51 protein-coding genes and 1 pseudogene (1 of these 52 cut by a window edge) are annotated in these 57,671 nt (G+C 38.4%); 10 read left to right on the top strand and 42 right to left on the bottom strand.

Annotated elements, in window-relative coordinates; genetic code table 11:
* The 5 genes in view from nuoH to FKZ43_RS05900 are tightly spaced (at most 22 nt apart) and all read left to right on the top strand, a layout consistent with a single transcriptional unit that may run on beyond the window.
* Positions 1-347, top strand: partial view of an NADH-quinone oxidoreductase subunit NuoH gene (gene nuoH / locus FKZ43_RS05920; RefSeq protein ID WP_140944951.1) — the 3' portion only. The gene continues 670 nt to the left of window position 1, outside the view; the window shows 347 of its 1,017 coding nt (coding positions 671-1,017); the start codon falls outside the window, past its left edge; its stop codon occupies positions 345-347.
* Positions 348-369: 22 nt separating this feature from the next.
* Positions 370-888: a NuoI/complex I 23 kDa subunit family protein gene (locus tag FKZ43_RS05915; RefSeq protein WP_140944950.1), complete on the top strand. Its 519-nt coding sequence runs from the start codon at positions 370-372 to the stop codon at positions 886-888.
* Between the two features lie 19 nt (positions 889-907).
* Positions 908-2,560: a T9SS type A sorting domain-containing protein gene (locus FKZ43_RS05910; RefSeq protein ID WP_140944949.1), complete on the top strand. Its 1,653-nt coding sequence runs from the start codon at positions 908-910 to the stop codon at positions 2,558-2,560.
* 4 nt (positions 2,561-2,564) lie between these two features.
* Positions 2,565-4,403 (top strand): alpha-amylase family glycosyl hydrolase, encoded by a 1,839-nt coding sequence (locus tag FKZ43_RS05905; protein ID WP_140944948.1) that lies wholly within the window; start codon positions 2,565-2,567, stop codon positions 4,401-4,403.
* Positions 4,404-4,424: 21 nt separating this feature from the next.
* On the top strand, positions 4,425-4,838 hold the full coding sequence (locus FKZ43_RS05900; RefSeq protein ID WP_140944947.1) for a secondary thiamine-phosphate synthase enzyme YjbQ: 414 nt from the start codon (positions 4,425-4,427) through the stop codon (positions 4,836-4,838).
* On the opposite strand, the gene FKZ43_RS05895 is transcribed toward FKZ43_RS05900, so the two are convergent.
* The 20 genes from FKZ43_RS05895 to ggt all read right to left on the bottom strand — a co-directional run bounded on the left by FKZ43_RS05895 (position 4,825) and on the right by ggt (position 28,180).
* Positions 4,825-7,827 (bottom strand): [protein-PII] uridylyltransferase family protein, encoded by a 3,003-nt coding sequence (locus FKZ43_RS05895; RefSeq protein WP_140944946.1) that lies wholly within the window; start codon positions 7,825-7,827, stop codon positions 4,825-4,827. The two genes, FKZ43_RS05900 and FKZ43_RS05895, sit on opposite strands and share 14 nt — an antisense overlap.
* The gene (gene pyrG, locus FKZ43_RS05890; protein ID WP_140944945.1) at positions 7,808-9,493 is read right to left on the bottom strand and encodes a CTP synthase; all 1,686 of its coding nucleotides are present in this window, start codon (positions 9,491-9,493) and stop codon (positions 7,808-7,810) included. Before pyrG ends, FKZ43_RS05895 begins: the two co-directional genes overlap by 20 nt.
* Positions 9,490-10,257 carry a 3-deoxy-manno-octulosonate cytidylyltransferase gene (kdsB, locus tag FKZ43_RS05885; RefSeq protein ID WP_140944944.1) on the bottom strand — a complete coding sequence of 256 codons (768 nt, stop codon included), beginning with the start codon at positions 10,255-10,257 and terminating at the stop codon, positions 9,490-9,492. The genes pyrG and kdsB overlap by 4 nt, the downstream gene beginning before the upstream one ends.
* Before the next feature lie 3 nt (positions 10,258-10,260).
* Positions 10,261-10,584, bottom strand: coding sequence for an Asp-tRNA(Asn)/Glu-tRNA(Gln) amidotransferase subunit GatC (gene gatC / locus FKZ43_RS05880; RefSeq protein ID WP_140944943.1), 324 nt, complete (start codon positions 10,582-10,584; stop codon positions 10,261-10,263).
* Positions 10,585-10,586: 2 nt separating this feature from the next.
* Entirely contained in the window at positions 10,587-11,312 is a 726-nt protein-coding gene (locus tag FKZ43_RS05875) for a lysophospholipid acyltransferase family protein (protein ID WP_140944942.1), read from the bottom strand.
* Between the two features lie 58 nt (positions 11,313-11,370).
* Positions 11,371-12,096: a class I SAM-dependent methyltransferase gene (locus FKZ43_RS05870; RefSeq protein ID WP_140944941.1), complete on the bottom strand. Its 726-nt coding sequence runs from the start codon at positions 12,094-12,096 to the stop codon at positions 11,371-11,373.
* Position 12,097: 1 nt separating this feature from the next.
* Positions 12,098-14,242, bottom strand: coding sequence for an ATP-dependent helicase (locus FKZ43_RS05865; RefSeq protein WP_140944940.1), 2,145 nt, complete (start codon positions 14,240-14,242; stop codon positions 12,098-12,100).
* A gap of 14 nt (positions 14,243-14,256) precedes the next feature.
* Positions 14,257-15,180, bottom strand: coding sequence for a transketolase family protein (locus tag FKZ43_RS05860; protein ID WP_140944939.1), 924 nt, complete (start codon positions 15,178-15,180; stop codon positions 14,257-14,259).
* The gene (locus FKZ43_RS05855) at positions 15,180-16,037 is read right to left on the bottom strand and encodes a transketolase (RefSeq protein ID WP_140944938.1); all 858 of its coding nucleotides are present in this window, start codon (positions 16,035-16,037) and stop codon (positions 15,180-15,182) included. Before FKZ43_RS05855 ends, FKZ43_RS05860 begins: the two co-directional genes overlap by 1 nt.
* A gap of 128 nt (positions 16,038-16,165) precedes the next feature.
* On the bottom strand, positions 16,166-18,382 hold the full coding sequence (locus FKZ43_RS05850; protein ID WP_140944937.1) for a polyribonucleotide nucleotidyltransferase: 2,217 nt from the start codon (positions 18,380-18,382) through the stop codon (positions 16,166-16,168).
* 26 nt (positions 18,383-18,408) lie between these two features.
* A complete protein-coding gene (rpsO, locus tag FKZ43_RS05845; RefSeq protein ID WP_140944936.1) occupies positions 18,409-18,678 on the bottom strand; it encodes a 30S ribosomal protein S15 in 270 nt (89 codons plus the stop codon).
* Positions 18,679-18,699: 21 nt separating this feature from the next.
* The gene (locus FKZ43_RS05840) at positions 18,700-19,668 is read right to left on the bottom strand and encodes a bifunctional riboflavin kinase/FAD synthetase (RefSeq protein WP_181180281.1); all 969 of its coding nucleotides are present in this window, start codon (positions 19,666-19,668) and stop codon (positions 18,700-18,702) included.
* A complete protein-coding gene (gene truB / locus FKZ43_RS05835) occupies positions 19,643-20,368 on the bottom strand; it encodes a tRNA pseudouridine(55) synthase TruB (protein ID WP_235894703.1) in 726 nt (241 codons plus the stop codon). The genes FKZ43_RS05840 and truB overlap by 26 nt, the downstream gene beginning before the upstream one ends.
* Positions 20,310-20,708, bottom strand: coding sequence for a 30S ribosome-binding factor RbfA (gene rbfA, locus FKZ43_RS05830; RefSeq protein ID WP_140944934.1), 399 nt, complete (start codon positions 20,706-20,708; stop codon positions 20,310-20,312). Before rbfA ends, truB begins: the two co-directional genes overlap by 59 nt.
* A 26-nt stretch (positions 20,709-20,734) precedes the next feature.
* A complete protein-coding gene (gene infB, locus FKZ43_RS05825) occupies positions 20,735-23,485 on the bottom strand; it encodes a translation initiation factor IF-2 (protein ID WP_140944933.1) in 2,751 nt (916 codons plus the stop codon).
* Positions 23,486-23,491: 6 nt separating this feature from the next.
* Positions 23,492-24,775, bottom strand: a complete 1,284-nt coding sequence (gene nusA, locus FKZ43_RS05820) for a transcription termination factor NusA (RefSeq protein WP_140944932.1) — start codon at positions 24,773-24,775, stop codon at positions 23,492-23,494.
* 19 nt (positions 24,776-24,794) lie between these two features.
* Positions 24,795-25,262, bottom strand: coding sequence for a ribosome maturation factor RimP (gene rimP / locus FKZ43_RS05815; protein ID WP_140944931.1), 468 nt, complete (start codon positions 25,260-25,262; stop codon positions 24,795-24,797).
* An 80-nt stretch (positions 25,263-25,342) separates the two neighbouring features.
* Positions 25,343-25,624 (bottom strand): hypothetical protein, encoded by a 282-nt coding sequence (locus FKZ43_RS05810; RefSeq protein WP_140944930.1) that lies wholly within the window; start codon positions 25,622-25,624, stop codon positions 25,343-25,345.
* A gap of 85 nt (positions 25,625-25,709) precedes the next feature.
* Complete coding sequence (locus tag FKZ43_RS05805; protein WP_140944929.1) at positions 25,710-26,459, bottom strand: potassium channel family protein; 750 nt, start codon at positions 26,457-26,459, stop codon at positions 25,710-25,712.
* A 29-nt stretch (positions 26,460-26,488) separates the two neighbouring features.
* Positions 26,489-28,180 (bottom strand): gamma-glutamyltransferase, encoded by a 1,692-nt coding sequence (gene ggt, locus FKZ43_RS05800; RefSeq protein WP_140944928.1) that lies wholly within the window; start codon positions 28,178-28,180, stop codon positions 26,489-26,491.
* Between the two features lie 231 nt (positions 28,181-28,411).
* On the opposite strand from ggt, the gene FKZ43_RS05795 reads away from it, so the two are divergent.
* Entirely contained in the window at positions 28,412-29,563 is a 1,152-nt protein-coding gene (locus FKZ43_RS05795) for a citrate synthase (protein WP_140944927.1), read from the top strand.
* A gap of 32 nt (positions 29,564-29,595) precedes the next feature.
* Here the strand turns inward: FKZ43_RS05795 and dacB are convergent, their stop codons facing one another.
* The 22 genes from dacB to FKZ43_RS05685 all read right to left on the bottom strand — a co-directional run bounded on the left by dacB (position 29,596) and on the right by FKZ43_RS05685 (position 49,294).
* Positions 29,596-31,125 (bottom strand): D-alanyl-D-alanine carboxypeptidase/D-alanyl-D-alanine endopeptidase, encoded by a 1,530-nt coding sequence (gene dacB, locus FKZ43_RS05790; RefSeq protein ID WP_140944926.1) that lies wholly within the window; start codon positions 31,123-31,125, stop codon positions 29,596-29,598.
* A gap of 14 nt (positions 31,126-31,139) precedes the next feature.
* Positions 31,140-31,874 (bottom strand): pseudouridine synthase, encoded by a 735-nt coding sequence (locus tag FKZ43_RS05785; protein ID WP_140944925.1) that lies wholly within the window; start codon positions 31,872-31,874, stop codon positions 31,140-31,142.
* Positions 31,871-32,491: an SMC-Scp complex subunit ScpB gene (scpB, locus tag FKZ43_RS05780; RefSeq protein ID WP_235894702.1), complete on the bottom strand. Its 621-nt coding sequence runs from the start codon at positions 32,489-32,491 to the stop codon at positions 31,871-31,873. Before scpB ends, FKZ43_RS05785 begins: the two co-directional genes overlap by 4 nt.
* Entirely contained in the window at positions 32,470-33,213 is a 744-nt protein-coding gene (locus FKZ43_RS05775) for a segregation and condensation protein A (protein ID WP_140944924.1), read from the bottom strand. The genes scpB and FKZ43_RS05775 overlap by 22 nt, the downstream gene beginning before the upstream one ends.
* Before the next feature lie 3 nt (positions 33,214-33,216).
* A complete protein-coding gene (trpS, locus tag FKZ43_RS05770; protein ID WP_140944923.1) occupies positions 33,217-34,194 on the bottom strand; it encodes a tryptophan--tRNA ligase in 978 nt (325 codons plus the stop codon).
* Between the two features lie 29 nt (positions 34,195-34,223).
* Complete coding sequence (locus FKZ43_RS05765) at positions 34,224-35,012, bottom strand: metal-dependent hydrolase (RefSeq protein WP_235894701.1); 789 nt, start codon at positions 35,010-35,012, stop codon at positions 34,224-34,226.
* 69 nt (positions 35,013-35,081) lie between these two features.
* The gene (locus tag FKZ43_RS05760) at positions 35,082-35,987 is read right to left on the bottom strand and encodes a P1 family peptidase (RefSeq protein ID WP_140944922.1); all 906 of its coding nucleotides are present in this window, start codon (positions 35,985-35,987) and stop codon (positions 35,082-35,084) included.
* A 14-nt stretch (positions 35,988-36,001) separates the two neighbouring features.
* On the bottom strand, positions 36,002-36,274 hold the full coding sequence (locus FKZ43_RS05755) for a TMEM165/GDT1 family protein (RefSeq protein WP_140944921.1): 273 nt from the start codon (positions 36,272-36,274) through the stop codon (positions 36,002-36,004).
* A gap of 4 nt (positions 36,275-36,278) precedes the next feature.
* Positions 36,279-36,617, bottom strand: a complete 339-nt coding sequence (locus FKZ43_RS05750) for a VanZ family protein (RefSeq protein ID WP_140944920.1) — start codon at positions 36,615-36,617, stop codon at positions 36,279-36,281.
* A gap of 38 nt (positions 36,618-36,655) precedes the next feature.
* Positions 36,656-38,233, bottom strand: coding sequence for an NAD(P)H-hydrate dehydratase (locus FKZ43_RS05745; RefSeq protein WP_140944919.1), 1,578 nt, complete (start codon positions 38,231-38,233; stop codon positions 36,656-36,658).
* Positions 38,234-38,260: 27 nt separating this feature from the next.
* On the bottom strand, positions 38,261-39,697 hold the full coding sequence (locus tag FKZ43_RS05740) for an NADH-quinone oxidoreductase subunit N (protein ID WP_140944918.1): 1,437 nt from the start codon (positions 39,695-39,697) through the stop codon (positions 38,261-38,263).
* 21 nt (positions 39,698-39,718) lie between these two features.
* A complete protein-coding gene (locus tag FKZ43_RS05735) occupies positions 39,719-41,134 on the bottom strand; it encodes a sodium:proton antiporter (protein ID WP_140944917.1) in 1,416 nt (471 codons plus the stop codon).
* Between the two features lie 27 nt (positions 41,135-41,161).
* Positions 41,162-42,700, bottom strand: a complete 1,539-nt coding sequence (locus tag FKZ43_RS05730; protein ID WP_140944916.1) for a complex I subunit 4 family protein — start codon at positions 42,698-42,700, stop codon at positions 41,162-41,164.
* A gap of 19 nt (positions 42,701-42,719) precedes the next feature.
* Complete coding sequence (gene nuoL / locus FKZ43_RS05725; protein WP_140944915.1) at positions 42,720-44,639, bottom strand: NADH-quinone oxidoreductase subunit L; 1,920 nt, start codon at positions 44,637-44,639, stop codon at positions 42,720-42,722.
* Positions 44,640-44,661: 22 nt separating this feature from the next.
* Positions 44,662-44,964, bottom strand: coding sequence for an NADH-quinone oxidoreductase subunit NuoK (nuoK, locus tag FKZ43_RS05720; protein WP_140944914.1), 303 nt, complete (start codon positions 44,962-44,964; stop codon positions 44,662-44,664).
* A 45-nt stretch (positions 44,965-45,009) separates the two neighbouring features.
* On the bottom strand, positions 45,010-45,522 hold the full coding sequence (locus FKZ43_RS05715; RefSeq protein ID WP_140944913.1) for an NADH-quinone oxidoreductase subunit J family protein: 513 nt from the start codon (positions 45,520-45,522) through the stop codon (positions 45,010-45,012).
* 151 nt (positions 45,523-45,673) lie between these two features.
* Complete coding sequence (locus tag FKZ43_RS05710) at positions 45,674-45,925, bottom strand: flagellar biosynthesis anti-sigma factor FlgM (RefSeq protein WP_140944912.1); 252 nt, start codon at positions 45,923-45,925, stop codon at positions 45,674-45,676.
* Between the two features lie 3 nt (positions 45,926-45,928).
* Positions 45,929-46,294, bottom strand: coding sequence for a hypothetical protein (locus FKZ43_RS05705; protein ID WP_140944911.1), 366 nt, complete (start codon positions 46,292-46,294; stop codon positions 45,929-45,931).
* Positions 46,281-46,622: a flagellar protein FlaG gene (locus FKZ43_RS05700; protein WP_140944910.1), complete on the bottom strand. Its 342-nt coding sequence runs from the start codon at positions 46,620-46,622 to the stop codon at positions 46,281-46,283. The genes FKZ43_RS05705 and FKZ43_RS05700 overlap by 14 nt, the downstream gene beginning before the upstream one ends.
* The gene (gene fliD / locus FKZ43_RS05695) at positions 46,619-48,049 is read right to left on the bottom strand and encodes a flagellar filament capping protein FliD (protein WP_140944909.1); all 1,431 of its coding nucleotides are present in this window, start codon (positions 48,047-48,049) and stop codon (positions 46,619-46,621) included. The genes FKZ43_RS05700 and fliD overlap by 4 nt, the downstream gene beginning before the upstream one ends.
* A 10-nt stretch (positions 48,050-48,059) precedes the next feature.
* Positions 48,060-48,359 (bottom strand): flagellar export chaperone FliS, encoded by a 300-nt coding sequence (locus FKZ43_RS05690; RefSeq protein ID WP_140944908.1) that lies wholly within the window; start codon positions 48,357-48,359, stop codon positions 48,060-48,062.
* Between the two features lie 92 nt (positions 48,360-48,451).
* Complete coding sequence (locus tag FKZ43_RS05685) at positions 48,452-49,294, bottom strand: flagellin (RefSeq protein WP_140944907.1); 843 nt, start codon at positions 49,292-49,294, stop codon at positions 48,452-48,454.
* A 167-nt stretch (positions 49,295-49,461) separates the two neighbouring features.
* Between FKZ43_RS05685 and FKZ43_RS05680 the strand changes: the two genes are divergently transcribed.
* The 4 genes and pseudogenes from FKZ43_RS05680 to FKZ43_RS11445 all read left to right on the top strand — a co-directional run.
* Positions 49,462-53,733 (top strand): glycoside hydrolase family 99-like domain-containing protein, encoded by a 4,272-nt coding sequence (locus tag FKZ43_RS05680; RefSeq protein ID WP_140944906.1) that lies wholly within the window; start codon positions 49,462-49,464, stop codon positions 53,731-53,733.
* Positions 53,717-55,225, top strand: a complete 1,509-nt coding sequence (locus FKZ43_RS05675) for a TPR domain-containing glycosyltransferase (RefSeq protein WP_181180278.1) — start codon at positions 53,717-53,719, stop codon at positions 55,223-55,225. The genes FKZ43_RS05680 and FKZ43_RS05675 overlap by 17 nt, the downstream gene beginning before the upstream one ends.
* Before the next feature lie 79 nt (positions 55,226-55,304).
* A complete protein-coding gene (locus tag FKZ43_RS05670) occupies positions 55,305-57,326 on the top strand; it encodes a hypothetical protein (RefSeq protein WP_140944904.1) in 2,022 nt (673 codons plus the stop codon).
* 11 nt (positions 57,327-57,337) lie between these two features.
* A pseudogene (locus FKZ43_RS11445) lies at positions 57,338-57,671 on the top strand (hypothetical protein); the annotation flags it as partial.

Raw genomic sequence — 57,671 nt, 5'->3', positions numbered from 1 at the left:
TCGCTGGCTATCACACTGAATATTCAGGGATGAAATTCGGCGCATTTTATTTAGCAGAGTATACAAATGTCATAACTGCAAGCTTGCTTACGACCGCTTTCTTCCTCGGCGGTTGGTATTTCCCGTTTATTGACATATACTCTGGATTAAATCCCAACCTTGCAGCTATTTTACAAATAATTGTTTTCTTCGCAAAAGCTGGAATCATAATTTTCCTCTTTATGCTTGTAAGGTGGACATTGCCAAGATTCAGATACGATCAACTGATGCGACTTGGATGGCAAGTTTTACTCCCACTTGCACTTTTAAATGTTCTTGTAACCGGTCTTGTCAAAATTTTGCTATAAAACAAAGTCAACAAAAATAACCATGGAACAAAAAATAGATGGAAAAGCAAAAATAAAACGAAGGTCAAATCTTAACCTTCTTGAACGACTTTATTTACCTGAAATCTTCAAGGGTTTAACCATAACATTTCGTCAAATTTTCAAGCCGAAATTTACTTTTGAATATCCGGATGTTAAATGGAAACCACCTTCATCTTTTCGCGGTCGTCCCGTTCTTGTATATAACGATGAAACAGGCGTTGAAAGGTGCGTTGCTTGTGGTCTCTGTGCCCGGGTTTGCCCTGCACTTGCAATTGAAGTGGTCGCTGGAGAAACTGAACTTGACAAAGAAAGATACCCGAAAAAATTTGAGATAAATATGTTGCGCTGTATCTATTGTGGTTTATGTGAAGAGGTCTGCCCCGAAGAAGCAATCGTTATGAGCGACGAATACGAACTTGTCTTCACAAACAGAGAGGAAGCGATCTTCGGAAAAGATAAACTTTTAGTCCCAGCTTCAAAATTGAAAGAACGACTTGAATTTTTGAAAAAGATGAGATAACAAAATTTAAAATTCGCCTATGGATGATGATAAAAGTTCAATGCGAATTCGCTTGATCATTGCCTTGTTATTTCTTATTACTTCATTTTCCCTCTCACAGCGAATATCTTTTATCCAATGCCCCGATGAAGTTGTCAAAGGAGAAAAATTTTCAGCGATGTTCGGACTTTACGCAAATCCACTTGATACGATTTTAATCATAATGTCAATTGAAGGTGATTTAAACCCAATGGAAGCTCTTTCACTTGACGATTCAATTTTTAACCTTCAACCAGCCACAAACGAAATAATTGAAAAACTTGACCTGAAAAACCATCTTGATGAAAAATTTTCCGCATTCGTTGACATTGGCAATCACTCATCAACAATGCGAATCTACGCCTTTATTTTAAATCCAAGCTCATCAGGTGATTTTAAGTTGAAATTAATCCCGATCAATCTTTCTTCCAACTTGACGAAAAAGGAAACTTCAATCTTTGAAAACCAAGCAAACATAAAAGTAAAGCCAAACGCTGATAGGATTTCTGGATTTTGCGCTAGATTTGATAAAAATGGCTACATAAAATTTACGCTCAATGAAAGCATTAAAAACGGTTTCACACTTTCATTTTGGCTTAAAACCACGGGAATGAGGGCTAATGTGATTTCAATGACATCAATCCCTGATAAAAGTTTTATAAATGTCGGAATTAAATTTGGCAGGTTGACATTTGCGATTAAAAATTCAATTGGAAAGTTTGAAATTGATGTCCCGAAATTTATAAGCGATGGCACCTGGCATAATTTTATAATCAATGCCGACCCGATAAAAAACACGCTTGAGTTCTTCATTGATGGCGTAAAAGCAGAAGAGATTTTCATACCAAATTTAAAAATGTTTGAACTTAACAGACCGAGCGTTAAAATTGAATACGGTCTTATTGACGAGGTCGTGCTTTACAAAACATCAAGACCTGATATGATAAGCAAACTCTCCCAATATTATGTGAAACTTGACAGCGATGTCTCCTTCCTGCTTAAGTTTGATGACAAAACAACAACTCCGATTGGTAATTTTTCAGGTTTAGAGTCAAATGGGGTTAAACTTGTTGAATCAACAGCGCCCATTTACTCATCTGGTGTCAAAATCACCGCAGAGATAAAATCCAACAATATCGTTGTAAATTGGGAAGTTGATAACCCATCGTTCATTGAAAAGTTCATACTTGAAAGAAAAAGAGACGATGAAACTTATAAACAAATTTTTGAAATCGCCTCTTCAAACCAAAAGAGATATTCATATACCGAAACCCTTGCGGAAGACAATGTTCTCTACTATTACAGAGTAAAACGAGTCAACAAAGATGGAAGTTACGAATACTCGGACGAAGTTAAAATAGGGCTCGGCTTAAAAAAGGATTTTGAAATAATTGGAAACTTCCCGAACCCATTTAATGCTGAGACAAAAATCATTTACGACCTCTTCAATGATACTTATGTACGGCTCACCGTGTACGATATAGTTGGAAGAGAAATAGCCGTACTCGTTGACGGATTTCAAAGCGCCGGAAGACACGAAGTCACATTTAACCTGAACAATGTAAAAAATAGCGATATAACGAGCGGAATCTATCTCTACAAACTTCAAACGCAACGTGGTTTTGAAATAAGAAAAATGATAGCGATAAAATAAACCTATGAAAAAATTTCTCTATATCTTGCTTTTAATTTTCCCTATCTCTTGCTCGTCCCTAAAATACACATCTGATATGAAAATGCTTGTTGAACTTGATGGAAAATGGCTATTCAAAATTGACCCCGAAGACAAAGGGCTTGAACAGCTTTGGTATTCTTCTAACTTTGATAGAACCGACTGGACAGAGATTGAAGTCCCAGGATTTTGGGAAAGATACGCAAATTTTTCAAAGTATGATGGAATTGCCTGGTATTACAAAAGTTTTAGAATTGAGAAAATTGATAAAAGTAAAAAATATGCAATCTTTTTCTCCGGGGTTGACGACGATTGTGGAGTTTGGTTAAATGGAGAATTTGTCGGGGAGCACCGTGGCTATAGCGATGAATTTTACTTTGACATCACGAAATTTTTAAAGCAAGGCATCAATGAAATCGTCGTAATGGTGATTGATCAAGGTGGTCCAGGTGGGATTTATAAACCAGTTAAAATAGTTGAATACTCAAAGGTTGAGGAGCTGTTAAAAGGAGAATTTTATTACAAAAAAGCGAGAACTTCCCCCGATTGGGTTAAAGATGCCGTTATATATGAAATTTTCCCAAGAGCTTTTTCACCAGAGGGAAACTTCAAAGCGATTGAAAAAGAGATACCACGCCTAAAAGATCTCGGAATAAGTGTCATTTGGCTTATGCCAATACATCCAATCGGTGAAATCAAAAGAAAAGGAACCTACGGTAGCCCATATTCAATAAGAGATTACTTCCAAATCAATCCAGATTATGGGACAGAGGATGATTTTAAATCACTAATCAAAACAGCGCATCAAAACGGGATAAAAGTCATAATTGACCTTGTGATCAATCATACTTCTTGGGACAACAATCTAATAAAAGAACATCCCGATTGGTATGTGAAAGATGAAAATGGCGATATCATCCCACCAAATTCTGATTGGACAGATGTAGCGGATTTAAACTATGATAATCCAGAGCTCAGAAAGTATATGATAAAAATGATGAAATACTGGATTGAGAAGTTTGATATTGATGGCTACCGTTGCGATGTTGCTGAACTTGTTCCGATTGACTTTTGGAATGAAGCAAGAGATGAACTTGACAAAATTAAACCAATCCTAATGCTTGCTGAGGGGAGTTTACCAGAACAACATCTAAAAGCGTTTGATTTAACATATAGCTGGAATGTTTACGATGCGCTTGCAAGAATCGTAAGAAAGGGACATCTACCATCGGTGCTTGATGCGGTTCTTCAAAGCGAGATGTATAAATTTCCAAAAGGTTCAATCAGGTTACGTTTCAATGAAAATCACGATAAGCCAAGAGCTGTTAGATACTTCGGTGAGAATGGCGCTCTTGTTTCCGCTCTTATAACTGCTACTATCCCGGGTGTCCCTTTAATTTACAACGGTCAAGAATACGGAGATACAACAAACATCTCGCTTTTTGAAAAACAGACGATTAAAAAAGACACATCAGATGAAAGGGGAAAGAAGTTTTATGCGTTTTACAAAAAATTGTTTAATTTTAGGAAAAACTCACTTGCATTGCGAAGAGGTGAAATGATTAAAGCGATAACAACAAACGATGATAAAGTTTACGCCTTTTGGAGAAGATTTGATAATGAGACAGTCCTTGTAATAGCGAATCTTTCAAATTGGGGAGTCACCACGAAGTTAAAAATTGATGATGTGCTTAAAAAGAAAATCATCAACGGGACGGTAAAGTTTTACGATGTTTTTGAAGGAAAAAATTTTGTGATGAGAGTTGATGATTTCACAAACTTTAAACTTGAACCGTTTGAATTTAAACTTTTATCCATCAATTAAAACAAAATTTGAGACCATGCTATGAAATCATACACCGAGTATTTGACATTCAACACGAAAAATAAGCGTGAGATAATTAACATCACAGATAAGGTAAACGAGGCTTTAAGGAAAAGCGGAATAAAGGAAGGATTCTGTCTTGTTTCCGCAATGCATGTCACCGCTGGTGTTTTTGTAAACGATGACGAAGATGGTTTGATTGAGGACCTAACGGAATGGCTTGAAAAACTCGCCCCTTTCAATCCAAACTATAAACATCACAGAACTGGCGAAACAAACGCCGACGCCCATCTGAAAAGCTTGCTCATACATCACGAGGTCATTATACCCGTCACCGACGGACGCCTTGATTTCGGACCCTGGCAACAAGTATTTTATGCGGAATTTGACGGTCAAAGAAGAAAAAGGGTTGTCATAAAAATTATCGGCGAATGAATCTGTTAATCATATCTTCAAAAATTCTCCTTGTCTTTTGCATACGACTTTTAATTGAGTCAACGAATTCATCTGGAAATCTATATCCAAGACAAAGTGAAAGATATTCAAGATTTTGTGCCTCACCTGGTCCCGGGATTGAATTTGACTTCCTCCACAAAGAAACCCTTAAAAATTTCTCAATTTCCCGATAAAACTCATAATTTGAAGTCAAAGTTTTACATTCATCTTCATTTATAATTCTCAATTCAGAGAGTTTCAAAAGCGCCTTTACGGTATGTGATTCAATCTCACCCAATTCTTTAAAGTGTTTCAACTGCAAAATTTGTGCGATAAATTCAACATCAACAAGCCCACCAGCACCAACCTTGATGTCAATTTCGCCCTTCGCCATCTCCTCCATCTTCTTTCTAATTTTAACGAGAGAATCAACAAGTGACTTTGTAAACTTAACATTTGCAATCCTGTCATAATAAAGCGATAATGCCTCCTCAGCTAATTTTTTGTTCCCACAGATGTATCTAAACCTTGTAAAAGCCATCAATTCCCAAAATTCCGCCCTTTTAAAAAGATAATTTTCAAAATAATCAAACTTAACAATCATCGGAGCGTTCCTTCCTTCAGGTCGTAATCGCAAGTCAACCTGATATAGTTTTTCAATTTCTACCTCCGCCAATTTTTTAATGAATTTTTCACATCTTGAAGAAATCTCACGCAATTTCTCCTGTCCAATTCCTTTCATCGTTAAAATGACCATATCAATATCGGAATCAAAGTTCATCTCAGCAGAGCCATACTTTCCAAGCCCAAATATAACGATGTCCTCACTAAATTCTCTACCCAAAAAATCCTCAAACACATAACTTACGATCAAGTCAGCTTGATTTGTAAGTTCATACAGGAGTTTGTAAATGTCAATTAATCTATCAATGTTCAAAACGAAAAGTCGCAGTTCATTGGCAAATTTAAAATCAAAAAGATTCACTTCCTCCCCCCTTCTAAAAAACTCAAAAATCTCGCTTGAATTTCTCTTACTGCTTAAATTTCCCTCAGAAAGTAATTGTTCCAAAAGATGGTTTTTAATTGAAAGCAAATTTGAAAATCTGGCGCTGTATTGGGATATATTAACTAAAACCCTTCTGATGTCATTTTCCTGAATCAACTCGTAAAATAACTTTGAATATTTGAATCCTTCTGCGATTTTTCTAAAATTTTCAAGCGTCACATCTGGTGAAATTGTTTTTGAAATTTCATTAAGGAGAATAGGTGCGATTTTTTGAAATTCATTTTCCTCAGCCGAAGTAAAGATTCTCTCTCCCGTTATTAGCTTCCCCTTTGCCAAAAATTCAATGTTTCGCGAAGCCCTTTCTAAATCCCTAAAATTTAAATCCAGTAAAAATTTCTTGAAGTTCTCCGCCGAGGTCTCATCTCCAATTAGCTCCATGATTAAAAAACCCGGTTTTACATCAACGGGAAAAATTTTATTATAAATTTGCCTAACTTGTTCAAATCTTTCATCAAGTTCTCTTTTGAAAATTTTCCAATCGGGAGCGTAAGATTCTGGAAAAGACAGAGCATCTTTAGTTTTTTCATAATTTCTCATTGCCTTCGCAAGCCAAGTTAATGTATCCGGATCGGTTGAAATCGTGTGAGTTTGAATGTTTTGCGAAAATTGAATAAGATGTTCAATTCGTCTGAAATAAATATAATTTTCCCTTAAAATTTTCGCATCTTTCTCGTTTAAAAACCCAAAATGAGCAAGTTTATCTATCGCCGATAAAGTATTGGCTTCCTTTAATTGTGGGAAATTACCGGCGTTTAAGAGCTGAAGTGATTGAATTATAAATTCAATATCTCTTATTCCACCAGGGCGAAGTTTTACATCGTATTCATTTTTTGAAGTTGCTTCAATCTTAGCTTTCAACCTTGTGATTTCTTCAACCGGGTCTTCAACGAAAGATTTAGGGTAAATAAAATGGTCAAGCATTTGAAGAAATTTTAAGCCAAACTTAACATCCCCAGCAATTGGTCTTGCCTTTATAAGCATCTGCCTTTCCCAGACCTTACCGTAAATCTCGTAATAAGTTAGATAACCAAGGAGTGACTTCGCAAGTGAGCCAGCGCTCCCCTCGGGTCGCAATCTAAAATCAACTCTATAAAGTGCTCCTTCTTCGGTTTTCTCCGAAAGAAAATTTATAAATACAGAGACAAGATGATTGAAAATCTCATAATGCGACAAAATCCCTTTATTTGTCATCAATTCACCATCCTGATTGTAAACAAAAATCAAATCAACATCCGAGCTGTAATTTAGCTCCTTCCCCCCAAGTTTACCCAAGGCAATTAAAACGAACTCTGTTTCAGGGAAAGAGGAAAATTTTTTCCTTAAATGCTCAATTGCAAGATCAAGACAGGTTTCAATGATCGCTTCAGCAAGATCTGAAAGAGATTGAACAGTTTCTTCAAAGCTCGCAACCCCGAATATATCACGTACCCCGATTCGTAAAATTTCCCTTCTTTTATATCTCCTCAAAGCGTTTAACTTACTTGATAAAGTCGTGTAACTTAAAAGTGAAGATATTTCTCGCTTGTGTTCATGTTTTGATTTAAATTTATCAATCGTATCTGAATACATAAGCCATTGGAAAAGTTCAGGGTCCCGGACGAGTATGTCCGCAAAGTATTGAGAATATCCGAAGATCGTCAACAAAATTTTCATCATCTGTGGATACTTGACAAGGTCTTTATAAAGGGATGCCTTATTGAACGAGTTCTCAACAAAACGAAGGAAATTTTTCAAACTTTGTTCTGGATTTGGGGAATGTCTTATGGAAAGGGTGAAATTTTTAAGAAATTCTTCAGCAAGATCAAGGTCTAAAGTTGATTTGATAAAATCGTCAAAGATTTTACCAACTTGTTCAATTGATTTTTCGCTTGACTTAAAAACTCTTTTTAGAGTTGCTTCTATCTCAGGACCTAATTTTCGCATTATTCAAAGAATCACTCAGGGCTATTTTTCTTTCTGAGAGATACTTTTCTCTTCTTTTCCGGTACTCCAAAGCTGACTTGACGAAGTCCCGAAAGAGGGGGTGTGGTTTTGTCGCTCTTGATTTCAACTCTGGATGAAATTGAACACCAACAAACCAAGGATGTTGCGGAAGTTCAATTATCTCAACAAGCACCTCATCCTCTGAAAGGCCACTGAAAACCATTCCATGTGATTCTAGAACATCTCTAAATTTATTGTTGAGCTCATAGCGATGTCTATGCCTTTCGCTTATCTTATCAGTTCCATAAGCAAGAAACGCTTTTGTCCCAGGTTTTAAGACAGCTGAATACGCACCAAGTCGCATTGTTCCACCTTTAGTTTGAATCCCGATTTGTTCCGGCATCAAATCAATAACTGGATATGGTGTTGATGGATTAAATTCGGTGCTGTTTGCCGATTTTAAACCACAGACATTTCTGGCGAACTCAATTACAGCGCACTGCATCCCAAGGCAAATCCCAAAGAAAGGAATGAGGTTCTCACGAGCATATTGAATTGCCTTTATCTTCCCCTCAATCCCGCGCTCGCCAAATCCACCGGGGATTAACAAACCATCCACATCGTTTAAAAATCTTTCCGCGCCATAGACTTCTATTTCCTCAGCTTTAACCCACTTTATTTCAACTTTACACTCATTTTCCGCCCCAGCATGAACGAATGCTTCTATTATGCTTTTATATGCATCCCTCAACTCGGTATATTTACCGCAAACAGCAATTTCAACTTTTTCTTTCGGATTTTTTACCTTTTCAACAAACTTTATCCACTCTGTAAGATCGGGCTCTCTTGCTTTAATGTCAAGTTTTTTGAGAACTATATCATCTAACCCCTCTTCATAAAAAATTAGCGGTACCTCATAAATTGACTCAACATCAATTCCTTGAATGACCGCTTCTGGCTCAACATTTGTAAATAAAGCGATCTTTTCCTTTATTTCCCTCGTCAATGGTCTCTCAGTTCTGCAAATCAAAATATCCGGTTGTATTCCGATTTCAAGCAATGTCTTAACGCTGTGTTGAGTTGGTTTCGTTTTCAACTCGCCAGCCGACTTTATAAATGGGACAAGCGTGACATGTATATTTATTGCGTTCTGTTTCCCAACCTGAAGCATGAATTGTCTTATCGCCTCAAGAAAAGGTAAACCCTCAATATCACCAACTGTTCCACCGATCTCAGTTATTATAACATCATAATCATCTTCCTTGGTAAGAAGAGTAATTCTTCGTTTTATTTCATTCGTTATATGAGGTACAACTTGAACCGTAGCCCCAAGGTAATCGCCCCTCCTCTCCCTCATTATCACTTCATAATAAATCTGTCCCGTTGTGGTGTTATTCAACCTTGACATATTAACATCAAGAAACCTCTCGTAATGTCCAAGGTCAAGGTCGGTTTCAGCGCCGTCATCTGTTACATAGACCTCTCCGTGTTGATAAGGGTTCATCGTCCCGGCATCAACATTTATATAAGGGTCAAATTTTTGAATTGTAACTTTTAAACCCCTTGCTTTAAGCAAAAGTCCAAGTGAGGCGCACGCAATTCCTTTACCGAGCGATGATACAACACCACCGGTAACAAAGATATATTTCGTTTTTTTATCGCTCATCTTTTGAAACCAATTTTTTTATTTTTCAAAAACGTTATGATCCTCTCAACATCTTCGGGTGTATCAACACCAATTGTATCGCTTTCACTTATCACAACTTTTATCCTAAAACCATTTTCAAGTGCCCGCAATTGTTCAAGCTTTTCAATTTCCTCAAGCGATGACCCCCTTAAAGAGACAAACCTTAAAAGTGCTTCCCTTGAATAAACATAAAGACCTATATGTTTATAGAAATTGCCAAGCTTTAGCCAATCCTCCTCATTTTTGGCATCACGGCAAAAGGGGATGGGACTTCTTGAAAAGTATAAAGCGATTTTTTCCTTGTCAAAAACCACTTTAACAACATTCGGGTTAAAAATTAAATCAACATCGTTGATCTTAACAGCCAAAGTTGAAATATCAACTTTCTCACCGTTTAAAAATGGTTCAATAGTTCGGTCTATCATTTCTGATGTCAATAATGGTTCATCTCCTTGAATGTTTGCCACAATATCAGCATCAAATTCATTCAAAACATATGCAACCCTATCCGTTCCGGTCTTTATGTCGCTTGGTGTCATAATAACATTACCTCCAAAACTTTTAACGACATTGTAAATCCTCTCATCATCTGTCGCAACGATTAAAAAATCCAAAAGTTTTGAATCCATAGCATTCTCATAAACCCATTGAATCATCGGCTTTCCGAGAATATCAACCAGTGGCTTCCCCGGAAATCTCGTTGAAGAATATCTTGCAGGAATCACACCAATGACTTTTACCATGGTTTAAGTTTCTTCGCTATCTTCTTTAACCTTCTGTTCAACCGGGATAACCTTCGGGACCTTAAAGAAAAATTCAGTTCTTGAAGGGGCGTTTTTCAAAATCTCCTCCCTCGGATAACTTGGTTTAACTTCATCCTCCCGAAAAACATTCTTTAAGTCAATCACATGATAAAGTGGTTCAACATTCTCTGTGTCAAGCTCGTTTAACTTATCAATATACTCAAGTATCTTGTTGAATTGCTCCGTGAATTTTTCTTTTTCCTCCTCTTTAAATTCAAGTCGTGCGAGATTTGCTATATATTCAACATCTTTGATCGTTACGGGCATTTTCAACCCTCGCTTTGTTTTTCAAAGAGATTCCTATTTATCACATCCCTAGTTAACTCCATAAGTTTTTCCTCTCCTTCCCTACCTTCAAATTCATCAACTGAAATTGGTTTATCAAGAAGTATTTTTATTGTGCCAGGATTTATCTCAAGTTTATGCTTTTTCATAATTTTATGACTTCCGATTATTGTAACTGGGACGATAGGAGTTTTTGCTCTTATGGCAAGCATAAAACCACCTCGCTTAAACGGGAGAAGCTTACCGTCAGTGCTTCTCGTTCCTTCTGCGAAGACGAGAACAGAAACACCACTTTTTATCTTTTCAATAGCCCTTTGGACACTACGCATAGCCCTTTTTGGATTTCTCCTGTCAATGAGAATATAACCGCCATATTTCAAAAGCCAACCCCAGAGAGGAATTTTCCCCAATTCTTGCTTTGCGAGAAATCTTATCTGATCCGGTATCCCATGGATCAAAGCAGGTATATCCATCGCGCTTGCATGATTTGAAATGTAAATGTAATTCTTCCCGAATTCAACATTTTCCTTACCAACAACTTCCACCTTCACATTAAAAATCCAAAGTACAAGCTCCGACCAAATCCTCGCCATAAAATGATAAATTTTACCCTTGTAATTAAACGGGAGAAGCAAAAAAGTAATTATCGCCATCGGTATGGTGATTAAAACTATAATTCCTGCTTTCACAAAGAAGATAAACTTCTTCATGTCAGATGGCAATTTGAAGTGTTAGTTTTCTCAATTATAATCAAAAAGGAGGACAAAATCAACTACCGACTTTCCTTGCACAGATTGCAACATAACCCATCCACTTATCTCCCCCTTGATCAAGAAAAACACTTACCTCATGCTTATACTTTTTCAATTCTTTAAATTCCTGTTTTGAAAACTCTCGTTCTTTCAAAGAGTTAATTATTATCTTCTTGAACTTTGAGTAGTAATCCCTCAACTCAGAGCTTATATCTTTGACATAAAAAGCTTTAAATCCATATTTCTCCAATTTACTTATCTTCTCATCAAGCGTCTCAATGCTACCTTCTTCAATATACCAAGCATCTCTTACATAAGTTGGAACGGGCGTTTTTTTCCAATAGAAATCAGCAATCCCGATCGTTGAGTTTTGCTTAAGAACCCTGAAGAACTCTTTTAAAATTTTACTTTTCTTATACTGGCTCAGAATTCCCTCTGTAATAATTGCGTCAAAACTTTCATCTTTAAAATCAAGGTTCAATGGACTCATAATTTTGACGCTAACTTTGTCATCAAGACCTGCTTCAATTATTTCACCCTTCGCTTCTATGACGATCTGGGGAACTTCATTTATTCCGAAGACATTGCAATCAAAGTTTTTGGCTATGTAAATCAAACTTTTCCTTAAATTAACACTTGCCACAAGGACATTGTATCCGTCTTTAACTTCAATTTTTGAACATAAAAGTTTGGTTATCTTCGTGTCCCCAAGAACGGGAAGTTTTTCTTCCTTCTTTGACATTTTAGAATTTAACGGGTTTCAAATTTGCATATTTTAAAAGCAGAAGCTTTCGTCCGAAATTTTCAAAATCAACAACAGCGCTTGCTTTATCACCATTTCCCGATAGATCTACAATCCTTCCAATTCCAAAAACCTCGTGAAAGACGACCGAACCAACCGTAAAGTTGTAACCCTGTTTAAAATCTTCTTTCTTCTTCGCTTTCCTCGCTTCATCTTTAGCGCTATGATAAAGGACGAGCTCAATTGGGATTTCATCAAGAAATCTTGATTTCCTCTGATACATTACATTTCCCGCTTTCATTCTTGACTTAGCGTAAGTCAGATAAAGTTTTTTCATTGCGCGAGTGATACCCACATAAAAAAGACGCCTTTCTTCTTCAAGTTCCCTCTTGTTGTAAATTGCGTTCGCAATTGGGAAAAGACCCTCCTCAAGACCTGTTATAAAAACAACCGGAAACTCAAGTCCCTTTGCGCTATGCAAAGTCATCAAAGTAATTGTATCTCTCTTATTTTCCCAAGTATCAATATCGCTTATCAGTGAAACTTCCTCAAGAAATTTTTCAAGCGCATTTTTTTCAGGGTTCTCATTTGAAAACTCCGTTATAGCAGAGAGAAGCTCTTCTATGTTCTCAATCCTTTGGAGCGCCTCTGGACCCCCGTCTTCCTTGTAAAGTCGTATTAAACCGAGGTCATCAATTAGAGCTCTTGAAAGTTCACCAGCACTTATTTTATCTTTCAAGTCAATGTATTTTTGAATGAGGAGATAAAAATTAAAGAGATTTTTCCGTGCTCTGTCGGTGAGCCCGGGTATAGAATTTGACCTTGAAATAGCTTCAAAAAGTGATATCCCTTTAACGCTTGCAAACGCCCTCACACGATCAATCGTCGCCTCGCCAATACCACGACTCGGGAAGTTAATTATCCTAAGAAAACTTTCATCATCCTTTGGATTAACGATCAACCTCAGATAAGCAAGGATATCCTTTATCTCCTTTCGTTTATAAAATGCAATGCTACCAACAATCGTATACGGCAATCTCTCTCTTCTTAATTCATCTTCAAAGGAACGGGATTGTGCGTTCGTCCTGTAGAGGATAACAAAATCACGAAGATTATATTTGTTCTTTCTGATCTCCTCTTTTATGAAATGAACAACTCTTTCAGCTTCATCCCTCTCATCTTTACATTCAACAACAACTATCGGTTCCCCCTCGTTATTATCCGTCCATAAATTTTTCAATATCTGTTCCGTGTTATTTTTTATTACGAAGTCAGCGGCACGCAGTATCTTCTTAGTTGAACGATAGTTTTGCTCAAGCTTAAAAATTTTACAATCGGGGAAATCGCTTTTAAAGTCAAGGATATTTCTTATTTCAGCTCCACGCCACGAATAAATGCTTTGAGCGTCATCTCCGATAACACAAAGGTTTCTGTGTTTTTGAGCTAGCATCTTCAACAAAATGTATTGAACCCTGTTAGTATCTTGATATTCATCAACAAGTATATACTTAAACCTTGACTGATATTTTTCAAGGACATCTTGAAAATTGACGAAAAGTTCAACCGCCTTCACAAGCAAATCATCAAAATCCATAGCGTTCCTCTGGAAAAGCGCAGTTTGATATGCTTTATATATGTGAGCAACTTTAAGTTCAAATTGATTGTCAGCCATGGAAAGGTAACCATCTGGAGTGATCAAAGCATTTTTTGCATTGCTTATCTTACTTTGAACTATCCCAGCGTTTATGCTATCCTCCGAGAAGTTAAGCTCTTTAATGAGATTTTTTATCAAACTCAAGCTATCATCTTGGTCGTAGATTGTAAAGTTTTTCGTGTAGCCAAGTTTTTCAGCTTCAACTCTTAAAAACTTCGCAAAAACAGAATGAAATGTCCCAATCGTGACATTTTTCGCCGGATCACCGACAAGATTAAACGCCCTTTCTTTCATCTCATTTGCTGCCTTATTAGTGAAGGTGAGGGCGAGAATTTCATATGGCTTAACACCAAGAGACAACAAATACGCGATTTTATAAGTCAAAACCCTCGTTTTACCACTACCAGGTCCAGCAAGTATCAAAACGGGTCCATTTATCCACTTAACCGCTTCCCTCTGTTCTTTGTTTAAGTCCTTTAAAAAATCCTTCATTGTAAAAATTTAAATTACTTCAAGAATTCCCTTACAACTCTAGCAATCCCATTTGGATCAAGTCCGTATTTTTCGTACAATGCTTTTGGGCTCCCTGACTCACCGAATTTCTTTATCCCGATCCTTTTAACTTTAACAGGATAATTTTCAGATAAAACCTCCATAACCGCAGAACCAAGCCCACCGACAATGTTATGGTCTTCAACTGTGATGATATTCTTCGTCTCAACGGCGCACTTCACAACCAATTCTTCATCTATTGGCTTGATTGTATGTATATTCACGACGCGAACGCTTATGCCATCTTTTTCAAGGATTTCCGAGGCGATCAAAGAGTTAAAAACAACTCCGCCTGTGGCAAAGATAGTCGCATCTTTCCCATCCTTTAAAATGACACCTTTACCGAAGTTAAACTTGTAATTTGGAGGATTTACATCCTCCAACGCTTGTCGTGTTAACCTTAAAAAAACAGGACCTTGATGTTTTGCGATATATTCAACTGCTTGCTTCGTTTCAACATCATCACAGGGTTGAACCACAGCAATGTTCGGAAGAGCCCTCATCAAAGCGATATCTTCAAGCCCCATCTGACTATAGCCATCCTCCCCTATTCCAATTCCAGCATGTGTTCCCACAAGTTTAACATTCGCATTAGTATAAGCAACTGAGATTCTTATGGTCTCATATCTTCCGATTAAAAAACAAGCAAAGCTACAAGCGAATGGGATTTTACCAGCAAGTGCAAGTCCAGCTGCTGTCCCAATCATATTTTGTTCAGCTATACCCATCTCAAAGAATCTATCGGGGAACTTTTTGGCAAATTTTATTGACATTGTTGATTTTGAAAGATCGGCGTCAAGAACGACGATGTCTGGAATTTTTTCGCCAAGTTCCTCAAGTGCTTCCCCAAATGAAACCCTCGTTGCTTTTGCTGGCATTATTTCACCTCCACCTTTTGTGATAAAAGCTCATTCAATTGCGCTTCAAGTTCAGCAAGAGCAAGTTTTGTTTCTTCATCATTCGGTGCTTTCCCATGCCATTCGTGATTGTCCTCCATAAAAGAGACACCTTTACCTTTTATCGTGTGGGCAACTATAAAAGTTGGTTTACCTTTAACAAGTTCAGCTTCGTCAAAAGCAGCTAAAATCCGTTCAAAATCATGACCGTCAATTTCAATGACATTCCAATTAAAAGCCCTTAATTTTTCAACAAGCGGTTCAATGTCCATCACATCTCTAACATATCCATCAATTTGACCCTTGTTGTAATCAACTATCGCACAAAGATTATCAAGTTTAAATTTCGGTGCGGACATTATCGCTTCCCAAACCTGACCCTCCTGCATTTCGCCATCACCAAGGAGACAATAAACCCTATAACTTCTATTGTCAATCTTCCCAGCAAGCGCAATCCCCTGAGCTATTGACAAGCCCTGACCAAGTGAACCAGTTGACGCTTCAACATAGGGAAGATCAAGTCGCGAAGGATGACCCTGAAGACGGGAATTTATTTTTCTCAAAGTAAAAAGTTCATCATAAGGGATTACACCTCTATGGGCAAGAACAGCATATAAAGCTGGCACCCCATGTCCCTTTGATAAAATAAATCTATCCCTGTTCGGATCCAAAGCATTTTCAGGCGTCCTCTTTATCTTCTCCCAGAACAAAGCAACAAGTATTTCAACACATGAGAGAGAACCACCAGGATGACCCGATCCAGCGAGATTTAACATTTTTATGATGTCAATGCGAATTTTTGTGGCGATTATCTTAAGCTCAAGAATGGAATTTTCCATCTATAATCTTGATTTGTTTTTAAACTTTCAGCAGGTGAAAATATAAAAATTTAACAATTAAAAAACAATTGCGATTTTCTTAACATAAAAAGCGAAAGAAACCTGTGGGCATTTAAAACCCACAGATTCTATCTTCTCGTTTTTTGCGGGCGTGTTTGAGAGGTTTCTTGCGGACGAGATGTTTGCTGTGGTTTTCCTTGTTCCACCTTTGGAATGAGCGATTTCCTGCTCAAAGTAAATCTCCCCATATCATCAATCGTCAATATTTGCACCTCAACTTCATCTCCAACCTTCAAGACATCAGATACTTTTTCAATTCTCCTGTGGTCAATTTCGGAGATATGAAGAAGTCCAATTTTCCCCGGTAAAATTTCAACAAAAGCCCCGAAATCAGCTATTTTCTTAACGATGCCTTTGTAAACTTTTCCAACTTCAGGAACCTCTGCCAGTTGTTCAACCATTTGTTTTGCCCTTTCGCAAGATTCCTTATTTGGACCACTTATCCAAACAAGCCCATCATCTTCTATGAAAACCTCAGCACCAAATTCTTGCTTCATCATTTTGATGTTTTTCCCAGCTGGACCTATAACCCATCCAATCATCTCAACGGGAATCCTCGTAGTGATAAGTCGCGGTGCATAGGGTGATATCTCAGGTCTTGGCCCTGGGATTGTTTTTTCAAGTATATCAAGAATTTTCATCCTCGCTTCTTTTGCTTGTTCAAGGGCACGCTCAAAAATCTCATAGCTTATTCCGCTTATCTTTATATCCATTTGAAATGCCGTTATTCCATCCCTTGTTCCAGCAACTTTGAAATCCATATCACCAAGCCGATCTTCATTCCCAAGTATATCGGTCAGAATCGCAACTTCTTCCCCTTCCTTTACAAGCCCCATCGCAATCCCAGCGACATGTTTTTTCAAAGGAATTCCACCATCCATCAAGGCAAGCGTGCCTGAACAAACGGTCGCCATTGACGATGAACCGTTTGACTCAAGGATGTCCGAGACGACCCTTATTGTATAAGGGAATTCCTCCTCCGACGGTATCAAATTTTTCAATGCTCTTTCAGCAAGGTTCCCGTGCCCGATTTCCCTTCTACTCGGGCCTCTGAAAGGTGCAACTTCACCAACGGAGAACGGCGGGAAATTGTAATGGAGCATAAACCTTTTTGTATACTCGGGCAATAAACCATCAATCAACTGCTCATCCATCTTCGTCCCAAGCGTCACAGTTGCAAGCGACTGTGTCTCCCCACGCGTGAACAACGCTGAGCCATGAGTTCTTGGTAAGACACCAACCTCAGCTGTAATCGGTCTAATATCATTTAAACCACGCCCATCTATTCTCCTACCTTCCCGTAAAACCATATACCTCATATCAAGTCGCTCTATCTCCTCAACCACCTGCTTCACCCAAAATTCAAGCTTTGGATAAAGATTGATGAGAGGAATTTGATTCCCCGACTCATCCAAAACAAACTCACTCATATATCTTTGCTTGAGTGTTTCAATCGTCTCAAGCAAAATCGCATCCATTCTTTCCTTACGCTCAAGCTTCTTAAGAGGAGTCCTGTTAAGTTCCTTTATCCTCGGTTCAGCTATTTCCTTGACATCGTTAACAATGCGTTCTGGAATTTTCTCTTTTACGAGTTCTCTTTTTGGTTTCCCTGCTTCTTTAGCAATTTCAATTTGCACTTCACAAATCTTTTTAATATACTCGTGAGCAAACTTTATTGCCTCAACCATATCCTTCTCAGAAATTTCCTTCGCCTCTCCCTCAACCATAACTATTGAATCAATCGTCCCAGCAACTACAAGATCAAGCTCACTCTTGTCAAGTTGGGAAATCGTTGGGTTTATAACAAATTGACCATCAATCTTGCCAACCCTCACTTCAGCTATTGGACCATTCCAAGGGATATCCGAAATCATAAGTGCCATTGAACTTGCAATACCACCAATTACATCAGGGTCATTTTCAAGGTCAAAAGAAAAAACTGTAACTGTTACTTGTGTCTCACATTTAAATTCCTTTGGGAAAAGCGGACGCAACGCCCTATCAATTAAACGCGCCGATAAAATTTCTTTTTCTGTTGGCTTTCCCTCCCTTTTCTCAAAACCACCTGGAATTTTACCAGCTGCCGATGTCTTCTCCCTGTATTCAACGGAAAGAGGCATAAAATCAATGTCCTCCCTAGGCTCATTTTCTGCAACCGCAGTCGCTAAAACCATCGTGTCAGCATATCTCACCATTACAGATCCATCCGCTTGCTTGGCATACTTACCAATTTCAAAAGATAAAATCTTACCTCCTATTTCAATTTCCCTTTTAAGATACGACATAGAACCCGTCACCACCCTTTAATTTTTTATTTTCTCAAATTAAGCTCTTCAATAATTCTCTTGTAACTTTCATAATTTGTGCGTTCAAGATATCTCAACAATCGTCTCCTCTTACCGATCATTTTCATCAACCCCATCCTTGAATGTTTATCCTTGGGATGCTTCTCAAAATGTTCACCAAGCTGATTGATTCTGGCAGTTAATATCGCTATCTGAACCTCAGGGGAACCTGTATCTTTTTCGTGTTTACCGTACTTTTTAACGAGTTCTCTTTTTTGCTCGCTTGTCAATGGCATATCCTCCGAGATTTTTTTGTTTTAAATTTTCTTTAAATTTGAAACTTCTTCTACGGAAAACTCCCTTTCAATCAATTCAATAGCTTTACTTTTGTCAATTTCAATTTGTCTTACAAGTTCAAGCGGTGATGAAAACTTTATCTCATCCCTCAACCTATCAATGAACTCAATCTTTATATGCTTGAAATAAATCTCCTCATTAAAACCCAATATATGAACTTCTAGCACCCTTTCACTGTCAAGTTCAAATGTCGGTCTATATCCAATGTTCATAACTCCAAAATAACTTCTTTTATCCAATGTCACCTTCACAACATAAACACCGTTTTTAGGTATAAGTTTTCTTCTTGAATTCGGTTCAATGTTTGCTGTCGGTATACCAAGTTCTTTGCCTCGTCCACTTCCCTTAACAACTACTCCATTTATAAAATAATATCGCCCAAGCAATTTAGATGCAAGTTTTACATTCCCCTCATTTAAAATTGACCTTATCTTTGAACTGCTCACAGGAACACCTTCAACTAAAAACTGAGGTAAGAGCTCAACCTCAAAGCCATACTTTCTGGCAAACTCCATCAATTTCTCGGGGTTACCCTCTCTATTTTTACCAAAGGCATGGTTATATCCAACTATCACTTTCCTCAAGCCAATTTTACCCATCATTATCTCACGACAAAATACTTCAGCGGTTATATTTGCAAAATCAGGCGTAAAATTCACAACGAGGATGACATCGGGTTCATATTCGCTTAAAAGCTCAATCCTTTCATCAATCGTTGTCAAAATTTGAAACTTTTCACCGGGTTTTAAAATTTCCTGAGGATGTGGATCAAAAGTCACAACAACTGTCCTTGAACCTGTTATCTCTTTTTCCCTTTTCATCCTCTTTAAAATTTCACGGTGGGCGATATGAACTCCATCAAAAACACCGACAGTCACAATTGAATTTACATCTTTACTAATCCTATGTATGTTCCTTACTACTTCCACTTTCAGTTGAAATTTTTTTTAATTCCTCAATCGTCAATGCGTCATCAAGCTTAAAATCACCTATCCGAGTCCTAACGAGCGATTTAAGATACGCTCCACATCCTAATTTTTCCCCAAAATCATGGACAAGTGATCTTATATAAGTTCCCTTTGAGCATCTAACCCGAAAATAAACTTGCGGAAGTTTTATATCAAGAATTTGAAAATCGTAAATTTTAACCTTTCTTGGTTTACGCTCAATTACTATACCTTTCCTCGCAAGTTCATAAAGTGGCTTACCTTTATGCTTTACGGCTGAATACATCGGTGGGACTTGTTCAATCTCCCCGATGAAATACTTCACTGTATCTTTGATCCTTTCCTCGGTTATCCCATCAAGCGGGCGCCTTTCAACAATCTCAGTTTCAGGGTCAAAGCTTGAAGTAATAGCACCAAGCTCCATTATTCCCTCATATTCTTTATCAAGTTGCGATATTTTTGAAAGTTCCTTTGTTTTTTTACCCGTAGCAACAACCAAAAGACCCGTTGCGAAAGGGTCAAGCGTTCCACCATGCCCAGCTTTCTTCACCTTAAACCATCTTTTCACTTTGTCAACGACTTTATAAGACGACCAACCCGCTGGTTTATTAACTAGAATTATATCACCCTTCTTTATCCTCTGTGCCAGAAGATTCATCACCCTTGCTATTGTCTTTCGCACGATTTTCAATCTGTTTCAAAAGAGCATTAATTCTATCAACATGTTCAAGCGTATCGTCAAGGTAAAATTCAATCTCAGGTGTAAATCTCAACCTCAACCTTGAGCCAAGGCGAGAGCGTATCGTTTTTTTAAGTGAATCAATCTTTCTAAGTGTGTTCTGCTGGGTTACCCTGTCACCGTAAATGCTAATGTAAATTTTCGCATACCTAAGGTCAGGGCTAACTTTAACATCGGTCACAGTCCAAAATCCAACTGTCTCATGTTCAAGAACTTTTGAAATGATATCCGAAACTTCTTCTTTTATAAGTGAAGCCACTCGCTGTGGTCTAAAAGTGCTCATTTTTTCCTCGGTTAATTTAAAAAATTCTATATCTTCTTCACCTCTTCAAGTTTTCGTTTAACCTCAAGGATATTATAAGCTTCAATTATATCTCCGACTTTAATATCGTTGTAATTTTCAAGCGCTATACCACATTCAAGTCCAGCTTCAACCTCCTTGACATCATCCTTAAATCTTTTCAGAGAAGCGATTTTTCCGTCATAAATCACTATTCCATTTCTTATAAGTCGCGCTCTCGCATTTCTCAAAATTTTACCCTCTGTCACAAAACAACCCGCAACTGTCCCAACTTTCGCAATTTTGAATGTCTCCCTTACATCAGCAGTTCCAAGTATCTCTTCTCTTCTCTCTGGTTCAAGCATTCCTTCAAGTGCACTCTTTACATCGTTGATCACATTATAAATGATATTGTAAAGCCGTATCTCAACATTTTCGCTTTCTGCGAGTTTTTTCGCTGCTGATGTTGGTCTAACATTGAAACCAATTATAATAGCCCCGGATGCTTGAGCCAAGAGGACATCGGACTCACTTATAGCACCCACTGCTCTGTGAATTATCCTAACTTTCACTTCTTCATTTGAAAGCTTCATAAGTGAGTCAGAGAGCGCTTCAATTGAACCGTTGACATCTGCTTTTATGATAATAGGCAATTCCTTAACCTTGCCCTCTTTGATTTGCTCTGAGAGCTTATCAAGCGAAACAGCCCTCAATTGCCTAAATCTTTGTTCCCTCTTCAATTGACTTCTTCTATTTGCGATCTCACGAGCTGCTTTTTCATCTTCAACCACAACGAAAGAATCACCCGCTTCAGGAAGATTATCAAATCCAATCACTTGAACTGGGGTTGATGGTTTTGCGATCTCAACTTTATTCCCTCGTTCATCAAACATCGCTCTTACTCTGCCAAAGGTTGTGCCAGCGACAAAAGGGTCACCGATTTTTAATGTTCCGTTTTGCACCAGGACAGTTCCAATAGGACCGCGTCCTTTGTCAAGTTTTGATTCAATTACAACACCACGAGCTTTTTTCTTTGGGTTCGCTTTTAGATCCATAATTTCAGCTTCAAGCAAAATCTTCTCAAGCAAAAGATCAACATTCTTTCCATATTTTGCCGATATTTCAACGCACTGGTATTTCCCACCCCAGTCCTCAACAAGAATTCCCCTTTCTGCAAGTTGTTGTTTAATTTTATCTGGGTTTGCCTCTGGTTTATCAATTTTATTTATAGCAACGATTATCGGGACATTTGCAGCAAGTGCGTGGTTAATTGCTTCAACTGTTTGTGGCATAACCGCATCATCCGCAGCAACCACAAGAACAACTATATCCGTCACCTGAGCCCCGCGCGCACGCATAGCTGTAAACGCCTCATGACCTGGGGTGTCAATAAATGTAATTTGCTTGCCATTAGGCAGTGTAACTTGATATGCTCCTATATGCTGAGTTATACCTCCAGCTTCACCTGCAACGATATTGCTCTGTCTTATATAATCAAGAAGTGTTGTCTTACCGTGGTCAACATGTCCCATGATTGTGACAACAGGAGGTCTGGGTTCAAGGTCCTCTGGACGATCTGGTTCTTCCTCAATTATATCTTCAAGATATTCTTCAGCTTTTTCAACTTCAAATCCGTAATCGCTCGCTATCAAAGTTATCGTATCAAAATCAAGTCGTTGATTAATTGAAACAACAAGCCCAAGGTTAAGACATTTCTTGATTATCTCACTTGCCGGAACCCCAATTATATTCGCAAGTTCATTAACGGTAATAAACTCCGCAGCTTTAATCTTTCTCTTTTCGCGTTCAATTTGCTCAATCTTCTTCTCTTCCTTCTCCTGCCTTTCCTTTTTCTTGCGTTTCTTTATTATTTCCCTTATATCTGGTCCTGAATCCTCAATCTCAGCCAATGTCTGATCAATTCTTCTCAAAATTTCATCCTCATCAAGCTCAATCCTACTGCGTTTTGCTTTTTTAATTGGCTTTTTTATCTCGCCCTCAAACTCAAATGCTTTCCTCCTTTCTTCCTTTTCCTTTAATTGCTTTTTCTTTCTCGTTTCATCCTTCTTTACCTCAACCTCAGGAGCATGAACAACTTCTTTTGTTTCTTTCTCTTTCCTCTTCGTTTCCCCTACCCGCTTCCTTTCCTCTTTGAATTTCCTTCGTCTTCTATCTCTCTCCCTCCTGCCCTTCCTTTCAAATCTATCTTCTTCTCTCTTCTTCTTCCTATCCTCACCCATATCAACATAAACCAAACCTTCTGTCGGTTCATGCTTCTTTTGCTCCAATTCCTCAATCGGTTTCTGCTCTACTTTCTCTTGTTCCTTTTCTAAAACAGGCGTATCTGCGATTTCCGTCTTAACTTCTTCTTCGGTTTTAACTTCCTGTTTAACTTCTTGTTCAACTCTCGGTTCAACTACTGGTGCGATTTCCTGAGCCAACTCCGATCCTTGCGTAACTTCTTCAACCTGAACAACTTCAATAATTGTTTCTTTCTTCTCTCCCCCAGATTCAACTATTCCAACTTTACCACCTTCCACAGGTTCAACCTTGGGCTCTTCAACTTTTGTAGCTTTCTCAAATGTTTCTCTTTTTCTCCTTTGACGCTCAGCAAGCTCTCTTTCATGCTTGTAGTGTTTATCTATCACCTCAAGCATTTTGTCGTCAACCAAAGCCATATGATTCTTAACCTCTGAAAATCCCTGTTTTTGTAAAAAGCTCACAAGCTCGTCTGAAGAGATATTCAATTCCTTCGCTATTTGATATATCCTTTTTGGCATTTTATCTTACCTAGACGCTTTTCTTATTATGTTTCTCAATCTCTTTATTTTTTTATCATCAACATTTGGCAAACCGGAAAGAATTGATTTTATGTTGTCATCTGAAAGGGCTAAATAATCCCTATTGGTTTCAATTCCCGCATCTTTCAAACGCTGATAAATCTCCTCACCTATTTGATCTTTCAAATCGGACAAACGGACAATTTTTTGGACATCCTTTTTCTCACCCTCCGTTCCGACTATCTCAATATCATACTCAGTCAACTCCGATGCCAGTTTAACATTAATGCCTTCCGTCCCAACAGCTGTTGAAATTTCTTCTGGTGGGACATAAACAATGGCTTTCCTTTTCTCCTTGTCTATTTCAACAGCTTTTGGTTTTGCTGGCTGTAAAGCCCTTGCGATGAAGATAGCTGGGTCATCGCTGTAAGCGATGACATCTATGTTTTCATTGTTAAGTTCCTTGACTATTGAATGAATTCTAACTCCCTTCATACCAACACAAGCGCCAACTGGGTCAACCCTTTCATCTGTTGATGCAACTGCGACTTTTGATTTCTTACCTGGAATTCTCGCAACATTTTTTATCACAACGACACCATCGTAAACTTCGGGGATTTCAAGCTCAAACAATTTAACAAGAAATTGAGGATCAGCCCTTGAAACAATAATCTGCGGACTATCGCCCCTTTTTGCATCCTTTGGATTGGGTGGCTTAACCTCCTTAACAAGAACCCTTAAACTTTCGTTCTTCCTATATCTTTCATCCGGGATCATCTCACTTTTCGGCAACATTAATTCATTCTTATTATGCATAAGCAAAACCAACTCTGGCTTATTATCTTTGCCAAGGTAAACCTGATAAATTTCACCTATTAATATCTCGCCCCTGTGCTGTTCATACTCCCTCATAATTGAGTCGCGCTCAAACTCACTTAACTTCTGAATAAACAATTGCTTCGCCTGCGAAATCAACCTCAATCCGAAATCTTTCAACTCAATCTTATCAGGGAACCTTTCACCAACCTCAAGCGTCGGGTCAAACTCCTTCGCCTTCTGCACCGAGATCTGCCTTAACGGATCTGTCACAACATCAACGATGTCTTTAACCAAATAAATTTCAATATCGCCTCTATCTAAGTTAACAATAAGTTCATATTCGGCGTCCTCACCATACTTCTTTTTGATGAGCGTTCTGAACACATCCTCAAGAATGAATGTTATCTTTTCCTTTTCAACTTTTTTCTCCTTAGCAAGTTGCGTAAATGCTTCAACTATTTCACGATTCATGACAACTAAAAAATTTATTTTACCAAACGATTTCTGTTTTTGCCTCAATTATTTGCTCATATCTCAAAATGATTTTCACATCCTTTAATTCAAGCTCAATTTTATCATCGTCCGCTGACACAAGACGCCCCATTACTTCAACCACTTGCTGAGAGTCCTCCCGCAGATACTTAACCCGAAGAAATCTCCCAATATTCGTTATATACTGCCTCTTAACCTTAAATGGATTTCCAACCCCAGGAGATGAAACCTCAAGACGATAACTCCCAGGGATTGGGTCATAAACATCAAGCGCATCAGAAATTAACTTGCTTATCTTCTCGCACTCGTTTATCGTTATCCCATCGTCAGTGTCAACGAAAACCTCAAGAGTTAACTTTTTCCCGACTCCCTTTAAGTTAAGATCAACCAGATACGCACCTGAATTTTCAACTATTGGAACAATTATCTCTCTTAGCTTGGACTTTAACTCTTCAAGATTTAACATAATCAAAAAAAATAGTGGGTCGTAAAGCCCACTAATTTGGTTTTTTAAAAATATAAAAAAACCAAAACGAAATTCCAAATTTACATCCCAACCCGCTTAAAGTTACAATCCCCCCTGACCTTTCGGGAGAATCTATAAGTTGTTGTATTGGGGAAAATCAAAATCCTTCTGATATCCCCATTTTTATTTTTTATCTGGGTGAATTGCTTTCTTGAATTCAAGAGCGTACGCTCATAAATTATATTCCAAATCTCATCCTCAAGCGTTGAATCAATACTCGCTGTTTCTCCTTCCTCCATTTCAGAGGCTTCGCTTTCAAGATTTGAGATTTTCGGCTCAATCATATCAACAAGCCATTTCACCTCTGAACTTTTTAGAACTCAAACCCATTTTTCTCCTGCGTTTTATAAAAGAAGTATCTTCAATGCCATCTTTACAAATTTATTTTTACAAACCCTTTAATTTCTCATACCTACTTATTATCCTTCCGACAACCATCCCACCTTCATACTCTGGGACGACAACCTCATCGGCTCCGGCGCCTTTCATCGCCTCAGCATACCTTAAATTTCCAGCTCTTGAAATAACCTTTATCTTCGGATTCAACATTTTCGCTGTTATCGTTATGTAAAGATTATCAGCATCGTTATCAATCAAGGTACATATAAACTTCGCCTGTTCTATCCCAGCGCTTAAAAGAACGCTCCTTCGCCTCGCATCACCGTGAATTACATTTAAACCCTCTTTTAGAAGCTCCCTAACTATGCTCTCGTTTGTTTCAATTAAAACAAAGGGTAATCCTAACTTTATAAGTTCATCAACGACGGTTCTCCCAACTTGCCCGTAACCGCAAATTATATAGTGTTCCTTCAATTTTGAAATTGCTACCTCGCTCATCCTTTTCCTCCACAAAATTTTTAATTCACCACTGAAAACATTGACAAGTATTCTTTCAATGAACCAAACCTGAAAAAACAAAATCCCAACATAAACAATAAAAGCAAATATCTTCGTCTCATTACTTCTATGTTCAGAAATAGCGTGCGGATGAGTTATCCAGAAAAAAGCGTCAATCCAAGTTATATCTTTTTCAAGGTTTTTATAAACGAACATTGAAACGACGAAAAATAAAACAAGGAATGCCAACGGTGTAGAAATCGCTTTAATGACAAAACGAAAAATTTTATAAAGATTCATAAACACCTTGAAAACCAATTTTATTATTGTCAATAACCCATTGCTAAACCATAACCGCGTGGATCAACCGCCCCATATTTAACGCCATTTTCATCAATTAAAATCGCTTGAACCTCACCTTGATAGCCATCCCTTTCAACAAGTTTATGTCCTCTCTTTTCAAGGTTTTCAATTACATCCCTTGGCAAACCTCTTCTCTCAAAAAATATCTGATCGGGATACCATTGATGATGAATCCTCGGTGAATCAACGGCTTCTTGAATGTTCATACCAAAATCAATTACATTTAAAATGACTTGAAGCACAGATGTTATAATCGTAGAACCACCAGGAGAACCAAGGACGAGAAATGGTTTCCCATTTTTTAAAACTATTGTCGGAGTCATTGAACTTAACATTCTCTTCCCAGGTTGGATTGAATTCGCTTTGCTCCCGAGCAATCCAAATTGATTTGGAGCACCGGGTTTTGCGCTGAAATCATCCATTTCATTGTTAAGGAAAAATCCAGCCCCATCAACGGCGACCATTGAACCGAAATAACTGTTGATCGTTGTCGTAACTGCAACGACATTTCCCCATCTATCAACAACAGAATAATGTGTTGTATGAACTCCTTCAGAAGTCGGTGAAACGGAGCGTATGATTCTTGAACTTGGAGTAGCAAAAAAGGTATCAATTTCACTTGCAAGTTCTTTCGCATACTCTTTTGAAAGCAGCTTATCAAGGGGAATTTGGACGAAATCCGGGTCACCGAGATACTCAGCCCTATCCGCATAAACTCTCCTCATAGCTTCAACAAGGTAATGAATTGTATATGAGGAGCCAAAACCGTATTTTTTCAGGTCAAAATTTTCAAGTATGTTCAAAAGTTCAATTAGGCAAACGCCTCCTGAACTTGGCGGACCCATTGATATGATTTCATATCCGCGATAATTGCCAACAACGGGTTTTCGTAAGACAGGTTGATAATTCTCAAGGTCTTCATATGTTATCAAACCACCACCGCGTTTCATCTCTTCAACTATCAAGTCCGCAACCCTACCCTTGTAAAATCCATCGCGACCTTTATCTCTGATAAGCTTCAAAACCTTGGCAAGATCTTTTTGTACAAGACGGTCACCAGCTTTGTATGGTTGTCCGTTCTTTGAGAAATATTTCATTGTGGATGGGAATTTTTTGAAATGTTCAAAAGCATTTTTAAAAGCATTTGCGAGCCCCTCATTTACAATGAAACCTTTCTCAGCAAGTTTAATTGCAGGTTTAAGAACTTCTTTTCTTGACATCGTGCCATACTTTTCAAGGGCGAGCAATAAACCAGCAACTGAACCTGGAACCCCCACCGAAAGATGACCGATTTGACTTCTCTCCGGGACAAAATTCCCATTTTCATCAAGAAACATATCTTCACTTGCTTTCATTGGTGCCTTTTCCCTGAAATCAATTGTGATCGTCTCACCATTTGCCATTCTTATAACCATAAACCCACCCCCTCCGATATTTCCTGCCTGCGGATATGTCACAGCAAGTGCAAATCCAACGGCAACAGCTGCATCAACCGCATTTCCACCTTTTTTTAAAATTTCAACGCCAACCCGTGTGGCAAGCGAATCAGAGGAAACAACCATACCGTTAAAACCTTTCACAGGTCGTCTTGAAGCTGAATCGGAAAAATTGAAGAAAAGAAATAAAAGGGCAAGGACAAAGCACAACAATTTTTTCATCGCTTTGCAGGTCTTTTTGCTTTAATTTTACACATTTTTCAAAGATTAATCAAGATCCCGGGTGATTAATTTGAATTTCAAAGTTTTTATTTTTACATTAGAAATGAGGATATGAATATAATTAAATTTTGAAGAAAGTTATGTTTTTTGGCTTTAGACACACTAATTTTACGGGGAACAGAGTTAAACCCAAAGCACATACAAACCAAAATTAAAAGGAGGTAAAAAGCCATGTCCCAGGCACAAACAACACAACCCACCTATGTAAAGGGATTAGAAAATGTCATAGCAAACCAGACGAAGCTTTGCTTTATTGATGGAAAAAGAAGCAAGCTTCTTTATCTTGGCTATGACATTGCAGATTTAGCTGAACATTCAAACTTTGAAGAAGTTGCCTTCTTGTTGTGGAATTATCGCCTGCCGAAAAAAGATGAATACGATGAATTCGTAAAAGCCATCCGCTCCGAATATGAAATTCCTGACAGTCTTATCACCGTGATGAAGCTTATGCCGAAGGATTCAGACCCGATGGATGTCCTTAGGACCGCTGTGTCATTCCTTGGACTTTTTGATCCTGAAAGAAATGACAATTCACTTGAAGCAAATAGGAGAAAGGCACTGCGACTTACAGCTAAGTTCCCAACAATCGTAGCAGCTTGGGAACAGATAAGAAATGGAAAGGAACCGATAAAGCCGAACAAGGAATTTAACATAGCGACAAATTTTCTTTACATGTTGAAGGGGGGAGAACCCGACGAGCTTTTCGCAAAAATCATGGATGTGGCATTGATACTACACGCTGAGCATGAGATGAACGCATCAACTTTCTCTGCAAGAGTCACGATTTCAACACTTACAGATATGTATTCAGCCATAACATCAGCCATTGGCACTCTGAAAGGTCCGTTGCACGGTGGCGCTAATAGGGAAGTGATGAAATACCTACTTGAGATAGGTGAACTCTCAAAGGTTGATGATTTCGTTAAGAAAGCAATTGAAGAAAAGAGAAAACTTGAAGGTTTCGGACACAGAGTTTATAAATCAATGGACCCAAGGGCTTTGATTCTAAAGAAATACTCAAAGATGCTCGGTGAAAAGCTTGGGAATACGAAATGGTATGAGATGTCAGCAAGAATTGAAGAACTCTGGGTTAAAGAGTTCGGAGAGAAAGGCGTCTGGCCAAATGTTGATTTCTATTCTGCCTCGGTTTATTACTATATGGGGATACCGCTTGACCTTTATACACCAATCTTCGCTGTCAGCCGTATCACCGGATGGACAGCTCATGTACTTGAACAACTCTCGGATAATAGAATTTACAGACCGAGAGCAGAATATATCGGTCCTATGGATCAAACCTATATTCCAATTGATCAGCGTTAAAGTGAAAGAGGGCGGGTCAATCCCGCCCTTTTTCATTTTGTCCTTGAAAAGTTAGCCAAACGCTGACACACAATATCTTGAACCATATTCGCCGTAGATACAGGAACAAGATAATTATTAACCATCATCGCAAAAGCAACGATTTCCCCATCCAAGGTTTTCACATATCCTGAAAGCGACCTCGTATATTGAACATAACCGGTCTTGGCTCTAACATTTCCTTGTGCTTTCGTTTTCCTCATCCTTGTCTCAAGCGTCCCATCAACACCAGCAATTGGCAACGATTCATAAAAATAGGAAAAATACTCCTGTCTGTACATATAGTTTAAAAGCGTCAAAATTTGAAACGGCGTCACAAGATTTAACCTTGAAAGACCAGAACCATCGTAAATTGATATTGATTCAGGGGCGATACCCATTTGCGCGAGTGCATTTTTAACAACTTCAACCGACTTTTGCGTTGAACCCTCTCCACCAAAAATTTTACCAAGCGTTCGGAAAACTTGCTCAGCATAAAAATTCTGACTCCGCTTGTTTATCACCTTTATTATTTCACTCAAAGGGGGCGACTCATAAGAAGCAAGAACCTTCATTTCATCATAATTCGGTGAAAGATTTGTATCATCAATGTCAATCGGTTTGCCGTTAACCTTTATACCTTTTGATTCAAGCACTTCCTTAAAAACAGTTACAGTGTAAAGCGTCGGATTATGAATTGAGATTGATTCCTTATACGAGCCCGTCTTCAAACTTATTCTCCCGAAGATATTTATTATGTTTGTCCCTGGGATTCTGAAGAAATCAATCTGGGTCGTGCTATCTCTATGAACTGTTAAAACGCGATTTACAACCTTAACATAGCTTGTGTTCGGGGTAAGCAACACAATTGCTGTATCGCCGATTTTTTTCCCGGGTCTAATCTCAAAATCAACACAGTTATCATTAAATGACAAGGCACTTATATGCGCCGAATACCAATATGTTTCATCATCCCATGCCCAGCCAGTGCCCATGTATTGATCATCAAAATAATTATCATCACCCACTATGTCCCCATTTATCTCCCTTATCCCGAGATTTTTCAAGCTATCAGCCCAGTCCTTGAATGTTTTTATCACATCCCCATTGTTAAACCTACCTGAAATTGTTGGGTCGCCACTTCCACGGACGAATAAATTTCCATTTAAGACACCATTTTTTATCTCACCATCCGTATAAACACTTGTCTTGTATTTGAAATCAGGACCAAGTTTTATAAGAGCAACTGCTGTTGTAAACAATTTCATATTTGAAGCTGGTATAAAACTTTTATGCTCATTCAACCTGTAAAAATACTCGCCCGTTTCAAGCGATTGAATGACAACACCCCAATATGCGTTTGAAAAATTTGGATCGGAAAAAATTTGATTAAGTTCATCCCTTAATCTACTTAATGATGTTTCCTCAAAATAAGAAATTTCCGTTTTTATTTCGGAAGGTGTTTCTGATTCAACAACTTTTTGTGCGGAAGCACAAGAGTAAAAATAAAGAAGCAATGGAAGAAGAATTAGATTTCGTTTCATTACTCCCAAAAGATTTATTTTTCAAGACCAACAAGGCGTTTTAATTTTTTTATTTCTTTATCCGTTAAATATCTCCACTCGCCTCGTTTCATCCCACTAACTGTTATCCCGCCAAAGCTGACCCTGTGAAGCTTTTGAACTTTATATCCCAAGCGTTGAAACATCCTCCTTATTTGTCTATATCTTCCTTCACGGATTACAATCCCAAGTTCTTTATTCTCGCTGTTAGGCAAAATATAAATCTCGCAAGCTGATGTTTTTCTGCTATCAAGCATTATCCCGCGCTTTAACTTTTCAATGTCCTCCATCTTTATAGGTTTATCAAGCGCAACTTTATAAGCTTTTTCAACTTTGTATCTTGGGTGCATCAAACGATAAGCAAGCTCTCCATCGTTCGTTAAGATTAAGACCCCTGTCGTATTTCTGTCAAGCCGTCCGACAGGGAAAATCCTCTCTTTAACCTTGACAAGGTCAAGGACTGTTCTTCGTCCTTTTTCATCTTTCACGGTAGTAATGCAATCCTTGGGCTTGTTCAAAACAATATAAACTAATTTCTCCGTCATTTTAACTGGTTTTCCATCAACCATTACCCTGTCTCTCTTGGGGTCAATTTTAACCCCAAGCTGTGTCACAACTTCACCATTTACTGAAACTCTACCTTGCTTAATTAACTCATCGGCTTTCCTCCTTGAAGCAACACCACACATAGCAAGATATTTATTAAGCCGTATAAGTTCTTTCCCGCTCATTGCTCGTCGTCTCCAGATATAATCTCTTCAATTTCAGTTGGTTTCGGAAGATCGGATAAATTTTTCAAACCGAAATACTTCAAAAACTCTCGCGTCGTCCCATAAAGAAGAGGTCTTCCAATGGTTTCAGCTCGTCCAACTATCGTTATGAGTTTCCTCTCAAGCAGGTTTTTAATCACATGGTCAACATTTACGCCACGAATTGATTCAATTTCGGGCTTGCTTATCGGTTGTTTATACGCTATTATCGCAAGCGTTTCAAGAGCAGCTTGTGAAAGCTTCTTCTTGCTCCTTTCTTTGAAAAGTTTCCCAACCCACTTAGCAAATTCAGGCAAAGTAGCAAATTGATAACCACCAGCAATTTCAATTATCCTGAAAGACGAACCTCTCTCGGAATACTCTAGATTCAAATCATCTATCGCCTTCTTAACATCTTCTTCAGTTATGGTTGAAGAACCGTTCTCTGAAAGAAATTTCTTTGAGGGCTCGTCGATTATTTCTTTAATCTGCTTCAAGCTCAATGGCACATCCGATGCGAATATCAAAGCTTCAACTATTGATTTTAAATTTCCCACTGAAGCAGGTTGATTTTGTTTTAAATTGCGTTCACCATCCACCCCTGAGAGGCATCCTCAATTATAAGTTCACCAAAAACCTCTTCTTGCGAAATTCTTATCTTCTTCAACCTCGCAAGCTCCAACAAAGCAAGGAAAGCGACAATTATCCTCGCCTTTTCAACATATGAATCAATTATCTCATTGAAGGAAAACTTACGCTTGAACTTCAATCTATTGAGTATATTTTCCATCTCGTCCTCAACTTTATAATTTTGCGTCTCAATTTCGTGATAAACCGCTTCCCTTGCGCCTTCAAGCGCTCTCTTAAACGCAGTCAAAAGGTCAAAAAGCGAAACATCCTTTAAGAACTCCTCATCTCCATCAAAATAATCCCTTGCGTCATTTTTAAAATAGCCCCTGTAAAAAATCTTTCCCGCTTCATCTTCCATCTTACTAAATTCAGAGGCAAGTTCTTTAAACTTTTTATATTCAGCGAGTCGCCTTGCAAGCTCAGCCCTTGGATCTTCTTCCTCTTCTTCACTTTCAACTTCTGGCTTTGGTAAAAGCATCTTCGCCTTTATCTGCATGAGAGTTGATGCCATAACTATAAACTCGCTCGCAACTTCAAGGTCAAGCATCTGCATAAGATGAATGTATTCAAGAAATTCCCTTGTTATCTTAGCGATCGGGATGTCGTAGATGTTAAGTTCGTCACGCTTGACGAAAAACAAGAGAAGGTCAAGCGGTCCTTCAAAATACGGCAATTTAATTTTGTATTTCATTCCCTATCCCATCTTCATTGCTTTATGAACTTCATCCATGGTCTTTTGCGCAACTATGCGCGCCCTTTCCTCCCCGGATGCTAAAATCTCCTTCACCTCTTCTCTATGCGATTCAAAATACTTCCGCTTATCTTGGATCGGTCTTAAAAATTCAATTATTTTTTCAGCACATCTTGCCTTACACTCAACACAACCAAGCTGACCCGATTCACAACCCTTCCTTATTTCAGGGACTTCATCGGGATTGAATTTCTTGTGATAAGTGAAAACAAGACATATATCTGGTCTTCCAGGGTCGCCTTTGTAAATTTTTTGTGGGTCTGTAAATGCTTTTTTCATTTTACTTTTGATTTCATCAGATGGATCGGAAATCAAGATAGTATTTCCAAGCGATTTACTCATTCTCTTTCCATCAAGACCTGGAAGTCGTGCGAATTCCGTGAGAAGAGGTTCTGGCTCAGGGAAAACCTCTCCATAGACCTGATTAAAACGCCTTGCAATGTCTCTTGTTATCTCAACATGCGGGAGTTGGTCCTCGCCAACTGGAACGAGTTCCCCTTTGTAAAGCAAAATATCAGCAGCTTGTAAAACAGGATAACCGAGATGACCATAAGTTATATTGTCAAGTTGAAGGTCCCTCACCTGCTCTTTCAATGTTGGATTTCTTTCAAGTCGCGAAACACTTATAAGCATTGAAAATATCAAGTGCAACTCAGCATGTTCTTTAACCTGTGACTGCCTGAAAACAGGGCTCACTTCAGGGTCTATACCAGAAGCAAGCCAATCTATCAACATCTCAATTGAGTTCTCATAAATCCCCGAAGTATCTACATTTGTCGTCAAAGCGTGATAATCAGCTATGAGAAAAAAGCAGTTATGATTTTTTTGTAGATCAACCCAATTTTCAAGGACACCAACTAAATGTCCGAGATGAAGTTTACCTGTAGGTCTCATCCCACTTAAAACAATCTTCCTTCCCATTTAAATCAAATTTTTGTTTTCAACAAATGTTAATTAGCCGTCTCACCAGGATTTAACTCAATGACAGATTTCTTCAAATCCGCAGGCAAATACTTTTTTAACTCCGCTGGCGTCCCAGCAAGTATAGGGAAAGTTCCATAATGCATGGGGATAACAAACTTGGGCTTAACAAGTTTTATCGCCTCAGCTGCTTCCCTTGGACCCATGGTGAAATGACCGCCAATGCAAACAAGCATAAGGTCTGGCTTGTAAAGTTTCCCTATAAGGTCCATATCGCCAAATAAACCCGTGTCACCGGTGTGATAAACTTTAAATCCATTTTCAAACTCAACGATGAAACCAGCTGGATTCCCACCCTCAACTATATTATTACCATCTGAAATTCCCGAGCTATGAACCGCTGGAACCATTGTAACTTTAATCCCATCAACATTGACGGTACCAGAATAATTCATCCCAATTAATTGTTCTTCAGCCACACCTTGTTTAGCTAAATATCTTGACACTTCAAATATGCAGACAACCTTTGAACCTGTTTTCTTCGCAAGTTCTGGCGCAGAACCAACATGGTCAAAGTGTCCGTGAGTTAAAAGTATCAAGTCAACTTTTGAAATTTCCTTCGCGGATTCAGGCGCTTTCGGATTATCAAGCCAAGGATCAATTAAAATAACTTTACCGTTTGGCGACTTCAAAAGGAAAGCTGCATGCCCAAGCCAAGTAACTTCAACACCTTTAAACTTTCCCTTTTTCTCAGCCGAGGTCACAACCCCGGCAAACACGACGAGAAGAATCAAAGATAAGAAAATCATCTCCTTCATTTTGAACCTCAAATTTTGTTTTTGACTTTTAAATAATTTCGGAAACTGAATTAAAAATTTCAAGCGATGTTAAAACTCTTGATTTGACTTCTTTACCGCATCCCTTATCGCCTCAGCTACAACATAGGCAGAAAGCTCAGCAACAATTTCAAACTCGGTCTCAATCTGACCCGTTGAAAGCGTAAAGACGACATCGCCATCATAGCTTGTATGCGCTGGTCTTATAGCCCTTGAAATCCCGGCATCAGCTCGCTTTGAAACTTTATATGCTTCAAGCTTCGTCAATTTCGCATTTGTCATAACACAAGCAAGCGTGGTGTTCGTCCCAAATTGAATTCTCCTTTGGGTTGCGAATCTAAATTTCACTTCTTCACCAAGGAATTTAGCATCTTTTCTTGCGCCGGCGATTATCTTCCCATTTTCATCAACGACATCTCCAACGGAATTCACAACCGCTATTGCTGAAACTATTAAATCGTCAACCTGAACGATTGAAAAACCAAGTCCCCCATTCATCCTGTAATCAAACCCAGCCCATTTTCCGACTGTCGTGCCAGTTCCAGCACCAACGAGACCAGTTTCAAAATCGCTACTTGCAGTTAAACACGCTTTGTAGCCATCCTCAGCGGTGGGTCTAACATTTGGATTTCCCACATTTAAGTCATAAACAACTGCGCAAGGGACAATAGGAATTTTTGCCCAAGGGGTTTGATACCCAATTCCGTTGCTTTCAAGATAACGGACAACCCCATCTGCGCTTGCAAGCCCAAAAGCACTGCCTCCAGTTAACACAACCGCATGAACCTCTGAAACCGTCATATCAGGTGATAAAAGCTCAAGCTCCCTGCTCCCGGGAGCATTCCCGCTAACATAACAACTTCCAAGCGTTCCCTCCGGACATAAAACAACCGTACAACCTGTTAAAGCGACGATATTTGTTGAATGCCCGACTTTAAAACCAAGTTTTCCAAACATGGCAAATTCAACTTTTATATTTTTTCAAAAAACATCAAAATTCCGATGATGATAAAAGCGATGGCTGCGATTTTTTCTATAATATGCGTCGGAATCAACCTTGTAATCAAATTTCCAGCAATTGCGCCGATCAATGTTATAACAGCGAAGGCAATTATAGCGCCAAGAAAAACAGATATAGGTTTTTTTGTCTGAGCGGATAAAGTCAAGACAGCCAGTTGTGTTTTATCTCCAAGCTCAGCGAGAAAAATTGCTAAAAATGTCGTTAGGATGATTTTCAAAGACATCGCTTCAACATTTTTTGTTTTTATAGTTGTAAAACAAAAGATAAATAGAAGTCAAGCCCGCTCCAATTATATCAGCCATAGCATCCGTTGCATCCGGACTTCTCCCTGGGACAAATTCCTGATGCAGTTCATCAAAAATTGCATAGATAACACAGATAAAAAAGGCTATCGCTATGCTAAAACTTTTCACGAAGAAACTTTTCTCCTGAAACTTAAACCCACGATAAAGCAAATAATTCAAAACCCCAAACAAACTCGCATGGACAAATTTATCAAACAAATCAAACGGCTTTTCCGGAAAGTATCTCCCCGGGACTGAAGAAAGCAAAAAGATTAACCCCATCCAGACCAGAGCTGGGAATTGATACCTTAAAAAATTTTTCACCCCTTCTCTTCTTTCATAACTTTTGAAATAGCATCGGGGATCATGTTAAGTATATCCATTGCCATCATAGGCAATTCACCGATTTTATCGCGAGCCAAATCACCCGCAAGCCCGTGAAGATAAACGCCACAAATAGAAGCGTCAACTGCACTTAATCCTTGCGCCATAAATCCAGCTATCATTCCTGTTAAGACATCACCGCTTCCAGCGGTTGCCATCCCCGGGTTTCCAGTTGGATTGACATAAACCTCTCCATTTGGAGTTGCAACAACCGTTGTATCCCCCTTTAAAACAAGGACAACTTTATATTCCATAGCGAAATCCCGCGCAACATCAATTTTATGCCTCCTGATTTTCTCCAATGGTAAATCAGTTAGACGGGAAAACTCACCATGATGAGGTGTTAAGACAATTTCAGCATTAAGCGTTTTCAAAATATTCAAATTGTCAACAAGGGCATTCAAGCCATCTGCATCTATGACCGCCTTTTTATTTAACCTCTTCAAAATGTTTAAAATTACCTGCTTCGTCTCGTAATTTTTTGAAAGCCCAGGACCAATTATCAAAACATCAGCCCAATCAATATGTTCCTCAATTAAGTCAAGCGCATTCCATCCGATTGTATGCTCATTTGTCTCCGGAAGAGGTAGTTTCATAACCTCGGTTAATTTTGATTCAAGAATCGGAGCTAAACTTTCCGGAACACCAGCGATAACTGCACCAGCGCCAACTTTCATCGCTGAAAGAGTTGACATTGTAGCTGCTCCTGTCAAGCCTGGGGAACCGACAAGCGCAAAAATTTTCCCACAACTATACTTGTGAGCATTAAAAGGTCTATACGGCATCCTTTTCTTTATGTCAGCTTGCTCAACATAAAATGTCTTAATCCCGAACTTCTTATAAACGAAACTCGGGATGCTTAGATCAACTATATAAACCTTCCCGGGCAAAATTTTCCCGAGGTTTAAAACAAGTCCCGTTTTTATCAAACCCATAGTTGCTGTCACATCGGCTCTGACTGCTATATCACCGACATCTCCAGTATCAGCATCCAAGCCGGATGGAATGTCAATTGAAATGGTGAAAATCTTCTGTTGATTTATCCAATTTATCACATCATAAAACAAACCTTGAACGCGCCCTTTAAAACCAGTTCCGAAAATAGCGTCAATTATCAAATTCGGTCGCGGATAATAATTTAACTCGCTGACATCTTTAAGTTGAACGATTTCAAAAACATCATCTTTGCTTTTAGCCTTTTGAATTTTAAGCGCCATCTCATAGTTAAATTTTGCGTCCCCGCGCAATTTTTCCGGTTCGGAAAGCAAGAATATATAGATATTTCCACCCATACTGAACAACCTTCTTGCAACAGCAAGCCCATCACCGCCATTGTTACCACTGCCACAAAAAACAAAAACATTTTTCCCAACAACTCCACCATATTTAAGTAACATTGAACCAACGACTCCATTAGCGGCATTCTCCATAAGCAAAATTCCCGGGATCCCGAGCGTCTCTATCGCATAATTATCGCACTTTTTCATTTCTTCAGATGTTGCAATCAAAAGCATAAATCACACCAAGTTCTTTCTTTTAAATTAAAACAATTTTTCAAAAAATCTCATCACTAAACTCGGCATAATCCCAATTATAAAGACACCAAAAGATGAGCCCAAAATTGCTATTTTCCCAAAAACCGAAATTTTCATATCGCCTGGATTAACCGCAACCTCTGGGCTTGGCTCTTTCAGATACATATTTACGACGACATTCAAATAGTAATAAACTGAGACAAGAGTTGCAACAACGCCAAGTACCGCAAGCCAAGTCATACTCGCTTGAACAGCGGAAGCGAAAAGATAATACTTTCCAACGAAACCAGCAAAAGGTGGAAATCCGGTCAAAGCAAACATAAAAACTGACATCAAAACACCAAGCAAAGGTTTCCTATGCCCAAGCCCAATATAATCTTTTATCTCAAGTGCTTTGCCTTCTTCTTTTTCAACAATTGAAGCAACACCAAAAGCACCAACTTGCATTAAAACATAAGCCAAAGAATAATAAAGAATCCCCTGCTTCCCCATTTCATTTGCAGATGCAAGTCCGATCAAAATATAACCCGCATGAGCTATACTTGAATATGCAAGCATTCTTTTTATGTTTGTCTGTGAGATTGCAATAACATTGCCAAGTATCATTGAAAGAGAAGATATAAGCGCAATTGCTTTTCTTATCTCTTCATTTCCTCCATTGAACCCGAATATAAAAACGAGAACAAATGCAGCAAACGCTGACGCTTTTGAAACCGCTGACATAAAACCGCTTGCTGGCGTTGGAGCACCTTCATAAGCATCGGGAGCCCACATATGGAAAGGAACAGCTGCGACTTTAAACGAAAAACCAACAAGTATAAGCCCAGCGCCAAACCAAAACAAAAAATCCGATTGATAATTTCCAAAATTCGCAGAGATGATTTTTAAATTCGTCGTAGCAGTGCTTCCATAGATAAAAGCAATTCCAAATAGCAAAAATCCTGTGGCGAAAGCCCCAAGCAAAAGATATTTTAAACCAGCTTCATTTGACTTCGGATCTGTGCGAATAAATGCAGAAAGAACATAAAGCGAAATTGACATCAACTCAATCCCAAGAAAAGTTATTATCAAGTCAAGCCCAGATGCAAGGAACATCATCCCTGATGTAGCAAATAAAACTATCACATAAAACTCACCGTAATTGACCCTTCTTTTGACGAGGTAATCCTTTGACAGCAAAATCGTCAACAACGCACCGATTACAAAGACGAAATCAAAAAAACTCGCATAACCACCAACAGCCATCATACCGTTAAACGCCGTTGAATACATAGGATAAGTATAAACTGCCAAATATCCTGAAACCAAAAGTCCAAATATGCTTACCCAAAAGCTCACATTTTCACTTTTTCTTAAAAGTGCTTCAATTAAAACAACAACTAACGCAGTCAATGATACTGCAACCACAGGTGAAATTCCAATTAAGTCCTGATAAAGGTTCATTTTTCCCTTAAAAATTACTTTTCAATAAACCCTGAAAAACAGATACCAAATAAGAGCAAAAATCGGTATAAGGATCGGGATAGAATACTTGACCATATAACCGAAGAAACTCGGCATCTTAATATGTGCCTGCTCCGCTATTGATTTGACCATGAAGTTTGGACCATTGCCTATGTAAGTCATCGCTCCAAACAGAACAGCTGAGACCGAGATCGCCTGCACATACTTCCAGGACTGTTCCGTCACAGGGAAGACATTTGCATTGTGAAGCACCTGTAGATGGCTTAAGTCGTTCGGATTCAACATCCCAAGCATCGCTTTCATATGCATTGGGTTATCAACACTCAAACCGTGTAGACCAAAAGCTGCGCTTAAAAAGTTAAGATATGTTGGAGCATTGTCAAGAAAACTTGAAAGAATTCCTGTTCCCCAGAAAAACTGCCCTGGATGAGTTATGCCGAGTTTTTCAGCGTTAAGCTCAAGCCAATCAAGCGCCGGGACCATCGTCGCAAAAATTCCAGCAAATAAAATCGCTACCTCTTTTATCGGTATGAAATTAAAATCATTTCTTTCGTGAATCTCTCTCTTCGTGGTAAGATAACTTGCAACGGCTGAAGAAATCATAATTATCTCCCGAATTGGCTCCTCAAGGAAAACAGCGCCAAGAATTATCAACAAGAAAATAACATTGTGTAAGCCCTCAACAACCGCTTGTTCTCCCTTTGCTTCAATTTCAAGCTCCATCGTATCGGGCAACTTTTTAAAATTGTATCTATCAATCAAATAAAAAACCAAAAGAACAAGTCCAACAGCCATAGCCCAAATATACCAAACCCTGGTTATAACCCAGAAGAAAGGCACCCCCTTCAAATACCCGAGAAACAACGGCGGATCACCTATCGGAGTTAACATACCACCGATGTTTGAAACAATGAATATAAAAAAGACGATGTGATAACCAGAAATTCTATACTTGTTAACCCTTATATACGGTCTTATCAAAACCATTGATGCACCTGTCGTCCCCAATAAATTTGAAATCACTGCGCCAATACCAAGCATAATCACATTTGAAAGAGGTGTTGACCTACCCTTTATCCTTATATGAATTCCACCAGCGACAACGAAAAGAGACCCAATTAAAGAGATGAAACTTACATATTCTATCGCAGTGTGAATCATACGAGGAGCGTTCTTCAAAATAAAAAAGTAATAAACAACCGTTATAGCACCAAGCGCAAATGAAACGAACGGATAATTATGCTCCCACCAGTGTCTATTTATGAAAGGCATGATCGCAATCGCAAGAAGTAAAATAATGAAAGGAGCGATCATCACTGGATTAACGGGCAAAATCTCGTATTCTATTGCAAATACATCACTTGTGGAGAAAAAGACAAAAATTAAAGCAAGGATTAAAATTTTGATTAACCTCATTTCTTCTTCCTCGTTTTGTTTCAAGTTTCATCGCTGAGCTCTAAAAACACCAACTCTATATTTTTCAATTTGTTCAACAACTTTTTTAACAGATGGTTCCGATTTTCTCAAAAATGTGTTCGGATAAATCCCAATCCAAACGATGAAAATGAGAACAAGCGCAAGTGAGATAATTTCTCTTAAATTTAAGTCCTTCAAATTTTGATTTTCCGCTTTTGTCACCTTTCCGAAAAATATGCGTTGATAAGCTGTAAGCAGATAGACCGCAGCGAGTATAACTCCAAGCCCGGCAAATACAGCATAAGCCGAAGTCCCGAGAAACTTTGACTTAAACGAGCCAAGAAGTATCAAAAATTCTCCGACAAATCCATTCAAACCCGGAAGACCAAGTGAAGAAAGGGCAACTATCATAAAAAATGTCGCATAAACTGGCATAATGCGCGCTAAACCACCAAATTCCTCAATCATGCGTGTATGTCTTCTATCATAAATCATCCCAACAAGCATAAAAAGTGCCCCAGTTGAAAGCCCATGATTTACCATTTGAATCAACCCACCTTGAACGCTTTCAATCGTCAAACCCATTAAACCAAGAACGACAAATCCAAGGTGGCTGACGGATGAGTAAGCGACAAGTTTTTTTAGATCTGGTTGAACAAAAGAAACAAGTGCACCGTAAATTATTCCAACGACAGCAAGCACTGCAATATACGGCAGAAATATGAAGGTCGCATCTGGGAAAAGCGGGATTGAAAATCTCAAAATCCCGTAAGTTCCCATTTTCAAAAGCACACCCGCAAGAATTACGCTTCCAGCGGTTGGTGCTTCAACATGCGCATCAGGAAGCCAGGTATGAAATGGAAATAAAGGGACTTTTATAGCGAAGCTTAAAGTAAAAGCAAGGAACATCAAAGCTTGCGCTTTCAAAGGAATTTTCGGGGCGATCTCATAAAGCTTTTCAAGGTTTGCTGTAAATTGACCGTTCATCTGAGCTGCGAAATTACCAAGCGCAATTATAGCAACAAGCATCAGCAAGCTTCCAACCATTGTGTAAATTACAAATTTAACCGCAGCATAAATTCTATTCTCACCACCCCAAATTCCGATTATGAAATACATCGGGATTAACATCACTTCCCAGAAGACATAGAAAAGAAACATATCAAGTGCGCAAAAAACCCCATTCATCCCCGTCTCAAGCAATAAAAACATAATGACATAACCTTTAACCCTTCTTTCAACCGAATCCCAAGTTGCGAGAAGTCCCACGGGAGTCAAAAAAGTTGTCAAAACCAAAAGTAAAAGTGAGATGCCATCAATTCCAACCCTGTAAGAGATGTCAAGTGTTTTTATCCATGGATAAACCTCAACGAATTGAAAACCCGTTTTCTCTGACTGAAATTTCACAAAGACATAAACCGAAAGGATGAATGTCAAAGTGCTGAAAAGAAGCCCGAGAAACTTAAGCAAATTTTTTCTTTCAGAATCAATCAAAGAAATTACAAGTGCGCCAATGGAAGGCAGAAAAATTATCGCTGTTAAGATATGTTTCTGAAGCCACTCCATTTCTCATCATCTTTAATTTTTAAAGGATGAACCACAAAATTATCAAAATCCCGATCACAAAGACGACGGCGTAAAATTGGACGATGCCATTTTGGAAAAATCGTATAACAGAGCTCAACATTGCTGTCAACCTTGCGCTTGCATTTACTGCTCCGTCTATAACTTTAACATCAAAGAAACGCCACAAAAATTTCTCGCTTCCCCAAGTGATCGGTCTAACCACAATGAAATCGTAAATTTCATCAACATAATACTTGTTGTAAAGCAACTTGTAGATAGGTGAAAAAGTTTGTGTCAATCTACGCACAAAATCCATTCTTTGAAGGTATAAATACCTCGCAAGTAAAATTCCGCCAATGCTTATCAATACTGATACAGCCATTAAAATAAATTCAGTTGAGATTGAATGAGATGCCTCAAGTATGATTTTCGCATTTGCATCTTCAAATACAGGTTCAAGCCAATGATGAATCAAATTGCTCACACCAAAAGATTCAGGAACGCCAGCAAACCCTGAGACAACGCTAAAGAAAGCAAGGATTAAAAGTGGGATTGTCATAACTTTCGGTGCCTCGTGCGGGTGCTTGACGGAATGCCTCGGGGATGTTTCAAAAACTAAAGCAACGAGTCGGAACATATAAAAAGCGGTCATAAAAGCACCAATTGCTCCAAGAACCCAAAGCCAGAAAGAACCCTGCGAATACGCACCCCACAAAATCTCATCCTTACTGAAAAACCCAGAAAGCGGTGGAATCCCAGCTATAGCAAGCGAAGCTATGAAAAATGTTTTATAAGTTACTGGAAGATGCTCCTTTAGACCACCCATTTTTTGAATGTCTTCTTCATTATTAAGTGCATGCATCACAGCTCCAGCTCCAAGGAACAAAAGTGCTTTAAAGAATGCATGCGTTGTCAAGTGAAATATCCCAGCCGAAAAAGCTCCAACACCCATAGCAAGAAACATATAACCGAGCTGACTTATGGTTGAATAAGCCAGAACTTTCTTTATCCCATTTTGAACAAGTCCCATTGAAGCTGCGTAGACAGCCGTCAATGCTCCAATTATTGCAACTATCAACATCGTCGTCGGCGCAAGCGCATAAAGAACGGACGACCTAGCGATCATATAAACACCGGCGGTGACCATTGTCGCAGCGTGTATCAGCGCACTCACAGGCGTTGGTCCAGCCATAGCATCTGGAAGCCACACATATAATGGAATCTGTGCGGACTTACCAGTAGCCCCAACAAATAAAAGCAAGGTGATCCAAAAAATGGTTGTGTCCCCAACATTAAGTTTATTGGCAATTGAAAAAACAGTGTTGAAGTTCAAACTCCCAAAATACTTATACATCAAAAACAAACCGATCAAAAATCCAAAATCTCCAACCCTGTTTACTATAAACGCTTTTCTACCAGCATCGCTTGTGGTCATTTTTTCAAATGGTTTATCATACCAAAACCCGATCAAAAGATAAGAACATAAACCAACCCCCTCCCATCCGAGAAACATCAGTAGATAATTATCGGCAAGCACAAGCGTCAACATCATAAATATAAACAAGTTCAAGTATGCGAAAAACCTCGCAAATCCCTTATCACCGTGCATATAACCGATTGAATAAACATGGATCAAAAAGCCAACTCCCGTTACAACAAGCACCATCAAAATTGAAAGTGGATCAACAAGATATGAAAAAGAAACCTCAAATGACCCAACCTTAATCCAAGGAAAATACTCAACGATAAATCTCCTCTCATACGATGGAAGATTCAAAAGCTCAAGATAAACTAATAAAGCCACAACAAATGAAGCTCCAACCGTTAAGCTTCCAATCCAACCGATGATTTTTTCCTTCTTGATTTTCCATCCTAACAAGCCGTTGATTAAGAACCCAATTAACGGAAATATGAGTGCAAGACCAATATACTTATGCATTTTCAGGTGCCTCTTTTTTTCTTTACCATTTCAATAAATTGATCTCATCAATGTTTACTGTCAACCTATTTCTAAAAATTGCTATCACAATCGCAAGCCCAACAGAAACCTCAGCAGCAGCTACAACCATAACAAAAAAGACAAGCATCTGACCGATCTCGTTTCCGATGTAGCTTGAAAAACCAACAAGCGCCAGATTGACTGAATTGAGCATAAGCTCAATACACATGAAAATCACAATTGCATTCCTCCTTATCAAAACCCCAAGCACTCCAATGGTGAAAAGAGTCAAACTTAAAAGCAAATACCATGAAAGAGGGATCATTTAAACCCTTTCTCCTTTTTGTTTTGTAAACCATTACAATCCATCTCATTCAAACCTTCTTTTAGCGAGGACGATTGCACCAACAATAGCAACAATTAAAATCAAGGAGGTTATCTCAAACGGAAGGATATAACTTGTGAACAATTTCTCTCCAATGAACTCAATCTTACCTATCTCAACTGAATTCTCCGCCGGCTTTAAAAATCTACCTTTGGTTGATTTGAACAATCCATATGCTATCTCAGCAAATACAACCAAAACAAGTATAAAAGCGAACAATCTTCTAAGGTCAAGGCGATCAGCTAATCTTTTTTCATCTTCCAAATTCAAAAGCATTATAACGAACACGAACAAAACCATTATCGCCCCAGCATAAACGAGAACTTGAATTATAGCCAGAAACTGGGCATTGAGCGTAAGGTAAAGTATTGATAATGATAGGAAATTTACGATGAGAAAAATTGCGCTTCTTACTGGATTAGCCCTCGTTATCATAAGAATTGCCGATGCAATTGAGACAAATGCAAGCGTTAAAAAAATAAGTGCTTGTGATGTCATTTGGCTTAAGCTTTATTTTTGAACACTCAAATAGTCGTTGATAAATATAAAAATTTAAACCAAAATAATCAAAGGTTTTTTAAAGTTTTCAAAACAAAAAAGCCCCGGACATTCCACCCGGGGCTTCTCTTGGGGGGAGGTGCTTACAGCGTCACCGCAACTCCGACTTTATCTGTTTGTATATTTCATCAACAACCTTTTCAAGAACCTCTTTTGAATCATAATAACCTGATTGAATTCTTCTTTTTATCTCTTCAATTTTTTCCATACGCTTCATCCTGTAAATCTCAATCGCCTCGCTTGAAATTTCAACCCTGTCCTTTTTATCGCTTACTTTGCCAGGTTTTTTACCCGAGCTCTCCTCGGGAAACAAAATTTTGCCGTTTATCCCGTTGATTTTCATTTTTCACCTCAAATATCTTAGTAATTTTTTCCTTTCAATGAGCTCTATCAGCTCCTCTGAAATCTGCTTCATTTTCTCCTTTATATTATCGGCATTTTCACTGTCAATCTTTAATATCTGTTCACTCAGTTCAATGATTTCCCCCTTTACCCGATCAAAATTCAAGATTTTTCCCTTTGAATTTTCAAACTCTTTTAAAAGTTCGCCAACATCATTAATTTTTTCCTCTCTGCGAAAAAGAAGTTCAGGCAAACCCTCAAACTCCTCATTAAGGATAAGCTCCCGAATCAAAAGTGTCATTTTTAAAATCTCCCTCAAACCGTCAAAAATCGCCTGAACCAAATCTCTATTTGATTCAAACTTTGGCATTGATTATCAAACCGAGTAGTTCGCTTATCCTTCTTGAAATCTCAAGGAGTTCCTCCGGTGGTATTTGACGTATAATTTCATTGCTTTGCGCATCAATTATCTTTAAAACGGTTTTCCTTGTCTCTTTATCAATTTCAAACGCTATCTTCGTGTTGAAAATTTGGATGAAATTATTCAACTCGCTTACGATCTGTTCAATCTCATCAGTTGATAAACCTCTTTCGCTTTGAGAAACCCTTTGCACATCTACACTACTCTGGGAGCTAATATCGTATTGTTCAACTTGAACAGGTTTAGTTGCGTTTATGTTCTTGACATCACCTATCATTGCAAGATTGATGTCATTTGTTGAATTAGTGTTTGTTGTCTTGTGAAAGCGAAATAAAGCGATTGAAGCTGGGCGAATTGTCTTCTCAAATTTTCAGCTCGCTGATCGATCAAATCGTTTAACGATTTTATCCTCTCATCAAGCCGTTTTATTTGTTCTTTTCCTAAATCAATTCTTTTATCAATCACACCACCGACTTGAACAAATGGATTGATTAGGTCCTTCAATTTAACCGCTATTCCATCACTTGAATTGAAAAGCAACTCAACCTTTGACACATCTTCAGCGATCATTCTCTCAAGTTTTGAACTGTCAGAAACAACAAGCGTCCCATCGGGGTTAATTTTAATCCCGATATCGTTTAAAAAAGATGGATTTGCGGATGAAACCGCTGAACTTACCCTCAAACGCAAGTCCATTTTTAACTTCATAAGCATATTGTCACCGCTGAAAGTAGTTCTAACTCCCTCCGCTGTCGTCTTTGTCTTCTCATTTATAAATTTCATCAAGTCATTATACGCTTTTATAAAATTTTCAATAACCCCCTTAACTTGCGAAACATCTGTCTGAACTGTCACAGAAACAGACGTATCCCCAGGACTTTGCGCTTTTCTTAGTTCAATTGTGACACCTGATATAACATCGCTTATTTTATTTGAGCCCCTTATTATGTTGATACCGTCAACGATTATTTGGGCGTCAAGCAAATTCACATCGCTGTAAAGATACCCACCATTTGTATCCGTCGAAGAAATACGATTTGAAAGTGTGTTTGAGTCAAGCCCGATGCTTGCGAGTAAATTTCCGTAGACATCCGACATAGAAATTGCATATTGACTACCTGTGTTTTTGCTTTTTATAACAAGCCGCGCTGTTGATGAAGTTGGATTAACAACGCTCGCGCTAACATCTCCAACTGTTGAGTTTATCGCGCTTGCAATTTTATTTAAGATCACATTATTTGTATCCCCTGACGAAATCGTTATATTTACATCAGTTGAAATCCCATTGACCGTCACATTTATCGTTTTTGCACCTTCTCCGGTTGAATTTAAAATTTCAAATCCACTGTTTGAAAAACTTGAGGAGAGTATTGTATCTTCCTTTGCGAGCTGTTGGACGAAAATCGTGTGATTTGCAGAGGTAGCGCTTGATTGAGCTGTAGCGCTTAAGACATCAGCGTTTGAGACGACAGCAATTTTAACTTGAAACTTTGAAGCAACACCTGTCAAAGACAAATCTTTTACAGCTTGATAAAGCGTGTTTAACCTTAACTTCAAATCCGAAAGCGTTGAATTTTTCGTTTGAATTAACCCCTTTTGCCTCTCAATCGGCTTGACAAGCTTACCTGTTTCTGATTGCCTGAACAACTGGATTAAATTGTCAATCGGATTGATGTTGTTATTTGTGTTAAAGAAAAATGACATCTCATTCACCTCACTTTAAATTGAAAGCTTTTGCCCAGGTCTCTCTTAACTCTTTCAAAATCTCAAGCGCATTTTCAAAATTCCCCTTCCTTATCTCATACTGGCAATATTGATATAGCTTAAAAAGCGGAATTGAAATCTCTTTATAATCAAAGTCAAGCGATGCTATAAGTTCGGTTATAGCTTTGTTTGCTTTTTCAGCATCTTTTTTCCTACAGCTTACGATTGCGACATCATAAATTTTGAGTATGAGTTCAATAGGTGAGAGATTGAGGATTTCGGTTTCTATGTAATTATTTTTGTTGTTCATTTTTCTATCAAATTTTTTTAAACACAATGGGGGTTGCCTAAATTGGCAACCCCCTTTTAGTCTGCTCATCTATTTCTTGGCGTCATCATAAATTATCTGAACAAAGCAAGCACACCTTGTGGTGAAGCATTGGCTTGTGCAAGCTGAGCTGTTGCCGTCTGCTGTAGTATCATAAGTTTGGCAACTTCAACCTGTTCTTTGGCAATATCAGCATCAAAGATTCTGCTCGCTGCTGCTTCCGTGTTGGTCATACCAACGATGAGATTTGCTTCCTTGACATCAAGGCGATTGATAAGCGAACCAACATATTGAAGTTGTTCAGTTACCGTCTTTATCGCAGTGTCAACGGTCGTGATAAAGCTTGAAACAAGATCGGATGTCGTTACAGCACTTGATTTAACGAGCGTGCTATCAACCGTTATATCAAATTTAACTGTAAGGGTATCGCCAGCGTCGCTTCCGACTTGGAAGTCCCTTCCTGCTGCCCAATCGCCACCGCCAGCTCCACGGAGCAATTGCATACCGTTGAATTTCGTCTGCTTTACGATGTCATCAATTTCGGACATATAATCATTGATCTGTGTTGCAATAGCCTGCAATTCATCATCGCTCAACCCACCGTTTACAGCTCTTGTCACCTGCTCTTTGATTGAAACGAGAAGGTCATTGATCTTCTGCAGACCTCCCTCTGCGATTGAAAGGACATTCTTTGCGTCTCCGACATTGTTTATCGCCTGGGCAAGACCCCTTGACCTTGCTTGCAATTTCTTTGCAATCGTGTAACCCGATGGGTCGTCGGAGACGGAATTTACTCGCTTGCCTGTGGCAAGCCTGAGCTGATGAACGCCAAGCTCACGATTGATTTCATTTAATGCGTTGTAGGCGTTCATCGCTGCGATGTTGGTGTTGATGCGCGTGCCCTGTGAGAATGCCATGGTTATTTACCTCCTTGTTTTTTTGTTTGACATTTTTTCGGGGCTTCCATGCCCCGATGCGTTTTCAATTCTAATTATCGGATAAACCCCCAACTTACTTTAACCAATGAAATTAAAGATTGCAGAAAAAATTCCGATAAATTAGAAAAACAAAAAAAGTATAAATCATGCAAACGAAAAGATGCTGGTGCGGTGCAAAAACTAAACCCTCGCTCCACGAAGCATATCTTCAATGCATAAATTGCGGAACTTTCATATCCAAAGATGAAATCTCAAATGAAAAACTGAAAAATTTCTATTCATTTGACGGTTACTGGCACGATCATGTCGTAAATAAATTTGGTTATCCATCAATTGAGGAAAGAAGTGAAGTTGACTTTAAGGACAGAATACCGTTGTGGTTCAGCATCTTAAAAAAATTTAAACCAGATGCGAAATCGGTCCTTGAGATAGGTTGTGCACATGCTGGCTTTTTATATATGTGTAAGAAAAACGGCATTGAAAAAGTTGTCGGGATTGAAGTTGATGAAAAAACATGCGAATACGCAAGAGAAAGATTTAATCTTGAAAATATCATCTCGGGTCTCTTCCCTGATGTCAATCTTCCATTAAAAAAATTTGATGTAATTGCCGGTTTTGATGTCCTTGAACATTTTACAGACCCGATTAAAGCTCTGAAAAAAGTTAATGAACTTCTTGATGACGATGGAATTTGCATCTTTCAAACACCACGATATCAAGGGGAAGACGCTTCTTGGTTACACTTCAAACCAGATGAACATCTCTTCCTTTTCAGCACTGAAAACATATTCCTTCTCTTTGATAAAGCTGGGCTTGAAGTAGTAAAAATTCTACCAGGTCCGATACCTCAAGATATGATTGTAGTTGGGCGAAAGAAAATAAATGTTGATAGTTTAGTTATACAATCCCCACAAATTGGATTTTCTGATAAGTTGCAAATCATCGGAATCGGCTTAATAGAACATATGGGAGATATTGTCGCCTGTGAGCCAGTTTCAAGATATATCAGGTTCAAACATCCAAACGCTCACATAGTCTGGTGTGTTAGAAAAGAATACAGGGAACTTATTGACTCAAATCCATACATAGATGAAACGCTTGAAGTTAATTGCCTGACGGAGTGGATAGCACTTAAAGAGAGCGGAATTTTTGATGAGGTCTTTGACCTTCACATTCACAACAGAATTTGTCCAAGCTGTCAAATTCCACTCAAGAACGATCAAGGTAAAATTGTAGTAACTGGCGAAAATTATTATAAAATTGGAAATCTCCTCTCGGCTTTTTCTCAAGGCGCTGGTTTGCCAGCTCTGGCTGGAAAACCAAAAGCTTATATAACTGAAGAGGCAAAGAAAAAAATTGATAAACTAAATCTACCCGAAAAATTTATCGTTTTTCACTGTAAAACAAACGAGATAGAAAGGGATTGGAAAAATTCAAAATGGATTGAGCTTGCAAAACAAATTAGGAAAAAATGGAATATTGAAATAGTTGAAGTTGGTCTTGATTCAACTCTTGCTGGTGGAAATGTTGATTTTATAAACCTGTGTGGTAAGCTTTCAATCCTTGAGACAGCTGAAGTTATAAAAAGAGCAACCCTTTTCATCGGGGTTGATAGTGGTCCAGCACATCTTGCAAACGCAGTCGGAACTTTTGGAATTATACTCATTGGGCATTACAGGAATTTCAAAAGATATATGCCATTTAGCGGTGATTATGAAAGCGGAGAAAACGCAGTGATAATTTATAACGACGGACCAGTTTCAGAGATTAAGGTTGAAGAAGTTATGAATGCTTTGGAGTCATCGCTGAAAAATCTTCCACATGAGCGCGTTGAAGAAATCACACAACATAAAAACTTAAAAAAGAAAGCACGCTTAATTGCTTTTTTCCTTCCGCAATTTCATCCGATCCCAGAAAATGATGAATGGTGGGGCAAGGGCTTCACCGAATGGAGAAATGTCACCACGGCTAAACCGCTTTTTCCAGGACATTATCAACCGCGCATCCCCGCAGACCTTGGTTTCTATGACTTACGACTACCGGAAGTTAGAAAAGAACAGGCAGAACTTGCGCGAAATTATGGTATTGATGCTTTCTGTTACTGGCACTACTGGTTTAATGGAAAAACTTTACTTGAAAAACCTCTACTTGAAATTTTAAAAACTGGGGAACCCGATTTTCCGTTTTGTCTTGCCTGGGCGAACGAAAACTGGACAAGAAGATGGGACGGACTAAACAGTGAAATACTTTTAAAACAAACTTATGGCGGTATTAAAGACCATATCAATCATTTTGAATGGCTTATGCCTTTCTTCAAAGACCCCAGATATCTTAAAATAGATGGAAAGCCAGTTTTCCTAATTTACAGACCAGCTGAGATACCAGATTTAAAGGAAATGATTGAACTTTGGAGACGTCTCGCCAGAAAATCAGGAATTGGGGACTTATTTTTAATCGCAATAAGAGCTTCGGCTGGAATAATAGACAACTGGAAAACTACGGGATTTGACGGCGAGGTCATATTTCAACCATTTTTCAAGGGTTTAACATATCGTATGATGGAAAGATCAAAACTGCCCATTGAAAATTTAAATCTAATTTTTGACTACGAGGAAGCTGTAAAAATCATGTCAGAGTTCAACGATGATATAGTCAGAAGAAGCAACACATCATTTGCTTGTGTAACGCCATCCTGGGATAACACAGCCCGAAGGAAAAAATCAAAACCGTTTATACTCACAAATTCATCACCGGATATATTTGAGAAATGGCTACGGATTGAAATTGATAGAGTTCAAAATAGAAACCCCGAATACAGGATCGTTTTCATAAATTCTTGGAACGAATGGGCTGAAGGAAATTATCTTGAGCCGGATATAAAATTTGGTCACGGTTATCTTGAAGCTGTCAAAAGAGCTGTATTTGGGATGCCTTGGTTTTCTAAAAGAAAAGGGAAAAGAAAAATTTTAACACTTGACCCATCAGACGATATCACGATTGAATCACTTCTTGAATTCGCTCGCTCAAACTTTACAGAAAATAATCTCCCTTTAGCCGAGTCATATTTTAAACTTTCACTTCGCTATAACGCAAAACTCATGGCGTCGTTCTACCACAATGCGAAACTGTATCACCAGCTGGGAAAAATTAACGAACATAAAACCTCCATTGAGAAATTAAACCATCTTGAAAAGCTAAATTCCCAAATTCACAACGATTACGCAGTGATGAAATATAAACTTAGCGATGTTGAAAAAGCATTGTTCCACTTGCAAAGAGCTGTGTTTTACGATGAGACTAACATAACAGCGATGAAAAACCTCGCGGATTTATTTACAGAGCAACAACAATTTGAACAGGCGCTTCAAATTTATCACAAAATTTTAAGTTTAAACCCAAATGATTTGGAAACATTGCTCTCAATTGCCGATATATGTGTTGAAATCGGCAAAATTGATGAAGCGAAATTTTTCTACACAAAAGCGCTTGAAGTTGACCCGAATAACTCTGAAGCCAGGAAAAACCTTGAAATAATTGAAAAAGTTGAAACTAAAAAACCACTTGTCTCAATTATCATCCCCGTATTTAATCAACTTAACTACACAAAGCTTGCCATAGAAAGCATAAGAAAATACACAAACGTTCCTTACGAAATTATAGTCATCGATAACGGCTCAACCGATAGAACTTATGAATACCTTTTATCACTTGGAGATGTCAAAGTTATAAGGAATCCTCAAAACTATGGATTTCCAAAGGCGGTAAATCAAGGTCTTTCAGCTTCAATGGGTGAATATATCGTTATACTCAATAACGATGTGATAGTGACAAATAGATGGCTTGAGCGACTTCTTGAACATTTATATGACAATTCAATTAGCATAATCGGACCGATGAGCAATTATGTAAGTGGATTTCAAGTTCTTGATGGAGCGGAAAAATTTTATTCAAATGATGGTAAAATTGATGAAGAAGCACTTCAAAAATTCGCCGATGAAATTTACATTAAAAACAGGGGTAAAAGACTAGTTTGCCCAAGAGTCGCTGGCTTGTGTATGTTGATAAAAAGAGATGTGATCAATAAAATTGGCGGTTTTGATGAAAGATTTTCACCAGGAAATTTTGAAGACGATGATTATTGCCTTAGAGCAACACTTGCTGGGTTCAAAATTGCTGTCGCAAGAGATGTTTTTATCCATCACTTCGGGTCAAAAAGTTTTAAAGCAAACGGGGATAAAAAATTTTTAGAAATCCTGAGACGAAATGAAAGAATCTTCATAAACAAATGGGGTGCAAAACCAGTTGAAATTTTCACCAAGGTAAAAACACCTAAAGAAAATCAAATTTTTATCCCAATTAAAAGTAAATCTGAATTGACAAATGCAACGGATCTCACTTTGCATGATAGTCAAAAATGAAGAAAAATTTTTGCCAGGATGTCTTGAAAGCGTGAAGGACACGGTGGATGAAATAATCGTTGTTGACACCGGGTCAAGCGATAGAACCATTGAAATAGCTCTCTCGTTCAATGCAAAAATTTATCATCTTGAATGGAAAAATGATTTCTCACTCGCAAGGAATGAGTCAATAAAACATGCAACCGGGGATTGGATTTTAATACTTGACGCTGATGAGCGACTTGAAACCACAGATAAAGCAAAACTTAAAAAATATCTCAATTCAAATTATGATGGTTATTATGTCAAGGTGATAAGTTTTGGAAGAGATGGAAAGCCAGAGGCGATAAATGAATATCCGAGGTTGTTCAGGAACAATCCAAATTACAGATTTGAAGGGCGAATTCATGAGCAAATAAGCAATTCAATACTCAAGAATGGAGGCAAACTTGGTAGGGCTGACATAAAGATAATTCACCTCGGTTATGCGCAAGATGATGAAACCATGTCAAGAAAATATGAGAGGAACTTGTCAATTTTATTTGAGCAATTGAAGGAAAACCCAAACGACGCTTATGCTCTTTATCACATTGGCATTGTTAAAATTTTAAAGGGAGAAATAAACGAAGGCATCTCTTTTTTGAGGAAGTCAATCTCAATCCCAAGAGAAAGCTCAAATCTCGGTAATTCAGTTCGGGCGGTTATCTACAATGTTCTAGGAAAGCATGAGCTTCAAAATGGGGATCAAACCACAGCCCTTGATCTCTTTATCAAATCAATAAAGCAGGCCCCTCTTCAAGTCAGTTCATATTATTATGCAGGCATTGCACAGATGAAAAGATTTAACTTTACGGTGGCAAAAAATTTTTTTGAACAAGCTCTAAAGAACCAACAGGCGATATTGAAGGGGAAATCACCCGATGTTGCGTTTGAAAATTTTATCAATCCGAATGATATTTTTTATCAACTTTCCATCTGTTATTTCAAGATTGGAAACTTCAAAAAGCTTAATGAAATGATTGAAAATTTTGTAAAAGAAGAAAATTTGATAAATTCATTTTTGAACTTTTTAGCCAATGAATACATATCTGGGAATAAAAACTCAATCCAAGTTTTAAAACAAATCTCACAGACAAATCCAAGCTTTGAGGTTTTCAAGGTACTCTCCGGGATAGCACAATTTGAAGGAGACCTTGAGACCGCGGTTGAAAGATTAAAAACCGCTTTAAGTTTTAAAGATGATGATGAGATAAGATATAATCTTGGGTTATGTCTTGTTGGGTTGAGAAGGTTTGAAGAGGCGATTGGTTATTTGAGAGAATTTTTAAATCGGGAAAATTCAACTTTTTTTGAAAGGGCAGTTAAAGTGCTCGGGCTTTCTTACCTAGCCTGTGGAAATTACGCGGACGCTCTGCGATGCTACAAAACTTTATCAAATTTTAACCCCACCGATGAGGAAATAAAGAAACGAATCATATCAATTTCAATGAGATTATCCACGCCAACCAAGTAAAATAAATTTAATTGGAAAATCCTTCCAGATTCCTTAAATTTTAAATGTGTGCTTTGAAAATTTAATCAAAATAAAGGGAATGCGTAAGTTTCTAATTTTGCTTTTTCTCCCCACACTGATACTTGCTCAAAAACCCCAAGACAACAGGACTACAAACATTGGAAGAATTGGTTTAACCGTTAATTCATACGGACAAATCGGTAATGGATTTAATCCATCGTTTTGGCCATCTCAGCCATCGTGTGAATTCCCAATAAAACCCGTCAGGACGAGAATTGAGCACCTCTTCAACGGTGGTCTATGGGTTGGGGGTTATGGGAAAAATGGCTTGTCGGTGACCACAGCAACCCATGATAGATATTTTGCAAGTGAATTCACACAACCACCCGACCAAGGGCTTTACGAACGCTCATCGCTACTTGAATCAAGATATTACAGCCCAAATGCGATAAGCCATCAGGATTTCTATTGCGATTTCACAGACACAAACACTGTCAATCCTCTTACCGGAGCACCGATCTCAGGACACTATCCACTTGGTGTATCCGTTCATATGGAAACCTACACCTGGCAATATTCAATTGCGGATAATTTTGTGATATTAAACTTTACGATTAAAAATGTCGTTGATGTTCCAATTGAAAGTTTATATGTTGGACTTGTCACTGACCTTGTCGTCCGGAACACAAATTATAGATTTCCAGCCGAGGGCTCGGTTTTTTACTCCGGAACAGGGCTCGGTTACATTGACAGTTTAAGATTGCATTACGCCTTTGACGCTGAAAACAGACCAACGGACGGTCCAACTGATAGCTACATCGGGATAAAACTTCTTGGAACTGAACCTCTACTCGGTGGGCATCTTGACAGCTTGAACAATTACACGGTCTATCAGGTTTGGCAATTTAGGGCAAGCACTGGCGATCCAGATTTAATTTCACCAACCAATGATCAATTGAGATATGATAAAATGCGAAACCCTTTCCCAAAGATAAAACTTCAAGATTTAAAAAGACCTGGGAATAGATATACACTGCTTTCGGTTGGTCCGTTCCCAACGCTTTATCCTGGGGATTCCATACAGGTTGCTTTTGCTGTGATTTGCGCTAAAAAGTATGGCGACGATCCACAAGTAGATGACACACCCATTAGCAAAAAACTTCTCATTGAAAGCGCAATTTGGGCACAAAAGACATATAACGGTGAGGATAGAAATGGTAATGGAATACTTGACTTGGGAGAAGACCTTGACGGCGATGGTAAAATAACAAGATTTATCTTCCCCACTATCTTGCCACCGCCAAAGGTTAAAGCTATACCAGGCGATAGAAAAGTTGAAATATACTGGGATAAATCTGTTGAAGATGTCATTGACCCGGTTTTGAATAAGAAGGACTTTGAAGGTTATAGAATTTATGGCACAAAGACGGGCTTTGATATAGGATTGAGCACAGGTGAAGATGCTTACATCTTGCTTGCTGAATTTGATAAACCAGGGAATGATATCGGACTTAACACTGGCTTTAGTAAAATTAAACTTCCAGAACCAATTAGATTCCCAGATGATACCGTGAAGTATCATTACAAATTCACGATTGAAAATCTTTTAAACGGTTGGCAGTATATCTTTGGTGTTGAAGCCTTTGACGAAGGCGATCCGATAAATGACATACCAAGCCAATCAAGTGTTAGAGTCATAAGGCGCGTGATACCGGGAACACCGGCAACATCAGATAAATCCAAAGAAGTTGGCGTCTACCCAAACCCATATTATGCGAAAGCAATCTGGGATGGTAAAGGTGGCGAAAGAGAAAGAAAAATTTACTTTTACAATTTGCCAAGAAAATGCGAGATAACAATATATACACTTGCTGGAGATATAGTTGATAGATTCATCCACGATGCAGATACATATAATGGCTCAGATATCCAATGGTTTCAAACTTATGCAGATGGAACGCAAAAATTTTCAGGCGGTGAACACGCATGGGATTTAATCTCAAGATATGACCAGGCGATCGCAACCGGACTTTATCTTTTCACAGTTAAAGATCTTGAAACGGGCGAGATAAAGCGAGGCAAGTTTGTGATAATTAAATAACGAGGCATGAAATGCCAACAAGAAAAACGAAAATATCAGAAGAAATTTTGAAAAAACTTCCAGAACTAATTCAAACAGATGATGCTTTCAGGCAGAGATTGTTCGGAATACTCCTTGAACATATGCCTTCAAGAAAAGAGTTCAATGAGATACTTGAAAGGATAGATGATGCTATTGAATACCAAAAAGAACAAATGGAAGCAATTCGTGAGATAAACCGCCGACAGGAAGAACATACAAAAGCAATCCGTGAGTTAAGTCAGCGCCAAGAGGAACATTCAAAAGTTCTTGAAGAACACATAAAAGCAATTCGCGAGTTAAGCCAGCGCCAAGAAGAACATTCAA

The sequence above is a fragment of the Candidatus Thermokryptus mobilis genome (assembly GCF_900070205.1).
Taxonomy (GTDB): domain Bacteria; phylum Bacteroidota; class Ignavibacteria; order Kryptoniales; family Kryptoniaceae; genus Kryptonium; species Kryptonium mobile.
This window is presented reverse-complemented; position numbering and strand designations above follow the sequence as displayed.

What these genes read in the sequence shown, in the direction of transcription:
- FKZ43_RS05805 (WP_140944929.1), bottom strand. Translation starts at nt 26,459, where the DNA reads ATGAATCTTTATAAAATTTTTCGTTTTGTCATTAAAGCGATTTCTACA.
- FKZ43_RS05710 (WP_140944912.1), bottom strand. Translation starts at nt 45,925, where the DNA reads ATGAAAATCAACGGGATAAACGGCAAAATTTTGTTTCCCGAGGAGAGC.
- FKZ43_RS05740 (WP_140944918.1), bottom strand. Translation starts at nt 39,697, where the DNA reads ATGAACCTTTATCAGGACTTAATTGGAATTTCACCTGTGGTTGCAGTA.
- FKZ43_RS05865 (WP_140944940.1), bottom strand. Translation starts at nt 14,242, where the DNA reads ATGAAGGATTTTTTAAAGGACTTAAACAAAGAACAGAGGGAAGCGGTT.
- trpS (WP_140944923.1), bottom strand. Translation starts at nt 34,194, where the DNA reads ATGGGAAGGAAGATTGTTTTAAGTGGGATGAGACCTACAGGTAAACTT.
- FKZ43_RS05870 (WP_140944941.1), bottom strand. Translation starts at nt 12,096, where the DNA reads ATGTCAAAGAAGGAAGAAAAACTTCCCGTTCTTGGGGACACGAAGATA.
- FKZ43_RS05670 (WP_140944904.1), top strand. Translation starts at nt 55,305, where the DNA reads ATGCGTAAGTTTCTAATTTTGCTTTTTCTCCCCACACTGATACTTGCT.
- FKZ43_RS05765 (WP_235894701.1), bottom strand. Translation starts at nt 35,012, where the DNA reads ATGAAGGAGATGATTTTCTTATCTTTGATTCTTCTCGTCGTGTTTGCC.
- FKZ43_RS05675 (WP_181180278.1), top strand. Translation starts at nt 53,717, where the DNA reads ATGATAGTCAAAAATGAAGAAAAATTTTTGCCAGGATGTCTTGAAAGC.
- FKZ43_RS05875 (WP_140944942.1), bottom strand. Translation starts at nt 11,312, where the DNA reads ATGAAGAAGTTTATCTTCTTTGTGAAAGCAGGAATTATAGTTTTAATC.
- FKZ43_RS05735 (WP_140944917.1), bottom strand. Translation starts at nt 41,134, where the DNA reads ATGAGGTTAATCAAAATTTTAATCCTTGCTTTAATTTTTGTCTTTTTC.
- FKZ43_RS05900 (WP_140944947.1), top strand. Translation starts at nt 4,425, where the DNA reads ATGAAATCATACACCGAGTATTTGACATTCAACACGAAAAATAAGCGT.
- FKZ43_RS05705 (WP_140944911.1), bottom strand. Translation starts at nt 46,294, where the DNA reads ATGCCAAAGTTTGAATCAAATAGAGATTTGGTTCAGGCGATTTTTGAC.
- FKZ43_RS05795 (WP_140944927.1), top strand. Translation starts at nt 28,412, where the DNA reads ATGTCCCAGGCACAAACAACACAACCCACCTATGTAAAGGGATTAGAA.
- FKZ43_RS05855 (WP_140944938.1), bottom strand. Translation starts at nt 16,037, where the DNA reads ATGGAAAATTCCATTCTTGAGCTTAAGATAATCGCCACAAAAATTCGC.
- nusA (WP_140944932.1), bottom strand. Translation starts at nt 24,775, where the DNA reads ATGAATCGTGAAATAGTTGAAGCATTTACGCAACTTGCTAAGGAGAAA.
- FKZ43_RS05775 (WP_140944924.1), bottom strand. Translation starts at nt 33,213, where the DNA reads ATGAAATACAAAATTAAATTGCCGTATTTTGAAGGACCGCTTGACCTT.
- FKZ43_RS05910 (WP_140944949.1), top strand. Translation starts at nt 908, where the DNA reads ATGGATGATGATAAAAGTTCAATGCGAATTCGCTTGATCATTGCCTTG.
- nuoL (WP_140944915.1), bottom strand. Translation starts at nt 44,639, where the DNA reads ATGCATAAGTATATTGGTCTTGCACTCATATTTCCGTTAATTGGGTTC.
- FKZ43_RS05860 (WP_140944939.1), bottom strand. Translation starts at nt 15,180, where the DNA reads ATGCCAGCAAAAGCAACGAGGGTTTCATTTGGGGAAGCACTTGAGGAA.
- infB (WP_140944933.1), bottom strand. Translation starts at nt 23,485, where the DNA reads ATGCCAAAAAGGATATATCAAATAGCGAAGGAATTGAATATCTCTTCA.
- FKZ43_RS05915 (WP_140944950.1), top strand. Translation starts at nt 370, where the DNA reads ATGGAACAAAAAATAGATGGAAAAGCAAAAATAAAACGAAGGTCAAAT.
- FKZ43_RS05895 (WP_140944946.1), bottom strand. Translation starts at nt 7,827, where the DNA reads ATGCGAAAATTAGGTCCTGAGATAGAAGCAACTCTAAAAAGAGTTTTT.
- gatC (WP_140944943.1), bottom strand. Translation starts at nt 10,584, where the DNA reads ATGCCCGTAACGATCAAAGATGTTGAATATATAGCAAATCTCGCACGA.
- FKZ43_RS05850 (WP_140944937.1), bottom strand. Translation starts at nt 18,382, where the DNA reads ATGTCGTATCTTAAAAGGGAAATTGAAATAGGAGGTAAGATTTTATCT.
- dacB (WP_140944926.1), bottom strand. Translation starts at nt 31,125, where the DNA reads ATGAAACGAAATCTAATTCTTCTTCCATTGCTTCTTTATTTTTACTCT.
- FKZ43_RS05680 (WP_140944906.1), top strand. Translation starts at nt 49,462, where the DNA reads ATGCAAACGAAAAGATGCTGGTGCGGTGCAAAAACTAAACCCTCGCTC.
- FKZ43_RS05745 (WP_140944919.1), bottom strand. Translation starts at nt 38,233, where the DNA reads ATGCTTTTGATTGCAACATCTGAAGAAATGAAAAAGTGCGATAATTAT.
- FKZ43_RS05760 (WP_140944922.1), bottom strand. Translation starts at nt 35,987, where the DNA reads ATGTTTGGAAAACTTGGTTTTAAAGTCGGGCATTCAACAAATATCGTC.
- rpsO (WP_140944936.1), bottom strand. Translation starts at nt 18,678, where the DNA reads ATGCCATTGACAAGCGAGCAAAAAAGAGAACTCGTTAAAAAGTACGGT.
- FKZ43_RS05750 (WP_140944920.1), bottom strand. Translation starts at nt 36,617, where the DNA reads ATGGGGTTAATCTTTTTGCTTTCTTCAGTCCCGGGGAGATACTTTCCG.
- pyrG (WP_140944945.1), bottom strand. Translation starts at nt 9,493, where the DNA reads ATGAGCGATAAAAAAACGAAATATATCTTTGTTACCGGTGGTGTTGTA.
- ggt (WP_140944928.1), bottom strand. Translation starts at nt 28,180, where the DNA reads ATGAAAAAATTGTTGTGCTTTGTCCTTGCCCTTTTATTTCTTTTCTTC.
- FKZ43_RS05730 (WP_140944916.1), bottom strand. Translation starts at nt 42,700, where the DNA reads ATGGAGTGGCTTCAGAAACATATCTTAACAGCGATAATTTTTCTGCCT.
- nuoK (WP_140944914.1), bottom strand. Translation starts at nt 44,964, where the DNA reads ATGATCCCTCTTTCATGGTATTTGCTTTTAAGTTTGACTCTTTTCACC.
- FKZ43_RS05905 (WP_140944948.1), top strand. Translation starts at nt 2,565, where the DNA reads ATGAAAAAATTTCTCTATATCTTGCTTTTAATTTTCCCTATCTCTTGC.
- FKZ43_RS05715 (WP_140944913.1), bottom strand. Translation starts at nt 45,522, where the DNA reads ATGACATCACAAGCACTTATTTTTTTAACGCTTGCATTTGTCTCAATT.
- rimP (WP_140944931.1), bottom strand. Translation starts at nt 25,262, where the DNA reads ATGTTAAATCTTGAAGAGTTAAAGTCCAAGCTAAGAGAGATAATTGTT.
- FKZ43_RS05785 (WP_140944925.1), bottom strand. Translation starts at nt 31,874, where the DNA reads ATGAGCGGGAAAGAACTTATACGGCTTAATAAATATCTTGCTATGTGT.
- rbfA (WP_140944934.1), bottom strand. Translation starts at nt 20,708, where the DNA reads ATGAGCACTTTTAGACCACAGCGAGTGGCTTCACTTATAAAAGAAGAA.
- FKZ43_RS05755 (WP_140944921.1), bottom strand. Translation starts at nt 36,274, where the DNA reads ATGTCTTTGAAAATCATCCTAACGACATTTTTAGCAATTTTTCTCGCT.
- kdsB (WP_140944944.1), bottom strand. Translation starts at nt 10,257, where the DNA reads ATGGTAAAAGTCATTGGTGTGATTCCTGCAAGATATTCTTCAACGAGA.
- fliD (WP_140944909.1), bottom strand. Translation starts at nt 48,049, where the DNA reads ATGTCATTTTTCTTTAACACAAATAACAACATCAATCCGATTGACAAT.
- FKZ43_RS05700 (WP_140944910.1), bottom strand. Translation starts at nt 46,622, where the DNA reads ATGATAGGTGATGTCAAGAACATAAACGCAACTAAACCTGTTCAAGTT.
- FKZ43_RS05690 (WP_140944908.1), bottom strand. Translation starts at nt 48,359, where the DNA reads ATGAACAACAAAAATAATTACATAGAAACCGAAATCCTCAATCTCTCA.
- FKZ43_RS05685 (WP_140944907.1), bottom strand. Translation starts at nt 49,294, where the DNA reads ATGGCATTCTCACAGGGCACGCGCATCAACACCAACATCGCAGCGATG.